The 57671-nt window shown below is 26.3% G+C and carries 39 protein-coding genes, 3 pseudogenes and 2 other annotated features (1 of these 44 running past the window's edge); of the genes and pseudogenes, 29 read left to right on the top strand and 13 right to left on the bottom strand.

What is annotated here, in order from left to right; all coding sequences use genetic code 4:
* The 5 genes from rnpA to HF996_RS03880 form a co-directional block, all read left to right on the top strand.
* Positions 1 to 295, top strand: the 3' portion of a protein-coding gene (rnpA, locus tag HF996_RS03900; protein WP_168910714.1) for a ribonuclease P protein component. 56 nt of this gene lie to the left of the window's left edge; 295 of the gene's 351 nt are visible here — the last part of the coding sequence; its start codon lies beyond the left edge, outside the window; the stop codon is at positions 293 to 295.
* A complete protein-coding gene (gene yidC / locus HF996_RS03895; protein WP_168910713.1) occupies positions 277 to 2115 on the top strand; it encodes a membrane protein insertase YidC in 1839 nt (612 codons plus the stop codon). Before rnpA ends, yidC begins: the two co-directional genes overlap by 19 nt.
* 470 nt (positions 2116 to 2585) lie before the next feature.
* Entirely contained in the window at positions 2586 to 3437 is an 852-nt protein-coding gene (locus tag HF996_RS03890; RefSeq protein WP_168910712.1) for an MAG4940 family membrane protein, read from the top strand.
* A 12-nt stretch (positions 3438 to 3449) separates the two neighbouring features.
* Complete coding sequence (locus tag HF996_RS03885) at positions 3450 to 5753, top strand: MSC_0775 family lipoprotein (RefSeq protein ID WP_168910711.1); 2304 nt, start codon at positions 3450 to 3452, stop codon at positions 5751 to 5753.
* Between the two features lie 8 nt (positions 5754 to 5761).
* On the top strand, positions 5762 to 6691 hold the full coding sequence (locus tag HF996_RS03880) for a hypothetical protein (RefSeq protein ID WP_168910710.1): 930 nt from the start codon (positions 5762 to 5764) through the stop codon (positions 6689 to 6691).
* An 82-nt stretch (positions 6692 to 6773) separates the two neighbouring features.
* Here the strand turns inward: HF996_RS03880 and HF996_RS03875 are convergent.
* Positions 6774 to 8236, bottom strand: a pseudogene (locus tag HF996_RS03875) (IS3 family transposase).
* Positions 7622 to 7706 (bottom strand) — a sequence feature (ribosomal frameshift element). (Overlaps the previous pseudogene by 85 nt.)
* Before the next feature lie 330 nt (positions 8237 to 8566).
* Between HF996_RS03875 and HF996_RS04160 the strand changes: the two are divergent.
* The gene (locus HF996_RS04160; protein ID WP_254427718.1) at positions 8567 to 9538 is read left to right on the top strand and encodes a hypothetical protein; all 972 of its coding nucleotides are present in this window, start codon (positions 8567 to 8569) and stop codon (positions 9536 to 9538) included.
* A 69-nt stretch (positions 9539 to 9607) separates the two neighbouring features.
* Here the strand turns inward: HF996_RS04160 and HF996_RS03865 are convergent.
* The 10 genes and pseudogenes from HF996_RS03865 to nrdF form a co-directional block, all read right to left on the bottom strand.
* Positions 9608 to 11022 (bottom strand): annotated as a pseudogene (locus tag HF996_RS03865) (IS3 family transposase).
* Positions 10454 to 10537 (bottom strand) — a sequence feature (ribosomal frameshift element). It overlaps the preceding pseudogene by 84 nt.
* Before the next feature lie 54 nt (positions 11023 to 11076).
* On the bottom strand, positions 11077 to 13029 hold the full coding sequence (locus HF996_RS04155; RefSeq protein ID WP_254427717.1) for an AAA family ATPase: 1953 nt from the start codon (positions 13027 to 13029) through the stop codon (positions 11077 to 11079).
* Between the two features lie 2 nt (positions 13030 to 13031).
* Positions 13032 to 13994, bottom strand: coding sequence for a hypothetical protein (locus HF996_RS03850; RefSeq protein ID WP_254427716.1), 963 nt, complete (start codon positions 13992 to 13994; stop codon positions 13032 to 13034).
* A 62-nt stretch (positions 13995 to 14056) separates the two neighbouring features.
* Positions 14057 to 16270, bottom strand: a complete 2214-nt coding sequence (locus tag HF996_RS04150) for a hypothetical protein (RefSeq protein WP_254427715.1) — start codon at positions 16268 to 16270, stop codon at positions 14057 to 14059.
* Positions 16257 to 20012 (bottom strand): AAA domain-containing protein, encoded by a 3756-nt coding sequence (locus tag HF996_RS04145; RefSeq protein ID WP_254427714.1) that lies wholly within the window; start codon positions 20010 to 20012, stop codon positions 16257 to 16259. The genes HF996_RS04150 and HF996_RS04145 overlap by 14 nt, the downstream gene beginning before the upstream one ends.
* Positions 19975 to 20331, bottom strand: a complete 357-nt coding sequence (locus tag HF996_RS04140) for a hypothetical protein (RefSeq protein WP_254427713.1) — start codon at positions 20329 to 20331, stop codon at positions 19975 to 19977. The genes HF996_RS04145 and HF996_RS04140 overlap by 38 nt, the downstream gene beginning before the upstream one ends.
* A gap of 278 nt (positions 20332 to 20609) precedes the next feature.
* A complete protein-coding gene (locus HF996_RS03825) occupies positions 20610 to 21074 on the bottom strand; it encodes a YhcH/YjgK/YiaL family protein (RefSeq protein ID WP_168910709.1) in 465 nt (154 codons plus the stop codon).
* 1 nt (position 21075) lies between these two features.
* Complete coding sequence (gene nrdE / locus HF996_RS03820; protein ID WP_168910708.1) at positions 21076 to 23241, bottom strand: class 1b ribonucleoside-diphosphate reductase subunit alpha; 2166 nt, start codon at positions 23239 to 23241, stop codon at positions 21076 to 21078.
* Between the two features lie 63 nt (positions 23242 to 23304).
* On the bottom strand, positions 23305 to 23766 hold the full coding sequence (nrdI, locus tag HF996_RS03815) for a class Ib ribonucleoside-diphosphate reductase assembly flavoprotein NrdI (protein ID WP_168910707.1): 462 nt from the start codon (positions 23764 to 23766) through the stop codon (positions 23305 to 23307).
* 1 nt (position 23767) lies between these two features.
* A complete protein-coding gene (nrdF, locus tag HF996_RS03810; RefSeq protein WP_168910706.1) occupies positions 23768 to 24802 on the bottom strand; it encodes a class 1b ribonucleoside-diphosphate reductase subunit beta in 1035 nt (344 codons plus the stop codon).
* 213 nt (positions 24803 to 25015) lie between these two features.
* On the opposite strand from nrdF, the gene thyA reads away from it, so the two are divergent.
* The 22 genes and pseudogenes from thyA to HF996_RS04175 all read left to right on the top strand — a co-directional run bounded on the left by thyA (position 25016) and on the right by HF996_RS04175 (position 54542).
* Positions 25016 to 25876: a thymidylate synthase gene (gene thyA, locus HF996_RS03805; RefSeq protein WP_168910705.1), complete on the top strand. Its 861-nt coding sequence runs from the start codon at positions 25016 to 25018 to the stop codon at positions 25874 to 25876.
* The gene (locus HF996_RS03800; protein WP_168910704.1) at positions 25876 to 26352 is read left to right on the top strand and encodes a dihydrofolate reductase; all 477 of its coding nucleotides are present in this window, start codon (positions 25876 to 25878) and stop codon (positions 26350 to 26352) included. The genes thyA and HF996_RS03800 overlap by 1 nt, the downstream gene beginning before the upstream one ends.
* Positions 26353 to 26498: 146 nt before the next feature.
* Positions 26499 to 29060 (top strand): putative immunoglobulin-blocking virulence protein, encoded by a 2562-nt coding sequence (locus HF996_RS03795; protein WP_168910703.1) that lies wholly within the window; start codon positions 26499 to 26501, stop codon positions 29058 to 29060.
* A 20-nt stretch (positions 29061 to 29080) separates the two neighbouring features.
* Positions 29081 to 31612, top strand: a complete 2532-nt coding sequence (gene mip, locus HF996_RS03790) for an Ig-specific serine endopeptidase MIP (RefSeq protein WP_168910702.1) — start codon at positions 29081 to 29083, stop codon at positions 31610 to 31612.
* Positions 31613 to 31658: 46 nt separating this feature from the next.
* On the top strand, positions 31659 to 33212 hold the full coding sequence (locus tag HF996_RS03785; protein WP_168910701.1) for an MSC_0624 family F1-like ATPase-associated membrane protein: 1554 nt from the start codon (positions 31659 to 31661) through the stop codon (positions 33210 to 33212).
* Positions 33205 to 33795: a DUF2714 domain-containing protein gene (locus HF996_RS03780; protein WP_168910700.1), complete on the top strand. Its 591-nt coding sequence runs from the start codon at positions 33205 to 33207 to the stop codon at positions 33793 to 33795. Before HF996_RS03785 ends, HF996_RS03780 begins: the two co-directional genes overlap by 8 nt.
* A 6-nt stretch (positions 33796 to 33801) precedes the next feature.
* A complete protein-coding gene (locus HF996_RS03775) occupies positions 33802 to 34722 on the top strand; it encodes an MSC_0622 family F1-like ATPase gamma subunit (RefSeq protein ID WP_168910699.1) in 921 nt (306 codons plus the stop codon).
* A complete protein-coding gene (locus HF996_RS03770) occupies positions 34712 to 35176 on the top strand; it encodes an MSC_0621 family F1-like ATPase epsilon subunit (RefSeq protein ID WP_168910698.1) in 465 nt (154 codons plus the stop codon). Before HF996_RS03775 ends, HF996_RS03770 begins: the two co-directional genes overlap by 11 nt.
* Entirely contained in the window at positions 35169 to 37538 is a 2370-nt protein-coding gene (locus tag HF996_RS03765; protein ID WP_168910697.1) for an MSC_0620 family F1-like ATPase-associated subunit, read from the top strand. Before HF996_RS03770 ends, HF996_RS03765 begins: the two co-directional genes overlap by 8 nt.
* Before the next feature lies 1 nt (position 37539).
* Positions 37540 to 39063 carry an MSC_0619 family F1-like ATPase alpha subunit gene (locus HF996_RS03760; RefSeq protein WP_168910696.1) on the top strand — a complete coding sequence of 508 codons (1524 nt, stop codon included), beginning with the start codon at positions 37540 to 37542 and terminating at the stop codon, positions 39061 to 39063.
* Positions 39063 to 40457 (top strand): MSC_0618 family F1-like ATPase beta subunit, encoded by a 1395-nt coding sequence (locus tag HF996_RS03755; protein ID WP_168910695.1) that lies wholly within the window; start codon positions 39063 to 39065, stop codon positions 40455 to 40457. Before HF996_RS03760 ends, HF996_RS03755 begins: the two co-directional genes overlap by 1 nt.
* A gap of 183 nt (positions 40458 to 40640) precedes the next feature.
* Positions 40641 to 43229: a putative immunoglobulin-blocking virulence protein gene (locus tag HF996_RS03750; RefSeq protein ID WP_168910694.1), complete on the top strand. Its 2589-nt coding sequence runs from the start codon at positions 40641 to 40643 to the stop codon at positions 43227 to 43229.
* A gap of 10 nt (positions 43230 to 43239) precedes the next feature.
* Complete coding sequence (mip, locus tag HF996_RS03745; protein WP_168910693.1) at positions 43240 to 45765, top strand: Ig-specific serine endopeptidase MIP; 2526 nt, start codon at positions 43240 to 43242, stop codon at positions 45763 to 45765.
* A 20-nt stretch (positions 45766 to 45785) separates the two neighbouring features.
* Positions 45786 to 47306: an MSC_0624 family F1-like ATPase-associated membrane protein gene (locus tag HF996_RS03740; protein ID WP_168910692.1), complete on the top strand. Its 1521-nt coding sequence runs from the start codon at positions 45786 to 45788 to the stop codon at positions 47304 to 47306.
* On the top strand, positions 47299 to 47895 hold the full coding sequence (locus HF996_RS03735) for an MSC_0623 family F1-like ATPase-associated protein (RefSeq protein WP_168910691.1): 597 nt from the start codon (positions 47299 to 47301) through the stop codon (positions 47893 to 47895). Before HF996_RS03740 ends, HF996_RS03735 begins: the two co-directional genes overlap by 8 nt.
* A gap of 4 nt (positions 47896 to 47899) precedes the next feature.
* Positions 47900 to 48811, top strand: a complete 912-nt coding sequence (locus HF996_RS03730) for an MSC_0622 family F1-like ATPase gamma subunit (protein WP_168910690.1) — start codon at positions 47900 to 47902, stop codon at positions 48809 to 48811.
* Positions 48811 to 49275 (top strand): MSC_0621 family F1-like ATPase epsilon subunit, encoded by a 465-nt coding sequence (locus HF996_RS03725; protein ID WP_168910689.1) that lies wholly within the window; start codon positions 48811 to 48813, stop codon positions 49273 to 49275. Before HF996_RS03730 ends, HF996_RS03725 begins: the two co-directional genes overlap by 1 nt.
* Entirely contained in the window at positions 49268 to 51628 is a 2361-nt protein-coding gene (locus HF996_RS03720) for an MSC_0620 family F1-like ATPase-associated subunit (protein ID WP_168910688.1), read from the top strand. Before HF996_RS03725 ends, HF996_RS03720 begins: the two co-directional genes overlap by 8 nt.
* A 1-nt stretch (position 51629) precedes the next feature.
* Positions 51630 to 53153, top strand: coding sequence for an MSC_0619 family F1-like ATPase alpha subunit (locus HF996_RS03715; RefSeq protein WP_168910687.1), 1524 nt, complete (start codon positions 51630 to 51632; stop codon positions 53151 to 53153).
* On the top strand, positions 53153 to 53965 hold the full coding sequence (locus HF996_RS04185; protein ID WP_334199180.1) for a hypothetical protein: 813 nt from the start codon (positions 53153 to 53155) through the stop codon (positions 53963 to 53965). Before HF996_RS03715 ends, HF996_RS04185 begins: the two co-directional genes overlap by 1 nt.
* A 29-nt stretch (positions 53966 to 53994) precedes the next feature.
* Positions 53995 to 54222: pseudogene (locus HF996_RS04180) on the top strand (MSC_0618 family F1-like ATPase beta subunit); the annotation flags it as partial.
* Positions 54223 to 54362: 140 nt separating this feature from the next.
* Positions 54363 to 54542: a hypothetical protein gene (locus HF996_RS04175; protein WP_334199179.1), complete on the top strand. Its 180-nt coding sequence runs from the start codon at positions 54363 to 54365 to the stop codon at positions 54540 to 54542.
* A gap of 7 nt (positions 54543 to 54549) precedes the next feature.
* On the opposite strand, the gene HF996_RS03705 is transcribed toward HF996_RS04175, so the two are convergent.
* The gene (locus tag HF996_RS03705) at positions 54550 to 55368 is read right to left on the bottom strand and encodes a DUF3800 domain-containing protein (protein ID WP_168910686.1); all 819 of its coding nucleotides are present in this window, start codon (positions 55366 to 55368) and stop codon (positions 54550 to 54552) included.
* A 217-nt stretch (positions 55369 to 55585) separates the two neighbouring features.
* A complete protein-coding gene (locus HF996_RS04205) occupies positions 55586 to 55813 on the bottom strand; it encodes a DpnII family type II restriction endonuclease (RefSeq protein WP_442929192.1) in 228 nt (75 codons plus the stop codon).
* A gap of 240 nt (positions 55814 to 56053) precedes the next feature.
* On the opposite strand from HF996_RS04205, the gene HF996_RS03695 reads away from it, so the two are divergent.
* A complete protein-coding gene (locus tag HF996_RS03695) occupies positions 56054 to 57580 on the top strand; it encodes an ATP-binding cassette domain-containing protein (RefSeq protein WP_254427712.1) in 1527 nt (508 codons plus the stop codon).
* Positions 57581 to 57671: the final 91 nt, after the last annotated feature.

The following is a 57671-nucleotide window of genomic DNA, read 5'->3' as shown; positions in this document are numbered from 1 at the left end:
AAAACAACAAATAGTTAGTAAAGATCTTATTTTATACTACAAAAATTTTTTTCAGTTTGAACTTGGAATTTCAATTCCGAAAAAATTTGTAAATGCTGTAAAAAGAAATCACTACAAAAGACAAATCAAGGTAATTGTTCAAAATTACTTAAAAGAAAAAAAAGATTTTAAAGTTAATTTTCAAATAATAATAATTACTAGAAAAAACTTTTTAAACTTAGATTTTAAAACAAAAGAACAAAAAATAAAAAATATATTAAACGAATTAGAAAGTATATGAAACAGAAAAAAATAAGAGCTAGTGCTTATGATTATTTTCAAGGAAATAAACAAAGCGAAGATAAAAATAAACAAATTTTTAAAAGAATATTAAAGATTTTAAAAATAATTTTTTATTTCTGTATATTCGGAATAACACTGACAGGGTGTATTCAGTCTTTTGTTGTTAAAACTTCAACATCTTCAGGTTCTGGTACAGAATTTTACAAAAATAAAGAAGATATAATTCCAAACTATACAATTTTTGAAGCTAGTGTAAAAGATACAGAAACAAAAATTCAAAAAGCTACAAAAAGTAATAATTACCTAATTTCTGAAAAAGATTCTTCAATTTTGAAGCAATTAAGAGAACAAACAGAAGCAAATGGTAACACTTCCAACAATTATGGACAATATAGTTCTTTAATAATGTTTCATAATAATGATGGTACTTTTGAATATGCAAAAGGTGATAAAAATCAAGAGTTTTTATTTTTAAATTCAGAAGAAGAAAAATATCAACAAAAATTTAATTGAACTGATATTAAATTACCTTCACCTAAATTTTTTGATTTTATAAAAGATAAATATGCAGAAGAGTTTCAAAAAACTCAATTAGCAGTAAATCCTTTGTTGATTAATCAAGGAGATTTCTTTTATTCAGTAAGCAATACTGCTGAACCAACAAATGAAAAATACTTTACTTTTTCAAGAGACATAATTCAATTTTTATATAACAAAACCATTAATCTAGAAGAGTTTAAAACAAAACTTATTCCTTCTATTAATGCTTTAGAATCCTATAAAAATGAAGTAGATTTTGAAAAAATTAAAAATGAATTAAATAATAGTTCAGACCCAATTAAAAAAGAAGCAATACAAGTTTTAACTGATTATGCAACGCTTGCAAAAACAATTTTAATTCCAACTAAATTCACACAAATCGATCCAGTAAAAAACACTTATTCTTTTGCTTATAAACTAAATGAAAATAATTATTATAATTTCGAAGGAATAGCTTTTAGATCGGATACACCAAATAATCCTATTGTTATTTGATCTGATTCTTGAAAATTAGGACCTTTTTATTCTTTGATTGTTTTCCCATTATCTAAAATAATTTTAGGAGTGTCAGAATCTCAATCTACTTGAGAATTAAATGGTTGAACAACAATTTTTGCTATTATAGTAGTTGTTATTTTAACAAAAACAATTTCTTTCATATTTAGATTTAAAACAATTTTTGGTCAATCAAAACAAATTGAAATGCAAGCTAAAAAAGCAAAAATCGATGCTAAATATGAACCTTACAAGAAAAACAAAATGATGCAACAAAGACATAGACAAGAAGTTGCAGATCTCTATAAAAAGAACAACTTTTCACCTTTTGCACCATTTTCTCAAGTTCTTGTAACGATGCCAATTTTCATCGCTGTTTGACGTGTTATTCAAGGTATTCCAAGCTTAAAAGTAACCTACTGAGCAGGACTTGAATTAGCTTCAATTTCCTATCAAAAACTTTTTGAAGGTTTATGACAATACCTTCCAATTTTAATAGTAGTTGTAGTAGTTCAAGCTGTTCAACAAATCTTGCCGAGAATTTTAAATAAGAAAAATACCAACAGGATTATGAATCAAACAGAATCAGAAACGATGAAAAAACAACAAAAAACACAAAGAATTATTTCGATAGTTTTTGTCTTCTTTGGTGTATTATTCCAAGCATCATTACAAATTTATTGAATCATCGGTGGTATCTGAGAAATTGCTCAAACATTAGGTGTTCATTATCTTCAAAGATCCAATTTCTTTAAAGAAAAAATGAGACCTTGATTAACACAGAAAAAACTGTTATAATATATTAAAATAACATTTTTAAATTAAATAAAAGTAGTAAAATATAACTAGGGAGAAGATGGGTGGCATAGGCATCTTCCTACTTGAAAAATGGTGGGGTTTTCAAGTTTTAATATTAAGTAATAAATAGTCTAATAAAATCCATTACTTGATTAACATCTTGATTTTTTATTTTAATTATATTTCTAATTATTTAATGATTATATTAAATAATTCCTCCTATTTTATTTTTATTTTTATTTTAAATTGTTTTTTTATTATTTTTTTATTCAAGATGAAATCACTTTATAAAAATCTTATAGTATAGTAATCTTATGTTACTATATTGCCTAAACAACTTTATTTATACTTAATTTTATTAGCAGTTACAACTATTTATTTACGGACCTACTAAAAAAAGTTTAGTAGGTTTTTTTATTGTTTTTTGCCTTGTTAATTTATAATTTTAAGAAGTACTAAAGAGGAAAGATATGAGTAAGATAGATTCGTTAAAAACAAATTTTGATTCAAAAACCTTTATTTTTGAAATATTAGCTAGTTTTTTACTTATTTTATTCGTTTTACTTTCCTATTATTCTTTTTTTAAAAATAAGAAAAATAAAAGTTTAATTTTACTTTCCGGTATATTAACCTTTTCATTTTTCTCAACTTTATTTTTAACAATAGGTATTGCAGGTTTTGCAGCAAACTATCCGATAAAAGCTTTTTTATTACCTCAATTAGTTATATCAGATGCATTTATTTTAGGAATACAAAAAGATTTTAAAGGAGCTGTTTTAAGTAACGGAATAGCTTATTTATTAGGCGGACAACTATTAGGAGTTTTATTAGCTATTTTAGTGTTTTATTTTTTATTTAGATGTTTGGAAAAAATAAAAACAAATGAAGAAGAAAATAAATTAGATTTCAAAGAATTTTTGTTTATAAAAGAAGAAAAATTACTTGTTTTTACATTTAAAGAACTCTTTTTTATAACAGCAATGACTTTAGGTTTAATTGTAATTCCAAGAACCAGTGGAGCTGCTAATTTCACTATTTTCAACATTTATATTATAGAAATTTTCTTCATTTTCTTCTTATTAATTCTTTCAGCAAGATTTGGGTTCTTTACCTTTATTTTTTTCAAACACTGAATAGATTTAATTATTTTTATAGTTATTACACTAAAAAAATCTACTTTTAAAGATAACAAATCGCTAATTATAAATGTTTCTTTACAAAACGTAATTAGAACTTTGATTTGTGTTTTAGCTCCGATTATTATTTCACTTATTTTATTAGCAATTTCATCAAGTTCAAAACTCAGTTTTAAATTTACATAAGAATGGAAAAATATGAAAAAAATTAAATTATTAAAATCATTTGCATTGACTCTTATACCAACTTTAGCTTTTTCTTCTTTTGTTTCTTGCTTTCCAACAGAAGGACAAACACCAGCTAACAACTTTTTAGATATCAAAAATACCGAAAATAGTATTTTCATTCCTCAATATCAACTTGGAACCTTTTTAGAAAACAATTTTCAACAATTTGTGAATGTAAATTATGTATCAAATGAAGAACTAGATCAATCACAAGTTTTAATTTCTAACTTTAGACAAAATCTACTTCCCCACAAATATTTAGAAATTTTCATTGATAATAATGAACTAAATAAAGCGGTGGAAAACTTTAATAAAAACCAACCTAAAAACTTTAAACTTAATATTAAAAACTTTTCATACGAAATTTTATATTCACAAGTAAAAGAAAATGATAGAGACACTTCTGTTTTAGATGTTCCATTAAACATCAGATATTTTGATACTTCTGAAAATAATCCTTGAAAACGTGAACAAGATTTTGTTGTAACAAAACAAGTTCCAGGATTCAAGAAAAATGAAGAAAAACAAACACTGATAGATAAAGTTTTACAGTTAGATAGTCAAATAAATCCAGAAAATGCAGCTAAATTTGATGTAAAAAATAAGTCAAAATACTCAACCCTTGAATTAGTAAAAATATTAAATTCTAAACTACAAATCAAATATACAGAATCATTAGTCCCTGAAAAAGAAACAGATCAAAAATTCATTGAAAAAACTAAATACTTAAACAGAAAAATCGATGACATTGCATTTGTTGGTTCTGACAATGAAAAAGATCTAATTTTTAATTTACCAACAATCGAAGACGGTGTAAATTATTATCTTAAAGATGCAAAAATATCTGATACTGATTTTTCAAAAATCGAAATCACACTAAGAGGAGTGGCTGCAAAAAATGATAAAGTTTATTCTTCTTTAGATCTTCATTTTACTATCGGTTCTACAGAGAACAACAAATTCAAAGATTTAACTGAAGAAGAATTTTTTGAACTAACCAAAGAAAAAATTGATATTAAGTTAAAAAACCATATTTCAGCTATAAATTATCCTTGAGATAAAACAAGTATTTATGACTTCGAAATTAAAAATACAAATCCAAGATATGAAGAAGAAATTGTTTCAGTTTTATCTACTTCACAAAAAAACAGATCAGCAAAACTAGCTATACAATTAACTGACAAGAAAAATTTTTCTAACCAACCTATTTACATTGAAAAAGAAGTAGGATTACCAAAACACTTAGAATTATTTGATAGAGAAAACACAGACATAGCGCAAAAGTTAGATAAACCAGAAAGAGCTCATTTAACCATTCCTGAATTACCAAGAGAAAACTTATTGCAAATAACCAATTCAGTAAACCAGTTAGCAAATTCATTTGCTACTCCTGGAGGTTACCAAGAATTTAGAACATTCTATACTAGTCCACAATTTACAGCAGCTTTACACATAGGAGAAGATGTAATAGTTGATGCAGGGATGATTTTAAAAACCTTTGCAAAATCCAAAGTTATAAGTGCATATTACTTAGAAAACAACGCCCCAGGGACTGGAATTGGTGCACAAGTAACTTTAGAAGTTAAAGTAAAAGATTTAGATATTGATCAAAAAATCAAAGATAATCAATTAAGAAATGTAGATTCATTAATCTTCTTTTTCATTCACTTAGATCCTTCATTTTTAAGTCAATTAGGTACTGTAACTACAGAAACAATAGGAACTAGAAAATTCCAAATAGTTAAAGATATTACACCAAAAACTCCTTTATATTTAGAGAAAGATCAACCTTTTGGAAAAATAGGAACTACAGAAGTAAACGGAGGTTGAACTCCACATGTGCATATGGAAGTTTATCCAGTTTATTATGAAGTAAGTGATTCTAAAAAACAAGAAGCAAAAACATTTTTAAATTGAGATTACATTCCAACTAATTTTAGTACTTTAAGAATCGCTGACAAAAGATTTTCTACTTATGACAAAAATCCAACAACTATAAAAGCAACGGGAGTAAAAATTTCGCAAGCCAAAGAAGTTCCTTTAAAATTCAACAAAGACGGAACAGCAATAAGACAACCTAAAACAAAACAAAAAAATAATACTCAAACCCCTGAAGCAAGCAAAAATAGAGACTATCCACGTTTAATTTTTGATGAATTTAACAAAGAACAATCTCTAAATCCAAATTATATTTTCCAATTCAGAACAGATGATCAATCCACAGTAAGATTAGAGTCTTTATATTCTGAAGCAGAAGATAATACAAACAAATAAGGAAATATATGAAAATCAAAAAAATAAGTAAAAAATTACTTTTTAGTTCAATAAGTACAATTGCTTTGTTTTCCACTGTTTTAGTTTCTTGCGGGAACGAAAATGAAGAAAAACCTACACAAATAGATGACAAAGATAAAGCTTCAAATAATCAAAGCGAAACTTCTAATAATCCAAGCAAAAGCACAAATACAGCTGCTGAACAAAATTTAACTAAAGAATTACAAGAAGTTCACAATAAATTCATAGCTGAAAAAGTAAAACCATTTATTGAAAATAATTCTGATACAATAACAAAACTACTAACTAATTTATTATCTAATCAAATTCAAGTGAAATTGAATATTCAATCAAACACTTCAGAAAATGAAGGAAATTTATTTACCAATCCAAATTTCTCACCTTTAATAACTCAATCATTAACTTTAATGAATGATTACGAATCAAGTCTTCAAAATACTAAAACTAAAGCAGAACTTGTTCATATAGATTTAAAAAAATTAATAAAACAAGAATCAATTGAAAAATTTAACAGAGTATTAGCTAAATTAAAATCCAACGAATTTGAAAAAGCAGATTTACCTGAAAATCTTGATAACATCAAAACAGATCAAGATTTCGAAAATATTGTAAACAAAAATATAAATAAATTACTTGCAGAATTATTAGAAGAAAAACAAGCCTCTATTAAGGAACAATTAGATAAATTGTCAAAAGAAGAACTTAGTGTACAATCAAGCAACATTTTAATTACATTTCTTCCTGAATTACTAAAACTCCAAACAAAAATTAATAAATTAGGAGATTTTACTTCTAATTATATTAAAAAATTACACCCAAATCCAACTAAGACTGACATAGATAATTTTTCTAATTCAACACTTAAAAAAATAATTGACGACACAATAACAAAATATAAAACTTTACTAGAAGCCTAGAGTTTAAATAACTTAATAATTACTAAAAATCCTATAAATTGAGTTGGTACCCTTTTCTTCTAAAATTTTTTGAGTGTTTTAATTAATTATAATTTGAAATGAATGTTTCCCTAAATTGAATGGGAGACATTCATTTTATTTTGTCTTTAATTCGTTTGTGATTGTAATAATAAATATAGTTTGCAATTGCTTTGTGAAGTTGTTTAAAAGTTAAAAATTCTTTTTCGCGACCATAAAAACATTCTCTTTTTAATGTTCCAAAAAACGATTCAATAACGCTATTATCTAAACAATTTCCTTTTCGAGACATAGACTGAATTATTCCTTTTTGTTTTAATTTTTCTGAAAATTGTCTATGTTGATACTGTCAACCTTGATCACTGTGAAAAATTAAACCTTCAAGATTTTTGTGTTTGGAAAAAGCTTTTTGAAGCATTTTTCTAATTTGTTGGATGTTAGCACTTGTAGACAAATCTCAAGCAATAACTTCACCATTAAACATATCTAAAATTGGTGATAAATATGCTTTTCCAAATGGTCCGCTAAATTCAGTTACATCTGTAGTTCATTTTTGATTTGGTTGAGTTGCGACAAAATTTCTATTTAAAATGTTGTCTGCAATTTTGCCAACAGTTCCTTTGTAAGATTTGTATTTTCTTCTAGGACAAATTGCTTTGAGATCGAATTTTTCCATTAATTGCGAACTTTTTTAAGTCCAATTTTATAGCCTCTATTATTAAGTTCAGCTTTTATTCTTCTTTTTCCATATCTTGCTTTATTTTCATCAAAAATAAGCTTCATTTGGCTTATAATTTCTTCATTTTTCTTGTCAAAATCTTCTTTTTGAGTTCATAATAAAAAGTAGATATAGGAATAGAAAACTCTTTTAATACTTGAGTTAAGCGAAGGTTTTTGTCAGCTTTTACTCTATTATAAATTTTTTTTTTTTTCTTGCCTTGGTTGATTTGAGTCAAAGATCTCTACCAAGGCTTTTCACTTTTTTAGTACTTCATTTTCCTTTTTTAAAAGTTTAATTTCTTTTTCAAAGTTTTTTTTCTCTTTTTTAAAATGCTTGAGTTCTTCTTTAAGAAGTTTCAGTTCTTCATATACAGATAATGAAGAATTTGATTGATCTTGACTATTTAAATTTTTTGAAACTTTTGAATGTTTATCATTAATAATTTTAGATTTCATTATTGGTCTTCCTTTGTTTAATTCTAAACCACTAATTCCCGATTCTAAATATTTTTTCTTTCAAAAAGATATTTGACTTGGATTAAGATTATTTTCAAGTGAAATTTTAATTATTGGTTCACCAGCTAAAAATCTTTTAACAACACTAAATCTTTCATCTATAGTCCATTCTTTATTTCGTGGATTTTTCTTAAGACCTTCAACTCCTAATTTGTCATAAATTTTTTCTCAAAACTTTACTTGCTTTAAAAAAATTTTCTGACTTGTATTAGCAAAATCGGGCTTTTTAATTTCAATTCCTTTTTTGTATTTTTTTACACATTCTATTTTAAATTCTAATGAATATTTCATAAAAAATCCCCTTTTCTATTTTCCTAAGAAAAGGGGATCTGCTCAAATTTATAGGATTTTTTATTTATTTTTTCTTCATTTTTGAAGAAAAAATCAAAAAATTTTACTAAATCTTGCAAAAAAAAAAAAAAAAGTAAAATTATTGCAATATTCGGCTTATGAATATTAAATATAAAGATAATTATGCTTAATAAAATAGCGAATAAATAAAACACATAATTATTAATAATTACACAAATATATATAAAAGGAAAAGTATGAAAATTAAAAAACTTTTATTTTCTTCAATGTCTATTGTTTCTTTATTTTCAGCAACGTTAGCAATATCATGTGGTCAAACAACTACGCCTTCTAATCCACCAGCTGACAACGGAAATAACACTTCTCAACCAACCCCCCCCAAATGGAGGAAATAACACTTCTCAACCAACCCCCCCATCTTCTACTCCACCATCTGACAACGGACAAAAACAAGTTGATAATGGTGAAACTGATGATGCAACAATAGAAGAAACTGAAGAAGCACAACCATCAGTTCTTGTTGCAGAAACCAGTGAAGAAAAAGCAATAAGTGAAAAATCATTAAATGAAAATGAACAAAATATTGAAAAAGAGATAATTGAAACTTATACAAAAGATTTTGTTCCAAATGTAACAGATATGATTAAAAACTATTCAAGTGTTGTTCAATCATTTGTAAATAAAATAAAGGGTAAATGATCTAAGAAAAATTCTGAAGAAATTTCAGATTCTGATTCAAATTCTAGCGAATTTACTAAAGCTAAAAATAAAGTTGCTAGTTTTTCTACAAAACTCAAAGAAATTGAAGCTAAAGCTAAAACAAAAGGTGTACAATTTGTTCCAATTCTACAAAAAGTTTTAATTTCAAACCTCATAAATTTAGGTAAAGGTTTTAAATCCGAAAGAGATAAATTTGAAAAAGATTTACCAAAAGCAAAAGAAATTAAAACACAACAAGAAGTTAATAGCCATTTAAGCTCCAATCTTAAGTATAATATGTTTGATAGTGGAATAAAATTAACAGATCAAGCAAGAAAAGAAATTACTAAAATTCAAAAATTAGATGATTTAAAGAAATTACCAACAAAAATATTAAAAACATTTGGTAAAAGCCTTACTACTCCTATATTTAAAATTTGATCATTTTTAAACGGAGTTAAAAAATTAGGTATTGATAATAAAACCACTATTGTAAATAACACAAAAGACGCTGCAATATATGTTTCTACTAAAACAAAAGAAATAGCAACTGCTAAACCAAATAAACAAACTGGTAGATAAAAAGAAGAAAAAAAATAGATAAAGAAATGAGGTGGTACCCTTTTCTTCTAAAATTTTTAAGTGTTTTAATTAATTATAATTTGAAATGAATGTTTCTCTAAATTTAATGGGAGACATTCATTTTATTTTGTCTTTAATTCGTTTGTGATTGTAATAATAAATATAATTTGCAATTGCTTTGTGAAGTTGTTTAAAAGTTAAAAATTCTTTTTCAGTGACCATAAAAACATTCTCTTTTAATGTTCCAAAAACGATTCAATAACGCTATTATCTAAACAATTTCCTTTTCGAGACATGGACTGAATTATTCCTTTTTGTTTTAATTTTTCTGAAAATTGTCTATGTTGATACTGTCAACCTTGATCACTGTGAAAAATTAAACCTTCAAGATTTTTGTGTTTTGAAAATGCTTTTTAAAGCATTTTTCTAATTTGTTGGTTGTTAGCGCTTGTAGACAAATCTCAAGCAATAACTTCACCATTAAACATATCTAAAATTGGTGATAAATATGCTTTTCCAAATGATCCGCTAAATTCAGTTACATCTGTAGTTCATTTTTGATTTGGTTGAGTTGCGACAAAATTTCTATTTAAAATATTGTCTGCAATTTTGCCAACAGTTCCTTTGTAAGATTTGTATTTTTATCAGAACAAATTGCTTTGAGATTGAATTTTTCCATTAATCTGCGAACTTTTTAAGTCCAATTTTATAGCCTCTATTATTAAGTTCTGCTTTTATTCTTCTTTTTCCATATCTTGCTTTATTTTCATCAAAAATAAGCTTCATTTGGCTTATAATTTCTTCATTTTTCTTGTCAAAATCTTCTTTTTGAGTTCATAATAAAAAGTAGATATAGGAATAGAAAACTCTTTTAATACTTGAGTTAAGCGAAGGTTTTTGTCAGCTTTTACTCTATTATAAATGTTTTTATTTTTCTTGCCTTGGTTGATTTGAGTCAAAGATCTCTACCAAGGCTTTTCACTTTTTAGTACTTCATTTTCCTTTTTAAAAGTTTATTTTCTTTTCTAAGAAGTTTCAGTTCTTCATATACAGATAATGAAGAATTTGATTGATCTTGACTATCGGAATTGTTTGATATTTTTGTAGATTTATTATTATTAATCTTAGATTTCATTATTTGTCTTCCTTTGTTTAATTGTAAACCACTAATTCCCGATTCTAAATATTTTTCTTTCAAAAGATATTTGACTTGGATTAAGATTATTTTCAAGTGAAATTTTAACAATTGGTTCACCAGCTAAAAATCTTTTAACTATGTTTAATCTTTGATCTATAGTTCACTTTTTATTTCGTGGTTTTTTCTTAAGTCCTTCAACTCCTAATTTGTCATAAATTTTTTCTCAAAAAATTACTTGATTTAAAAAATTTTTCTGACTTGTATTAACAAAATCGGGTTTTTTAATTTCAATTCCTTTTTTGTATTTTTTTACACATTCTAATTTAAATTCTAATGAATATTTCATAAAAAATCCCCTTTTCTATTTTCCTAAGAAAAGGGGATCCGCTCAGAAATTTATCTATTTTTTTACAAAACTTATTTTATTATCATCAAAAATAGTATCAATTATTAAATAGTCTTGATTTTCTGAAGCATTGTTTAAATGGTTTTGAATATCAGTGTGAATACTAAATAAATAATTACTTAAAATATCAACAAAAATACTTTGAAAACAAGCGATCAAACCTCTAGCTCCTAAGGATTTGTCGTAAATTTGATTAATTTTAAAAATCAAAATTCTTCATTGTTCCTCATTTAATTCACTTAATTTAATGTTTTTTTCACGTTTAAGTCAATTGTTTAATTGATTAAATTTAGAAGTAATAATATCTTTTTTGATTTGATTATCACTTATAAAATTAAAAGGAACAATATTTTTGACACCGATTCTGTTTAAGATTTCAGGTCTTTTTAGTTCTTTATTAAAGTGATTTTCAACAGCTTTTGTAAAAGTTCTTCTTGTTTCTTCATCAGATAAATCACTACCTTGTTTTCCTACTTCGCTAACTCCTAAGTTAGAAGTAAAAATAATAAAAGTTTCTGAAAAATCAACTAATTCTCCTTTTGATGAAGTAAGACGTCCATCTTCTAAAATTTGTAAAAATTTATCCAAAATTCTTCCATGTGCTTTTTCAATTTCGTCGAATAAAACTATAGAAAAAGGCTTCTCTTTTATAGCATTTGTAAGTTGACCACCGGCTTCGTGACCTTCATAACCAGGAGGAGCTCCGATTAATTTTTGATCACTATGTTCTAAATTATATTCTGACATATCGAAACGAATTAAATGATTTTCACTACCAAAAATAAATTCAGCTAGTGCTTTAGAAATTTCAGTTTTTCCAGTTCCTGTAGGTCCTGTAAAAAATAAAATTCCTTTTGGCTTTTTCTTTGTTTCTAAAGAATTTAAGTCAGATAAACCAACAAAAGATCTTATTAAAGTTTCTTTAATTTTTTTGATAGCAAATTCTTGTCCTTTTACTCTTTTGCTAATTGTTGTTTCAAAATTTTCTAATTGTGAAGGAGAAATTTTTTCTCATTCAGACTGTTTTTTATTGAAAAATATAGTGGTATATAAAGACTTAAAATTTTCAAATTTAGAAATTTGAGAAACTTTTAAAAGTTGGACAATTTCCCTAAAAGATAAATCATTTGTAAGAGAAATAACTTCATCAAACTGAGAAGTGTTCACTTTTATAGGCTCTGTGAAGTTTTTATTAAATTCATCTTTTAAAATAATTTCAAAAATTTTCTTTCTTTCTTCACTGTCCGGTTTTGCTATAGAAATGAAGTTAATTTCAGGATTTTTATTATAAATGACATTGTTTAAATCATCTTTGTTTTTGCATATAAAAATCAGTTTAAAGTTTGACTTTTTAACACCAGGAACATTATGTTCTAAGTTATCGATAAAAGTTTTGATTAAACCAGCTAAAACATTAATTGTAATAATTTGATCACTGTTTCGAGTTAGTAAATCACCTCAATCAATTATATAAACCCTTTTTTTATCTTTTTCATTTACTAAATCATTTTTGTAAGCATTCACTTCTTCAATTATAGAGTTAATAAATACTGTGATTGGCGGTATTTCATTCCCGGGATTTTCTAATTCTTCAGATAACAGATCGTCATCATTTTCATAACCTTGTTCTTTTAAAGGTTCGTCTTCTTCTTTTTTATTGTTTATTAATTCTTCGAGATTTCTATTTAAATTTGTAACTCCTGTACTAGGTGAAAAGTATTTAATAGTTTTGTAATCTAACTCTCTAAAAACTAAAGATAAAAACTTAGGTAAATCTATAAAAAAACTAGTTGGTACTTCGTTTAAATCTCTTAAAACTTCTTCTTTTTTAAAGAAATTTTTAATATCACTGATAAAAATATAATCAAAAATATTTTCAGAAAGAAGCAAGATATTTTTTTGAGCTGATTTTACAAAAATAGATTCTAATGCTTTATAAAAACTCATTTTTACCTTGTCCTTGACTTAACAACGGAAACTCTTGTTGTTGGTTTATCAGTTTTTAAATCTCTTTTTACCTTCATATCTTGTATGCTATAACCATTTTTCTTAATATCTTCTACAATTTTATTAGCTGATTTTTCACAAGCGTGACCAATGTAATTTCCCATTTTGTATGAAATTTCTAAATTACCGTCAACAACTACATCTACATAATTGTTGTTTTTGTTTACAAACCTAAACACTTTTCTAATAATTCCTTTATCAGAAAGACTAGTTTTTAATACTTTATTTAAAACGAAACCTTCAGATTCTTTTAAAGACTTAGCAACTACTTTCACTAAAGAATTAATTTTTTGAATTTCTTCTTTTCTTGTATTTATTAAATAAACTAAATCTGAAATATCTTCAAAATTATTGTATTGTTTAATGAAATTTTTTAATTCATATCTAATTTCTGAAGATTCTTTTTCAAGATTTTTATCTATTCAATCAAACATCTGTTTTCTAAAAGAATTTAATTTTTCTTGATCTACTTCTCTTTTTAAAAATTCTGTGATTGTACTTTCTATTAATTCATTTGTAAGTGTAGAATTAGTGGTTTCTAAGTATTCAATCGCTTCATAAGCAACAATTCCGTATTGAGTATAAAACTGGAACACATTTACTTTTGCATTTTTAGAAACTCTATCTAAATAAGCATTAATTTCTTTATTTCAATCTAAATTAGAAATTCTTTTAGATAAACTATCGAGTTGTCTTAATCAATCCAGTCTAATATAATTTCTAATTCCTTGTCCTTTTTGAAAAGTGTTTCTTAATTCTTTTAATTCTGTATAGTAATTTTCTAAATTTTCTTGAAAATTTTTATCAAGTACATTCGATTCTCTTAAATCTTCAATTTCTTTTAATAAAGAATCGCATTTTTTAATTTCTGGTTCATTTAAAGTTAAATAAGTAATTTGTGACATTTTGTCCCCTTTATTTGTTCATTTTAAAATTTATTTATTTTTTTGTTTTTTGCTTGTTTTTTCTAACTTAAGTTGTTCTTCAAGTTTTCTTCTTCAAGCTTTTGTTGTTCTTCTAATTTTCTTCTTTTTTCTTCTTCAATTCGAAATGTGGTTATTTTATTAGTAATTCCTTTTAATTTTCTAGATAATAGTAAATATTTTTTATATTCTTCTATAGTGAATTCCTTGTTTTCTTCTGTCTTATGAAATATGCCATTTCTCCAATTTCTTAATTCTTTCAAAATATTTCCTTCTTCGCTAGTAATTGCTCCCTTTTTAAATAAAGCATCCACTTCTATAATTAGATTTTCGATTTTACCATCACTTATACTTTTTTCTATTTCTGTATTGCAGTTATTTGCTAAAACCATACACTCCTTTTTTAAATCTTGTTGATAAAAAGTAGAAATTTGTAATACTTCATCACTAAATTTTTCGATTTCTGGAATATCTACAAAAGCCTTATTTTTAGTACAGAAAGTTTCTACTTCCTTAATAAATTGATTAAATTTATTAATTTCCATTTCGCAATTTCTTTTAACAGCAAACATCTGATCTTCTTGAAATTTAGAAATATCTTTATTTTTAAAAGTGTAAACAATTTCATCAAGTGAATTTTTAAGTTCTTTATATTTGTTTTTTAAATCTTCAACAGATTTTGTTAAGCTTCAATATTCTAAAAACGGTAAGTTATTGAAAGTGATTTTTTCAAAAATAAAGTTTTCAAAACAAAACTCAAAAATCTTATTATTTTTATAAGATAAGGCATTGGTTTTTGCATCTTCTATTAAACGTTGTTTAATATTTATCCCTTTCTTATCTAAAAGTTTTAAAAAATCTTTAGCAATATTTTCGTTTCTACTTCATAAATCAAAAACATTTCAATCTTCAAAAATATCTTCAATTTTAAATAAAGATGAACCAACAACTCAATTAAACCATTTTTCAAAAAGTGTTGGATTTTTAGTAGCTTGAGAATAAAAAAACTCTTTTATAAAATCAGGTATTTGCGCATACTGTTTTAGATCAATTTCTTCAATATTGTGAATTTTATTTTGTAAAAAATCTAGTACAATCTTTTTTAAAATTAATTTATTTCCTTCATCTTGTTCTTCAAAATTAACATTTACAAAATGTGGTGAAATTTCAAAATTTATATTTCTATTTTCTTCTTGATTATTAATGATTGTTAAATATTTTTTGTTAGATTCAAAAATAAAATTTAATTCTTTCTTTTCATTTCAGTAAACATTATTTCAACCTAACTGAGATAAAACGTTCATTTTATCTTTTCACTTTTCAATTTGAGAAGGAATTAATAGTTGTTTTTTAAATTTGTCTAGAATATGTGTCTCTATTTTTATGCAAGCATCGAGTTTTTTTATTATAGATTTAAAAAACTCATCTATCTGTTTTTGAAAATAATTCGAAGAATCAATTTCCGGTTGAGAAATATAATTTACAATAATTTCGCTCGATTCATTTGTAGGTTCTCAAGTATATACATCAGAACTGTTATAAGCAAAGGAAATATTTTGCATTATAAAATTTATATTTTCATTATCTAATTCTGTTTCAGTAGAAGATAAAACAGTTTTATTATCTTTTTTATATTTTTCAATAATTTCTGAAATTGCAATAGCTCTTTTTCTTCTTTTTTCTTTGTGTTCTTCTATATTTACAAAATTTTTAACATATCCTCTGAGTTCTTCAAGCAACTCTTTATTGTATTCAATAGCTTGTACATTTCTTCTTTCTCTATATTCTACTGCGCCATCTAATTCAGGGATTACATGAATGTATGCATAAGTTTTGTCTCTTCGATTTTCTGCTTCAAAAGATTTAAAAACATTTTTATCAAACAACTTTTTTAAGTCTTCATTTAAAGAAAGATCACCTACTAAAATGTCATTTAATTCAGTGTAATCAAATTCAGAATTTTGTAGTATTTTTTCGTTTAAAGCTTTATCTCTTAAGTTAACAATTTGTCTTTGAATTAAGTTTACAAGTAAAATTTGAAAATAAACAAACAACTTTTCTTTTATATTGTATTTTTCTTTAAATTCTTCTTTTAATGTTTTATCCAAATTAATGCTTTTATCCTTGATTTGACCACCATAAATAAGCGATAAAATAAAAAATTCTAACTTTTCTAATTCAACATGTTGTCTGTAAGTAAAATCAATTTGGTATTCTGCTATTGGTATTAAAAAATGTTCAAAACTAATCTTGCTCATATTGTTCCTCGGTGTTAATAATAGTGAAATTATTTCGTTGAAAAACATCGAAAATATTACTTAAAATATCAGAATTTATATTTTGATAATATCTAAACGCACCAACTAAAATTAATTTATTTCTTGCCCTAGAGATAGCAACGTTTATTCTTTCATCACTGTTTAAAAAACTTGTATCTCTTTTTATATCGCTGATAATTTTTCATTCTTTTGTTGAAGAATTTGGAGCATCTTCTAATTTATTTTTGGCTCTTATAAAGTCAACGATAATAATTTCTTTTTCACGACCTTGAAAGTTATCTATAGTGTCAACTTTTATTCCTTTGAATATTTCATCCTCAGCAAAAATTTGTTTAATTAAATAACTTTGATTTCTAGTTAAACAAATAACACCAATCTCTTTTTGAATATTTTTATAAATTTGTTTTTTATTATTACTTTCTATTATTTTTTTAACAATTTTTTTAATAACTTCAGCATTATATTCATTTACTGTACCAGTATTTTTTGCTTGGAAATTTTCTCTAAAAATAAAACTTCTTTGATCAAAACTTTCAGTTGCGGATTTAGAAGATTGAAATTGGTTGAATAAATAAAATGAAGACATTTCTGGAATAGAAGCTTTTGTAGGAATATTTACATTTTTTTCTCTTAATTTTTTAATATAAGAATCATGTAGATAAGAAGTGTCAAAAATTATAGGATTTATAGCATCTAAATTGTTGTGTACTCACTCGAAAGGCATACCTTTAAAGTCTCTAGGTTGTGCAGGTAATTTTAATTTTTCCCTAAAATCGTAGCTGACATTAACAACTTTCATAATTTCTTGAGAAAATCTGTGAGAAGTGTTTAAAAATTCATATGTGCTATCTGAATTTAAATTTTTTAGTTGATTTGCTTGCGTTTTAAAGAAAGAATTTTTATAAAGTTGTTCAATTTTTAAAGCAAATCGTTTATCTTTTATATCTTTTATATAACTAAATTCTGAATCTTCTTCTTCTTCATATTGATTGGTTAGAGAATAGGTTTGAATTGGTTGTTCAGGCAGTTCATCGTAAATTTGGTTAATAATATTTGGTTCGAATTCACTAGAAGGAGGAAGTTGCTTGTAATCTCCTGAAAAAATAACTTTTTCAGCTAATATAATTCTTACAAAAATTTCAGGAGTAGAAGATTTTGAAATCTCATCAATAATAACAACACCAATCGGATATTCAGTAAATAAATCTTTAGGTTCTACGTCAGCAACACCGACACCATTTTTATCAGATAAATTAATTTTTGTACTTGCGGTTGTAGTGATACCAATAACATTTATTAAGTTATTTTCAAAAACAAATTTATTAAAATCACTTTCTAAATAATTGTTTTTTTCATTGGTATTTTCTTTATAAGTTTTGTATAAATCCTTTAAAAATGAAGCATTTTTTGTTGAATCTTTGTTCAAAATTTTGCTTTTTAGTTCTTTAAAATTTTTAGCGCCCCAAACATTAATATTATTATTTTTAGCAAGTTTAAACAAATCATCTATCAAACTTAAAACTTGATTACTTTTAATTCTATTTTTGTGTGTTCCAATGTAATAATTGTTTATGGAATTTATGTTATTTATATCAAAACCTTCTTTTATTAAATGCTCTTTTTCAAATTCAAAAACAACATTTTTTTCTATTCTTTCGATTAATGTATCCAGATAAGTGCTAAATCCAAAGTATTCTTCAACATTCAAGTTTGTTTTTTCGATTCATCCTTCAATTTCCGATATTTTATCTTGTAAAATAGAATTTTCTTCTTGTGGATTTTCTAATCAATGCTCAATTTTAGAAATGAAATTAGGATAAATTTTTGAAGTTTGAAAGTCGTTGCTTCTTTTAGAGTTATAGTCAAATTTAAAGATTATATAGTTAGGATTATTAAGATTATTTTCATTTAAACGATCCATAAAATTTTCTATGGCTTCGTGTGTAGAAGATGTAATTAAAATATTTTCATCTCGTTTTATAAATTCTTCAGCCATTGCACAAATAGTTTGTGTCTTTCCTGTTCCCGGAGGACCTTGTAAATAAAACACATCTCTAGAAGCTATTGCTTTTTTAACGCTGTGCTCTTGTTTTTCGTTTAAGTGATATTTTTGTTTTGTACTTTGCTCTAACTGTGTGTTTCTTAAAAGTTCCGAATTAATAGTTTGTGGATCAAAAATTGAACGAACCATGTACGGATTTTTGTAAAATCCTTTATATATGTTTGCAAATGCACCTAAATATCTTCTGATTTTAGTAATAAAGCCTGTTTGATTGTCGTTAAGAGTAAAGATGATGTTACTTGTTTTATCTTTCAAAAAATCAGAAATTGGATAGTAATTTAAAGTAAAATCATCATTATCTTCACCTTTTTTAACACTTCATTTTATAGTAACATTTTTGTAAACAGTTTTTATACCTTTGAGTTTTTTTAAGCTTTGTAATCTTGTATTTTCTGAATTAAAAATGTTTTCATTAAATTCAATATCATTATTAATCATTGAAATTTCAGATTTTATTTGATTTTGAAAATTTAATAATTTACTTTCTTTTATTTTAAAATCATTTGTATTTGTCTTAATTTGGTCTTCAATCTCTTTTTTCTTTTGATTATTATTTACTATAAATTTGTTTATTTCGTTTAAAAAATCATCTGTATCAAAACGAGAAAGAACACTAATATTTTGTTCTTCAAAAGTATCAATTATTGTGTTATAAATATTTTCTAACTCTACAAGTTTATTTTGTTTTTGTCTGTTTTTTTGTTCAATTTTATTTTGATATTCAATTTCTGCATCTCTTTGTCTTTGTTCATAATCCGAAACTTCTTCTTCTTCAAATCGTGCAATAATTGTTGGAATAATTACCCTTTTTTCTATATTTTCTTTTTCTTCATTGATTTTTAAATACTTATTTAATAATTGATTATTATTATTTATTTTGTTAATTAAAGAATTATATTGAATTTGAGCCTCTTCAAATTCCATATTTATTTTTCTTCTTTTTTCTTCATTTTCTCTATATTTTTCAATTAATTCTGACTTTTGTGCTTTGGAAGAAGCAATAATATTTTCTAAGGCGTCTATTTCTTTTTGTCCATGATTTAAATATTCATTTATAGTTAATTTTTGATTCAAGTTATGAAGTTTAATAGTAAAAGATTTTCCTGTTCTTTCATCATTTAAATATAAATTTCTTTTTGTTGCAATATCTGAAGAATAAGAAAAAATAGTAAATTTCTCTTTATCAATTTCAGAAATATTAAAGTTTTTAGATTTATTATCTTCCATAAAAATAAAGTCTTTATCGTTATCTTTTATTTTGTCTAAAAAATGTTTTTGAGTTAAATCTAAAAGTTCATTTCAGCACAATTTACTACTATCTGTTGGACAAGTAAACGAAAAACGTTCCTTTAAATCATGTTTATAAATATCTAAAATTTTAGGAACTTTTTCACTAAAAAAATTAAGAAGTTCATCGTGGTTGCTTGGAGAAAAGCTAGAAATATTTTCTGGTGTTTTTTGTAAAAACTCAGGCTTGAAATCAGAATTGTGTATAGAATTGTTTAAATGAGTAAAATTCAGTAATGAAATTCTGTTTATAGATATAACAGGGTATTCAATAACAAAATTAAGGTTTGAAAGTGGGAATAACTCTATGTCGAAAAATAAAGCAGCTGTATTTTTACCCCCACTCTTTTTTAATGTTTTTATTTTTTCCAATAATTACAAAACCATCAAATTCAAGTCTTTTCTTTTTTTCTTTTTTATCTTTTAATTCATTAGCGAACCTTCTTGCTTTTAAATTAAGTCTTATTACTTCGTATTCTTCTAAATCAGAAAAATCCTTCAAAAATTGATGTAGTTTATTTTTTATATTTTTAATTTTTGGATAAACATTATCAAATTCACCACTCTTTTTAAGAGCATTTAAGAGTGTTATATCGTTTTCAAAAGCACCTCAACTTCTTTTTGCTACTCCAGATCTAATAGGTCTATCTCAGTGCCTTTCATCATAAAAAAATTTTAATGTAGTTGCCATATTTTCCTTAAACGAAAAAAACACAAAAAGTAAAACTTCTTGTGTTAAATTAAATAAATATTAATTTGCTGTTATATATATATATATATATATATATATTAATTCTCTCTTGTATCATCTTCATAAATTATAGTAGTTTTGATAATATAATTATAAAAATTATTAAATATTTTATTATTAATTTTAATAATTAAAAATATTGTTTAATTGTTATTAATTATAAAAAACAACCTATAAAAAAGAAGACTTTTAAAGTAAAAAGTCTTCTTTTTTATAGGTTAAGCTAATACCTTAATTATAGTTTTTCTCACAGTATCTTTGGTTGTATCAAATCTAGGACCATGAGCTTCATCAGCTAAAAATAAAGCAAACTCATCTTCTTTTAATTTAATAATATTATTTTCAAAATCAAGAATATCACCTTTGAAAAAACCTACATCTGTTTGATCTGAATATTCTTGTTGAGCTGTAGTTAAATGATCTTTTGCTAAGTGAATAAATTTTTCAGTGTTATCACCTGCAAAATGAATATCAATGTATTTTTGATGAAGTTCAAAAACAAAATTTTCTTTGTTTAAAGAAGGCATTACTCTATTAACAAAAAATACTTCTTTTTCCTTTATAGGAGTAATTCCTTCGGGTTGTTTTCTTCAATCGTTTTCTTGTAATCATTTAACAACAATTTCTAATCTTGGATTAATTTTTGTATATTTGTGAAGGTTTTTAATTTTATCTATAATCATATTAAATTACACAAGCCTCACATTCATCGTAGTTTTCTGAGTCTTCTAAAACTTCTTGTCTAATACGCACATAATAAATTGACCCACAACCTTTTTTAAATGCTCTAATATAAGCTTTGCTTAAGTCTCTAGTTGTTGCTGTATCAGTAAAGAATAAAGTTAAAGAAATAGATTGATCAATATGTTTTTGAGCTTCAGCCGCAATATCAATTATTGGATCTGGACCGAGTTCATAAGCTCCTAAAGCATAATATTTCATATTTTCTTGATTCATTTTGTAAGCAGGAACGTATACTCTACCAATTTTCCCTTCTTTTCTTGTTTCAACTGGAGCAACTACAGGTTGTAGACTTGGTGTACAAGAAGAAAGGTAAGAAATAGAACCAGTTGGCGCAACAGCCATTAAATGTGAGTTTGCAATTCCGACTCTTTTAATGTTTTCAACAAGTTCAATTCAGTCTTGTTTTGTAGGAATTGAAACTTTGTATTTCTCAAAAATTTCTTTGATTTTTTCTGTTTTTGGTTGATATTCTTTATCAGATACTTTAGTATATTTATCAAAATATGAACCATCAGCAAATTTAGATTCTTTGAAGTGTTCAAATGGACCAAATTTTTGAGCCAAAATTGATGAAGCTTTAAAAGCATGATAAGCCATTGTATAAAAGAAAATGTTAGTAAAATCAAGTGCTTCTTCAGAGTGATAATAAATATGGTTTGTAGCTAAAAATCCATGTAGGTTCATAGCTCCAAGTCCAACTGCATGATTTTTGTTGTTCCCATTTTCTATTGAAGGAGCAGAAGAAAGATCGGAGTTTCTAGATACATGATCAAGAGAAAGAATTGACTGGAAAACTAATTCTCCAAATTCTTTTCCACTTTCCATTGCTTTATCAATATTTAAAGAACCTAGATTACAACAAATATCTTCACCTTTTTTAGTAAAAGTAAGATCTGAAAGGTATTCAGAAGGAGTAGAAGGTTGAACAATTTCTGAACATAAATTAGACATAACAATTCTATTTTTATGAGCATTTCTTCTATTTACAGTGTCATCAAAAAGAATGTAAGGATAACCACTTTCAAAATGCAATTCTGCTATAGTTATAAAGAGTTTACGTGCATTTATGAAGGTTTTTTTAATGTTTGGATTTTCAACCATTTTGTAATATTCTTCAGTTATTGATATGTCAGAAAAAGCTTTTTTGTATTCTCTTTCTACATCATAGACACTAAATAAAGCCATGTCTTTGTTGTCTTTAGCAAGTTCAAAAGTGATGTCTGGAATTACAACACCAAGTGATAAAGATTTAATTCTAATTTTTTCATCAGCGTTTTCTCTTTTAGTATCTAAAAAACTTAAAATATCAGGGTGGTGAACATTTAAATAAACAGCACCTGCTCCCTGTCTTTGCCCTAATTGGTTAGCATAAGAAAAAGAGTCTTCAAGAATTTTCATAACAGGAATAACACCAGTTGCTTGATTTTGAATTTTTTTAATCGGTGCACCCATTTCTCTTAAGTTAGAAAGTAAAATTGAAACCCCTCCACCTCTTTTGCTTAATTGTAAAGAAGTAGTTACAGCTCTTGAAATAGATTCCATATTATCTTCAATACGAATTAAATAACAAGAAACGTATTCACCTCTATTTTTCTTTCCAGCATTTAAAAAAGTAGGAGTAGCTGGTTGAAAACGACCTAACATTATTTGTCTTAAAATACTTGAAGCTCTATCAACATTTCCTTTAGCTAAAAATAAAGCATTTAAAAGAGCTCTTTCTTCAAAATGTTCTAAATATTCTTGTCCATCATTAGATTTTAAAGCATAACTTGAATAAAACTTTAAAGCTCCCATAAATGAAGGAAAGTGATGTTTGTATTTATAAGCTTCTTCAGTTAGTCTTTCTAACTCTTCAAAAGTATACTCATTAATCACTGTTTCATCATAGTATTCGTTTTCAATTAATCAAGTAATTCTTTCTTTTACAGAGTTAAATTTTCTATATCTTGGTTCAATATGATGCTTAATATAACTATCAGCAGCTTGTTGATCATATTTATAAGAATCTTTATATTTTAAAAACAATTTTGATTTTGCATTTAAAGTAATGTATTCTTCAGAAACGCTCCCTGTTAATGACATACTTTCTGTTTGTTTTTTAGTCATAATATTCACTTCCTTCTTTATTATGTATAATTTCCTTCTTTTTCTTCACTAAAATGGAAAAATTTAGGAATTTTTGTTTCAAAATTTTTTTATTATGTTTTGTACATTTATTACATCTGCTTGTGTACCTATTAATTCAAATTGGTATAGTAAAGGTACTTGTAATTTTTTGGATAATATTGTTCCAGCAATAGCAAATGTGTCTCCAAAATTTGTATTTCCAGAGGCGATCACTCCTCTGCAAAATTTACGATTGGATTCTTTGTTTAAAAACTTAATAACTGGTTTAGGAACAGCTCCAGCTGAATCGTTTCCGCCACCACTATAAGTTGGACAAAAGATAACATAATCTCTATCTACTTCTAGCGATTCTTCTGGATTTACAGGAATTCTAGCATTTTCGAAACCTAATTTTTGTATAAATCTATGAGTGTTGTTTGAAATAGAAGAAAAATAAACTAAAAAAATCTCGCCTTCAGGTTTTTTAATAAATTTTTCATCTATTTGAATTATATCTTTGTGCATATTAAAAATCTCAATCCTCATCTTCAGTTTCTTCGCTTACACCCATAACATAAGAAGAACCATTGCCTGAAAAGAAATCATGATTTTCATCAGCTCTTGCGGAAAGTTGGTTAAAAATTTCAGGTTCTATTCTTGTTTCTTCTTCTGCAAAAGGAGAATCATAACCTAAATTCTGTAAAAACTTACCTGCATTATAAACACTAAATTTTATAGCTTCATCTGCTAATCCAACTTCAGAATAAAGTTCATTTAAATAAACTTTTTCTAATTCAATTAATTCATAAAGTAAATCAAAAACAAATTTCTTCATTTCTTCTTGTTTTTCAGGAGATAGTTTTTCCACTTTCTTTTGATATTTGTAACCAGAATAATAATTGTGAATAACTTTATCTCTCAAAATTAATCTTATAATGTCTGAAGTATTAGGAAGTTTAGACCTAGCAGAAAGATAAAAAGGAAGGTAAAAACCACCATAGAGTAAAAATCCTGGCATCATCGCAGCAGCTACCTTGGATTTTAAAGGATCTTTACCAGTATAGTAAGGAATTAAAGCTTGCGCTCTTGCTTGTAAACTCTTAGTATTAATTACTCATTCATGTGCTTCTTCAATTTCTTCACTTGTACAAAGTGTAGAAAAAATAGTCCCGTATGATCTGGCGTGAACACCAACCATAAAAGCGAAATTAGCATAAATTACTTGTTCATGATCAGTTTGTGAGTAAGGAATTTGAGCAACATCTCCAATAGTAGCTTGAATAGTATCTAAAAGAGTTAAACCTGTAAAAGTTCTTGTTATAACTTTTTTTCAAGTTGGAGAAAGTGTTCTTCAAGTTTCTAAATCATTTGAAACTGGAATTTTTTCAGGAAGTCAAAAATTTTGAACTGCTCTATTTCACACTTCAAGATCCTTATTATCATTGATGACATTTCAGTTTACTGACCTCATTTTGCCCTGGAACTTGTTAAGCGCAAATTCCAAAGGAGAAACTGAATCTTTGTAATATGAATTTTTTTGTTTTTTTTCTGCAGTTTTCATAGTCTTTACCCCTTTTTAGTCAACATAAACTGACCAAAAATGTGTCAGTTTATTAATGAGCTTATTAATGTGTTTAGTCTTTATATATTACCAAAAATCAAAAAAATTATGTAAATAAAAATGAATTAAAAAATTTTTTTTCAAATTTATTTTTTGCATTATTTTCTGTTTATAATAAATCTTAAAACATTAGTCAAGAAAATAAAGGAAATGATGAAACAGTATTTAGATTTTTTAAGACATATTCTAAAAAATGGTATAGAAAAAAAGAATAGAACAATTATTGATTCAATCAGTACATTTGGTTATCAAATGAGGTTTGATTTATCTGAAGGCTTCCCTTTAGTTACTACAAAAAAAACTAATTTTGCTTCAATAGCACATGAGTTACTTTGGTTTATAAAGGGAGATACAAATATAAAGTATCTAGTAGATAATAACGTTAATATTTGAAATGAATGACCTTATGAAAATTACAAAAAAAGTAGTAAATTTCAAGGAGAGACACTAAAAGAATTTATAACAAAAATTAAAGAAAATCCTTCATTTGCAAAGGAATTTGGTGAACTTGGTCCTGTTTATGGGAAACAATGAAGAAACTTTTTAGGCATCGATCAACTAAAAAAAGTTATTGATCAAATTAAAGCAAATCCAAATTCAAGAAGATTAATAGTTTCAGCCTGAAATCCTACTGAAATTGATAATATGTTGCTTCCTCCTTGCCATAGTTTATTTCAATTTTATGTAGCCAATAATAAACTTTCTTGTCAACTATACCAAAGAAGCGCAGATGCTTTCTTAGGTGTTCCTTTTAATATTGCTTCATATTCCTTGTTAGTTTTTATGATTGCACAAGAATGTGGACTAGAAGTGGGAGAATTTGTACATACAGTAGGTGATGCTCATATTTATGTAAATCACATTGATCAAGTAAATCTACAACTTACTAGAACACCACACAAATTACCAAAATTAAAAATAGCAAATAAACCTTTTTTTGACATTAAATTTGAAGATTTAGAACTCATAGATTATGAACATGATCCATTTATTAAAGGAGAGGTAGCAGTATAATGATAATTTCAGTTTGAGCAATGACAGAAGATGGTCTAATAGGTAAAGACAATTCAATGCCTTGACACATAAAAGAAGAATTTGCACATTTTAGACAAACTACATTAGATAAAACCTTGTTGATGGGAAAAAATACATTTTTATCCTTACCAAAAATCTTTGATAGAAGAAAAATGTATGTCATTAGTGATGATCCTACATTTCAAGTAGATCACCCTGAAGTACACATAATTAAAGATTATTCTCACTTAATTAAAGAATATCAAGGTAATCCAGAAAAAGATCTTTATATCACAGGTGGATTGATGATTTATACTGCATTAATCCCTGAATCAGATATCTTAATTGTTTCTTTTGTAAAAGGAAAATATGAAGGAAACAGATATTTAAAAGACATAAAATGAGAGCTTTTTGACCTAGTTTCTGAAGAAGATAAAGGAAGTTTTATTGTTAAGACTTTCAAGAAGAAAAAATAAGTAAAATTCCTTCTTTTTGCTTTATAAACGAAGCTTTAAAACAATTGTTTTAAAGTAGTCTTTTAATATGCCTCGCAGAGAGCTTGCCAAAAAAAAAAAAAAAAAGGAAATAGGAGTAAAATTAAGGCAAATTCAAGGAGGTTACAATGTCAATTTTGAAAAAAACTACACAACTTTTAAGAAAATCTAAAAATAAGAAAATTCTTATTTCTTTTGCTACAGTATTGAGTATTCCTTCAGTTGTTGGAATTGCTTATTATGCAACTTCAAAAGGTACAGATTCTAACTTGGATCTCAAAATTTTAGATCAATTAAATGCTAACAATGTAACCTTACAAACTATAGAAAATGCAGACACTAACAAAGCTTTTGATGCTTTGAATGATAAAAATTTAAAACCTGAAAAATTAGAGCCAAAACCGGAAAAACCAGAACCTCCAGTAATAGTTGATCCTCCAGAAGATCCACCAAAAATTCTAGATCCTGAACCAGAGCCACAAAAACCTGATATTCAACAAGAAATTATAAAAGAACAGCCACAACCAACACCTTCTACTCCTGACCCTGAACCACCTGTAGAAAAGCCAGTGCCATCTATTAAACAAAACTTTAAAAACGATGAAGTAGGTGTTGTAACCTTGAAATGAGAAGGACATAATGTTACAGCTAGAGTTCGAAAAAGACCTAACAGACAATACACTGCATATGATCAACAAAATGGTTTAGCTAATAGAATTCCGTATCATTCACAAGTTGTGGATGAAGTTTTAAGTATTGAAGTTACTCCAGAATTAAGAGAACAAAACTTAAAAAATGCTACAACTGCACTTAACGCTTCTGTAAAGGGAATCTTCAACATTGATAAAAATGATATAAAAAATGATGCTACTATTGCAGGAATATTACATAGTGCAAATAATGCTTATCAATATAAAAATTTATTTTGAAAATTTGAAGCATTATTTGAAAATGGAGACAAAGTCAGAGAGTTTTTAACACAAGAAGGTCAAACACTTTATCCTTGAATTAAGAAGAAATATGAAGATGATCTTTTTAAAGCAGACCAAGCTATTGCACAAGCACAAAGAGAGATGGAAGCCCTACAAAGAAGAAGACCACCAAGAATTGGATTTGATGGTAATGGCAAAGAAACATTCACTCCTGAAAACCAAATACAAATGAATGAATGATTGAAAGAATTTGCAGAACAAACTGATAAACAAAAAGCTGCAGAACAATTAAAAACCGATGCTAAAAATGTAAAATACATCAAACTAATTTATTATTTAGATTATTCAAAATTTAACAAAAATTCAAGAGAAAATGATGAGTATTTAGCAAGAGGTTTAACTATTAATCCTGACAACAGCAATATTTCAATAGATAAAGACGGAACATTAAAATCTAATTCCTGAAGTCCTTTACTCAATCAAGTAACTTCTGTGTATCAAAAAGATAACGAAACACGTCGTGCCTTTGGTTATGATAGCTATTGATGAAGACCTGGAGGAAGTATTCTTGAAGGAAATTATCCAGGATGAACCAAAAAAGATATTACTGATTCTCCTGAATTTCAAAAATATAATGTTTCAAAATCAGATGGAATTAATATCGCTGAACTTACTAAAAACTCAGATAACAAAGCAAAATCAGCAAGGGATCATGGAATTGTGGTTACTATAGATTTTTCAAATCCAAAAGGTTATGAAAAAACTAAAAAATTAATTGAAGAATTAAAAGCCGACAATAAAGAAATTACTTCTTATAGATTTTTCCACATAGGAAAAGATGATGCAAATCAAAAATTCAAAGACATTTTACAAATCTTGCCTGAGAATTTACCACAGCTTGAGTTGTTATTCGATAGCACTAACACTTCACCTTTATTAGCTTTAGAAAACAAGAAAATTGACGAACTTTCTATTTATACAGAAGGAAATTCGCTTTCTGATGATTGAGCAATAAATCCTTGAGCTTTAAAAAATACAGCTTGATATAATTCAAATGATTACAATGTAAGTTTTGATTATCCTAAAGGTGCAAAAGTAGCAACTAGAGTTACTTTTAACTCTTTAGCTTTCGATGATTCAGATTATAAAGGTGGTCATTCTCCAAGTGATTACAAACGAATTAATGATGGACTACGTATAGCTTATTGAACAAGAAATAATGAAAAAGTCTTCCAAGGAGGATTTGGTCCAGGTCTTCGTCCAGATGAAAATGAATCAGAAAATTCTTATCCAACTGGTCTTGATTTAACAAGGGTAACTAAAATGAAATCACTTAGAGGATTGCAATTTTCTGATACACAAAAAGCTTCAAATTCTAAACCAAGAAGGTTAACTAGAATAGGTTTATATAACGATTCACAAACATTTTCAATTGATGTTGATGAACTAAATAACGCACAATTTAATGTTTTAGATACAAATCCTATGTCACAACCAAAACCTAAAATATTTTTTTCAAACGGAAATACTACTAAAAGAATTGAAGTGACAGCATCAGGTAATATAACTTTAAATGCTAGAGGTGCTCAAAATTTAAGAATATTACTTGAAAATGGAAGACAAAAAAATGATGATACTAAATTATTCACAGATCAAAGAATAATAGTAGATAAAAGCCAGACAGCATTGGCAAATTCATTAAGATCCAACGGTTTCCAAGTTGATGAATCCAACATTTCAGGAATTAATTTCCAATAACAAAAAATAAGGAGGACGTTATGAAAAAGCAAAGAAAATGAAGGTTATTTTCACTAAAAAATCTATTAATTTCAACATTATTTACCGCACCAATTTTGTTAATTGCTTGTGGAGAAAAGGAAGCTTCACAAAAACCTAATAAACCAGTTGATAAAAAAACTCAACCTTCTAACCCAGGCGATAAAACACCTAATAATCCAGGTGGTAATTCAGACAAATCTGAACAAAAACCAATCCTTGATGAAACAACTTCAGTTTTATATAATTCAGACAACACACCTAAACAACTAACTAAAGAGACTTTAGAACAACTACCAATCGTTTTAAAAAACATAGATGGATTTTCTGATATTTCTAATTTATCTATAGACTCTGTTGGTGAAGAATTAGATAAAATAATTTTCCAAACAACAAATTTAAAAGATAATGAGCTTATAAATATTAAAGTTGAAAACAAAAAATATGTAGATGGTAACCATGAATCTTCACTAAATCAAGGAAAATTAATTTTTACTCTTGATATTTCTTCTAAAAATGATCCAACTATTAGTATACAAAAAGATGTTGAAATTTCTGGTTTTAGACAATCAAGAAGTAGTGAAATCAATTTAAATTGAGCACAAAGATTTGCACCAAGCACTAGAGAAGAATTTATAAAATATTTTAAAGAAGATAACTACCAAAGATTTGAAACTGATTCTAAAAAATATCTAACAGCATTAGAATCACAACTAGCATATCTTCAAGGAAAAGATTCTTTTGACTTAGCTTCTTGAAGAAGCGACGTGCATAGAACTGAACAAAATATAGAAAAATATAACAAAGTTGCAAAAGAGCTTCATTTAGATACATACAATGACGCTCTTAAAAAAGGTTTTTCTATGCCAGTTTATAAACAAGATGGTGAAGTTGAAGGAATCAAGCTCTACGATCCTTCCGAAGTTCCAAAAGGTCCTGCTTGATGAGATGTTATTAATAGAAACGAAAATCAAACCAATGGATTAGCAAGATATATTCCAAACGAAAAATATAAAGATGCTGCACTACAAACTTACACAGTAAAATTTGCTCATCCAGCTACAATAGATCAAATCAATCCTGATGAACTACAAGCGTTTTTAGCTAGTCAAGGACCAGATGGAAATAGAATGCAAAAAACTGCTCGTGGAACAATGTGAATTCTAGATTATGAAATCCCAAAAGATGGTCATCAACCAACTAAATGATACTTTGGAACCAATAACCACGTAGTTGAAGAATATAAAAAAGATGCTACTCAATTTACCTTAACAGTGCTTAAACCTTCAGTAGGTATTAGAACAAAATTAAGAACAGCTAAAGGTGCTACAGATGAATCTTACATTACAGCAGATTTTAGTCGTGATAAATTAATTTCAGGTGCTAAAAATGATCATCCTGATAAAAAAGCTGATTATATTTCGCCTTCAGATTATGGTATTCCAGGAGTTAGAATTGTTTATAGAGCAACAGATTATTTAAGCACTTCACCAAAAGATTATCTTTCTGAAGTAGATAAAAACAACGAAAAATATAAGGATGCAGAAGAGTTTTTAGATTTTGCTGTTATGGAAGTAGATTTTAGTAAATTCACTGTTCCTTCAGAATATTCTTCTCGCGATGATTACATTAAAGCAATTACAAATGATTATTATAATAAAACAGAAAAACACATTAAGTTTTTAAAAACTTCTTATTTAAAGGATTATTCTAGAGCAGATACACAACTAGCAGATTTAGACACCAGCAAATCTCCTAATACAGATCAATTATTTATTGTTGGTTATCCACAAGCTACTGGTGATTACTTTTTAGATAAATATCAAGATGAATATGACTATAAATTAAATAAACAAGGTTTTTCTCTTTGAATGAACTCAGATGCTTCATTTTACAATGCTTTATATAATGATGAAAATAATCCAAATAGTCCAATAAATCAAAAAGCAAATAAAGGAAATTATTTATCTTTAAACATTGGTTATAGAAGTTTTGGTGATAAGCCAGGACTCACCGATGCTTTTATTGCTACACCAAAAGTAGGAAAAGAGCTTCATAAATCAACAATTATGTCCAATCCTATGCGTACTGAAAAAATTACACAAGAAGTAGAAGAAAACGGTAAAAAAGTAGTAAAAGAACTTGGTGAATTACCAGTGGCTAACACAAAACGTTATATAGCTTTTGGACTTGAATATCTTCCAAGACATTATGCTCCTGTAGGTGGGGCTTCAGGTTCTTCAATTCGTAATCAAAACAATGAGTTAGTTGGAGTTTATTTTGCTTCTAATGAAACAGCAAAAACTGGATTAGCTGTCGCTTTTAGGTCAGAAGGATTTGACTATAAAGGTCTATATGGTAAATACAACTTACCACAATATGATTTGATTTATGGTGGTGGCAAAAACCAAAAAACTTCCTTTAGACAAGCATTACAAACAATTTATGGAGATAATTTCAAAACCTCATTATTTAAAAATGGAGTAAATCAAATACCAGAAGAATTTAAATTTAAAAACACAAATTCTAATTAAATAAACAAATTAATATAAAATAAAATAAACAAAAAAGAAGGACAAAATGATATTTATAAAAAAACAGAAAGCAAATTCTACATTAGAAAATAAACAAATTTATGATGACAATCAAAATGTCCAACATAAAGATAATAAACTTAATATCATTTTAAAGTACTCCACTTTATTATTATTGTTTATTTTAATTTTTACTTCATTAATCCTTACTCCCACAACATTTTTTGGTGTTGATAATAATAGTCTAAGATATGTCTGGAATTACCAAACAGATCTTCATATTTCTTTAAATTTCCTTAATATTTGAAGGTTTTTAATACTAGCATTTTGTATTATATACCCTTTGGTCAAGAACTTTTTTAATATATTTTTTCAAAAAGAGTTAATAAAAAAATACACGATTTTTTTCGGTATTTATACATTAATAAGTTTAGTTAGTTTTTTCTTATTTATATTTTATAATCCAGTTTATAACGATGTTTTTGGAGAACAAAGTCCAACAAACAGACAAGCAATAATAAATTCTTCTTCAGTATTTTATATCTCGCTACTGCTTTTGTTTATTGTTCTTACTAACACTGCATATCACTTATTTTTGTTTTATTTTAAGAAAAAAACAGAAACATTAAGATTTAATAAAAAAAGTGTTTTGATTATAAATATTTGTTCTCAATTTATTTTTGTAATTTTATTTTTAGTCTTCATATTTAATATTACTAAAGTATCACCAGATGAGTACGATGACAATGGTCAATTAACTAAAGTATCTGAATATATTGCTGTTCAAAATCCTTGATATTCCTACATAAAAAATTTATTTGAAACAGATAATGTGGCTAATGTATTTATAATAATTTTTTCCCTTATCTTAATTTCAATAATATTTTTTGGTTCTAATTTAATAAAAATTTTCTTTGTTTTTTCTAAAGAATACAACAAAATTTACTTCAAAAATCAAGCACAATTATTATTTTCCATTCTTGCAAGTTGCTTATTATGATATTTTATATTTTTAATTCGATTAGGTAATTTTTCTTCCTTAAGCATTTCAAGTTTTAGTATTAAATTATTTTTACCTTTTGTTGTTGTTTTACTAGTTATTTTAGGTTCTTACTTGTTTTTAAACTTTTATTCAAGACTCAAGATTCAAGGAAACACTATGAACTTAATGATGTTTATAGTAGCCCAATTAATAGTAAACTTCTTATTTTTGATAGCTTCAATCTATATTAAAAACGCTTTAAGCATTAGAATAATTTTCTTCATTAGTTCAATAATTTGTTTAACAACAACTGCACTGTTTTTATTTAAAAATAAAAATCCGAAATTAATTTCAATGTTTTTTATTTCTACTTATTTAATCTTATCAGCACTAGCTTTAGTGTTTCAAGGTTGAGAAATTTTGCTTATGAGTGCATATAACTTTTCAACCGTTGCTTTTACACCTATTACTCAGTTATCTGTGCTACAAATTATTATATTAATTCAAATTGCTACATTGTTATTATTACTCATTTACTCAGTAGCAGATATAGTCTTAGTAATGTTTAAAATTCGTTCTATGAATCAAAAAGTAGATAAAGGAGCAACAAATGAATAATAAAATGTTAAATATTTTTTCTTCTTTTTCTTCTAAAAAGAAGAAAAATCAAGAAAAACTTGAAACACAAAACTTAGAAGAATATTTAATTTTCGATAATAAAACAAAAGTTGAAATAGTAGATTTATATAAAAATTACAAGAATAAAAGACAAGAGAGCAACTTTGTTTCTTATGATCAGTTATATTCTTATGTTTTATTAAAAGCTAATCAAGGTTTTAACTCAGAGTTGTATAAAAAATACGAACAGAGCTATCAAAATGCTTTAAAAAACAAGCATAATTTAGAATTTGCTGACTTTGTAATCTCATTTAATTTAGACCCAAAATACTCACAGACATTATTAATTCCGATAATAACTTCTAAAACAACATCTAATAATATAGCCGTAAATTTTGCATCATCAAAAGATTTAGCAGAACAAACATTTTTTACTAATTTAAATCAAGAAATTGTAAAACTATTAAATACTCAAAAAATACTAGAAATATTTCCAGGTCTATTAATTTTTAAATCAACTGAGACTAATTCATCTTTAAAAACTCTTTTTAGTAAAGATTTTATTTCAGTTATAAAAAGGTAGTAATTTATGCACTTAAAAAAAGTTATACAAAAAAGAGACAATCTAAAAAAAATACATTTAAAAGCAAATAGTGAAAAAAACATTTTGTTGATTTCTATTATTAAACTCAGTCAAAAATTAAATTTTTACGTTGAAAATGTTTTGTTAAATAAATATGCAATAATAAATTTATCTAATAAATTTAATATTAAAAATGAATTTATAACCAAACGTTTTTTAACTAAAAATAAATTTTTAAATAAGATTGAAGAAAAATTCTTTGCTAATAAAGAGTTATGAATTTACTTAAAAGAAGAACAAAAATATTCCACTGATAGTTATTCAAGATATGAAGATTTAATTTTAGAAACAAACAAAAATGTTAAATTAGACTTTATAACTATTGGAGAAAAAGCAAACTCATTTTGCGTTAAAAATAAACTAAACGTTATTAAACACTTTGAACTAAATCAAAAAAGTTTTTCAACCAATTTAGCTTCAATTATAAAGCTTTTATATGTGCAAGATAACTATAAAAAAGTAAGATTTGTTATAAATTCTAATAAGAACCAAGACAATGCTTTTACTATTTTACCAATTGAAGATTTTGACATTGATAAATTGTTAAATTATGATAAAAGCACAAATTTAAACAAATTAGATGAGTTTGCAATTATTCCAGATATTGACTCTTTTATTCAAACATCCATTGGAATTTATTTACAAAATTGTGTACAAGCTCTTATCAACGAATCTTCATTTTATGCTGCTAAAAACGGATTAGTTAAAGTAAACAAAATCATTAAAGATTTAGATGAAACTATATCAAAAGTATCTAGAAAAATTATCAAAATTAAACGTGAAAACGAAATAGAAGAAATAGTTTTATTAACAAAAAACAACTCAGAACATACTGTGTTCAACAAAGGAGATCAGTATGGCAAATAATAATATTTTTGGTCTAGAAATTCATTTTTTAAACAACCAAACTTTTGAAACCAGAAAAGCAGAAATTTTTATAAATATAGAAGATTCTGACGAGTGATTTAAACCCAATCCAAAAACTATAGGTTCTTATGAAAGAATTCTTATTTGAGTAAGAGATTTAGTAGCAGACAATTCAAAATACATTTTTCTAAAAAATTGCAATATTTTAGTAAAAGACAAAGAAATTTTCATAAATTCACTTAATGAAAAAAGAATTTTTGTTAAAACAACACACAAAAAAAATAATTACAAAAAACATATTCAGAGTCTAAAACAAGAAATTTTGTACTTAAATTCAATGCAAAAAGTAGGAATTGAAATTAATGAATTTATAAGACTAGAGCATTTAGAAGATGAATTTTACATTTGAGCTATGTCCGACTTACTAGGTTTAAAGGAGGAAAAAAATGAGTAAAAAACAAAGAAAAAGTTTATTTTTACTTGGACTTTCAGTTACTTCATTTATTCCTTTCTTAACTATTTTAAGTGCTGATCCTGATCCTCAAACTCCACCTCCTAAAGAACCTGAAAAACCTAAGGAAATCGCAAAAGATTTTGATACTTTTAAAGATACAACAGACAAAGCTATAAAAGACGCGTTAAAAGCAGCTATTAGTAACACAATAGACAAAATAAATTCACAAATTAACAAATTAAATGAAGACTCAACCATCTCTTTTGAAGATAGAATTAAAAAATTAAACTATTTCCAACAAATTACTCATTTTCTAGAATCGAATCAAGATAAAATCCTTCAAAATCCAGAACAATTTGGAATCAATGCAGTTTTTCCAAAAGCAATTTCAAGAAATAGAAAAAATAATACAGGTACAATAACTTTTCAAGGTAAAGAATATAATGATGTTATTTTTGGAACTGATGACAATACCCAATATAATAAACTCATTTCAGATAAAGATAAAATAGAAATTAAGAAGGAAAATGAAGACAATTTTGTAACAAAAGAACAATTAGACAAAATAATTTCTGATTATTCCAAAAAAATGCTAGACTCCTTTTCAGACTTTCTTTTTAAAGAAGATTCTGACATTCCACCACTTACAAAAGATGATTTAAAACAAATAAGCATAGCACAAGAACCAGGATTTACAATCAAACCCCCAACAGGATTTAATACTTGAGATGATTATTTAGAGTCAAAATTAAAAGACAAATATACTCAGTTCGATTTAGAACAAAACAAACCTATAGAAGAAGAAAATCAGCAACCACAAAACCCAACTGCTCCTGATACTCCACCGCCACCTATTGTTGATGATAATACAAAACCAATAGATGATGTTGATGCTCCGCCAGCTTTTAAACCTGTTGATTTTATGCTCAAAGTACCAACTTTAAAACCTGAGGTCAGAGGAAAATATATAGGCAGAACAATGTCAGAAATCATTAGTGCTTTTAATAAAGATACAAACAAAAATGAACAAGAAAAGTCAGATGAATTCTTCTTTTTCAACAATCCAATCAACACTAGATATCAATATACTGTAACTAAAATAGAAGAAAATTTAAATGGAAGTGCTTTATTTACTGTAAAAATTACAGACCTAGTCAAGCCAGAATTTACCAGAAGTTATAAACTATCCAATATTACAAATGACGATAAAACTGAAGGCTTTCAATATATTTATGAAAAATATATAAAAGACGTTCAAGAACTATTTAAAAAATTCTATGTAGCTTTTGGTATAGGTGAAAAAATGGAGTTTGAAAAAATCAACAATTCTTATTTAAGTACTTCGATTTTCACACTATTATCTTCAGCAGTTAAAGTTGTTTATAATGAAAATTTTTTAAATGATCAATCACAAATTGTTTCTGAATACGCTGACAAAGTTGATGAACTAGATAGTCCAAATATTAATACTCCAGTTCGTTTGTTGATAACTCAAATTCTTAGCACTTTAAAAAACTCAGAAGCCACTATTAGAAATCAAGTAAGAGTAGCGTTATTTCAATTAATTACAGCAACTATTGAAGAATCAACTTTTGGTTATGACAATGCTTTAATTTCTATACAAAAAAGACTTCAAAATCCACAAAATAAGTTTGCTCTTGATTCAATAAAAAGTAAATTCGAGTTTTATAACCAAGATGTTTCGATAATTGAAAAACTATATAATAAAACAAAAAAAGATGTGTTTTTAGCTAAAGCATTAGCTAGTCAAAAAACATTTAATTATATAAATTGATTTGAAAAATTCACAAACTTAATAGGCATAATCAGCAAAGAGTTTAGTCTTTGACAAAAATTAACAACTAATGATGCAAATGCTTCAAAATACTTAAAAAATGAAGAAAATCAAGACTCACTTCCGCCTTCCGATAACCAACCAAATAATTCAACTGAGAACACAAATGAACAACCTATTTCACAACAGGCAGATGAAACAACTTCCGAGTCTAATAATACAGAAACAACAAATCCAACCACAAATCAGACAACTGGTCAAAACCAAGAACAATTAAGTCCAGAAGAACAAGCAACTCAAAATTTTGCTTTACAAATTGAAGAATACAAAACCATAATGCGAGATGAAGAAAAAGAAAAAAATCCATTAATGTATACAAGCGGGATCATAATGGCATTTTTAAGTTTAATAAGTCTTGGTTTTGCTTCATTTTTCAGATTTTTCAACAAGTTTTTAAAACACAAAACCATATCTAAATCAATGACTATGCTCATTATATTTGCGACTATAATCTTGATTTTAGCAATAGCACTTATAGCTTTAGGATTCACAGGAGGATTAATATAAAATGACAAACCCTAAAATTACTGCAATATTTGATTACATCATAGAAGTTTCAGGATTTTATCCTTATAAACAAAGACAATTTTTTACAGTTGTAAACAAACCAAATGTCAAGATGATTTTAATTTCTGCTACAGAAAATAAAGCATTTTTATTAGCTGATAGCACTGATTTAAATAAACTTAAAATCAACGACGAACTAAAAGAATTAGATATCAAAAGTGATGTTGGAAGTTCTTTATCTATGTTTGGAAAAATTATAAATATAGAAGGTAATGCAATTTTTCCAAGAGCAGAAACCATTGTTCAAGATAGAACAGTTAGATCCAAAATTTTTGGTGATGCACATAAGTTAATGACCGTTAAAACTTTAAATACTCAACTTTATACCGGAATTATTCCTATTGACCTTCTTATTCCTATCGGAAAAGGACAAAGAGAGTTGATTATTGGAGATCGCCAAACAGGTAAAACTCATATTGCAATTAACACAATAATAAACGCTGCAAAAACAGGAACTAAGTGTATTTATGTTTCAATTGGACAGAAAAAAGAAGAACTTTCTTGAATTTATGAAACACTAAAAGAACATCAAGCCCTTTCAAACACAATCATTATTGACTCTCCTGCAACAAGCGCATATCAACAATATTTAGCTCCTTATGTGGGTATGGCTCACGCTGAAAATCTTTCTTATAATCACGATGTTCTAATTATTTTTGATGATTTAAGTAAACACGCAAATATTTTTAGAGAAATTGCTTTATTAACAGACAAACCTGTAGGAAAAGAAGCAATGCCAGGAGATATGTTTTTTGCCCATTCTTCTTTATTAGAAAGAGCAGGAAGCTTTGTAAACAAGAAAACCATTACAGCTTTACCTATTATTAAAACAGTCGATGGAGACATTACAGGTCTAATTGCTTCAAATGTTATTTCAATAACTGATGGTCAAATCGTAACAAGCTCTGATTTATTCGCTAGCGGGAAATTACCTGCTATTGACATTGACTTTTCAGTATCTAGAACTGGTTCGCAAGTTCAAAGCAGAACTATAACAAAAGTAGCTTCAGAAGTTGGAAAAATCTACAAATCTTACAAAAGACATCTTAAGCTCGCAATGCTTGATTATGAACTAAATAAAGAAACATCTAGCTTGTTATATAAAGGAAAAATGGTTGAAAAAATGTTCAATCAAAAAGGATTTTCTTTATATTCACAAAGCTTTGTGTTGTTAATGTCTAAAATAATTATGTGAGGAATTTTAAGACACGTTAAAGAAGAACAAAAAGCTATGGAATTTATCGACGCCTTTATCCAAATTAACGATGATGCTAAAAAATCTTTTACACAAATTTTAAATAATGAGCCATACGACGATGAACTTGTAAAAGACTTTTTTGGTTTTGCTTTATTAGAGTATTCAAAACTGTTCAACTACAACTGAAAAATTGAAATCAATCACGAATTTGTGCCTTTAAATAAAACACAATTAGAACAAATAGCTAAAAAATTAGGAGATAAATAATGTTAGGAAAGATAACTAAATTTTGAACTGATGTAGTTGAAGTAAAATTTGATAAAGCTGATTTACCTTCATTAAATCAAATCTTAACTTTGCATAATAATACAACATTTTTACTTGTAAAAAGACTTGTAAATGAAACAACGATTAGAGCAATAATTATTTATTTAGCTTCAGAAATAAAGGTAAATGATGTTGTTACTAATACAAAAAGAAGCTTTATGGTACCAGTTGGTAAAAACTCAAAAAACAACATCTACAGCTTTGAAGGCAAACCTTTATTGCCTAACAGAAATGCAAGTTTTCCTTTATATGTAGAAGTAAATTCAACAATAAATAAATCAAGATTTTTTAGTGTACAAACTGAAATAATTCAAACTGGAATTAAAGCCATCGACTTTTTTATTCCTATTGTTAAAGGTTTTAAACTTGGTATTTTTGGTGGTGCCGGAGTTGGAAAAACTGTTCTAATGAAGGAAATAATTTTTAATGTTAACAAAGACAAAAAATCTATTTCTAATATTTTTATTGGATCAGGAGAGCGTTCAAGAGAAGCTATTGAATTATTTAATGAATTAGAATCTTCAAACTTAATGAAAAATTCAGCAATGTATATTTCAAAAATGAACGAATCACCAGGAGCTAGAATGTCGATAGTTCCAATCGGAGTTACAGCGGCTGAGTATCTAAGAGACTATGAAAAAGAAGATGTTTTACTCTTTATCGACAACATTTACCGTTTTGTTCAAGCTGAAAATGAGGTTTCCGCTTCACTAGGTAAAAAACCTTCAGTTGGAGGTTATCAGTCAACACTAGATTCCGATGTTGCTTCAGTTCAAGAAAGACTTTTTAAAAATCAAAACGGTGCAATTACTTCTTTTCAAACAATTTTCTTACCAATGGATGATTTATCAGATCCATCAGCAGTTGCGGTCTTTAATCACCTAGATGGTAAATTAGTTTTATCAAGAGAGCAAAGTTCTAAAAATATCTTTCCTGCTTTCGATCCTCTAGCTTCTTCTTCAAATTCAGTAAATGAAAAAATTATTGGTAAAAAACATTTTAAAGCAATAATTGAAGCTAAAAAAATCCTTGCAAAATACAAGGAATTAGAAGACGTTATTCTAATTTTAGGATTTGATGAGCTTGATAAAGAAAGCAAAATTATTGTTAAAAAAGCTTTACAACTTGAAAACTTTTTCTCACAAAACTTCTTCATGACTGAACACTTTACAAAGGAAAAAGGAGTTTTTGTTCCTTTAGAAGAAACAGTAGATTCGGTAATCAGAATCATTAACGGTGAGTATATAAATCAGAGTCCTGAAATTTTCTCTTATGTTGGTTCTAATTTAAAAATTCCTACCGACGCAGAATTAGGGTTAAATAAAAAAGAGTAGAAGCAGTCCACTGTTTTTAGGCTTATTAAATGAACAAATAAACTAAAGCTAGAGAAAATGAATAGTTTGGTTAAAAAATACAATTTTTTCCTTCAATTTCAAAAAAAACGTTCTTATAAATTCACCATAAGATTAAATAAGATCAATAAAAAAAAGTAAAATTAAAGTATAAAGGGAGTGTTTATGAAATTAATTTTAAAACCAAAAAATAAAAAAATATTTTCTTCATTTTTAGTATTCGCCACAGCTTCTATTTCTGTAGGTGTGGTGTCTTATGCAGTGACACAAGGAACAGAAACAGGTTCATTATTTTATATATATGAACCAACTCCTAGACCTACTAATAATAGTTTAACTCCGATAAAAAACCCTAATTTAGAAGATCCTTATCAATCTTTAGAGGATAAAAATTTAAAAGAACAAATACAAAAACCAGTGGAGACTGTAGTTTTACCAAAACCAAAACCTCCGATTGTTGAAGCTCAAAAAATTGAACAACCTAAACCTATTGACAAGCTACCAGAAGTCATAGTGCCAAAGCCTATCGACAAAATTGTTGAACCAGAAAAACCAATTGAAGAACAAATTGAAGCACCAGTAATTATTGAACAGCAACAGCCAGAAGTAAAACCGGTTCCACAACCAGAAGTAAAACCTACCCCTCCTAAACCTTTTGTTCCTCAAGAAAATGAAGCAGTAAAACAATATACTTGACACGGTATTGACATTACTGCTCTAGTAACAAAAGCTCCAGTCAGAGACTATGATGCATATGATAAAGAAAATCATTTAGCAAATAGAGTACCTTATCGATCAGAAATTATTGATGAAATTAAACAAATTCAAGTAACAGATGATATTAAAAGAAAAAACGTAGAAAATACACGAACTGCTTTAAGAAATTCTTTCCAAGGTGGTGCTTTTAACATTTACGAAAGCGATATCAAACAAGGTGATGTCGCAGTTGCCGCAATAGTAAAACAAAACTGAGAAAATTACTATAAAAATGCATTTTTCAAGTGAAGAGAACTTTTTGATAACGGAGATGCAGTTGTTCCTTTTTTAAAACCAGAAGGACAGAATTTATATCCAAGCATTAAAGCTAAATATGAATCTGATTTAAAAAAAGCACAAGAAGAACTAAAACAGGCAGAAAAAATAAGTAAACAATTATTAGCTCAAAGACCAAAAGCAGAAGGTTTTGATGCAAGAGGTCGCGAGGTATTTTCAGATGTTAACAAAGCAAAACTTCAAGAATGACAAAAACTTTATAATGCAGCAGAAGATAAAAGAATAGAAGCAAAACAACACATAGAAGATGCTAAAAACGTTAAGTATGCTAAATTAATTTATTACATTGATTATTCCAAATTCTCCAAAGTTGATGAAGAAACACAAAAGTATTTAGAAAAAGGTCTAACCATTGAACCCGATAATGCTAATATTCAACTTAGAGCCGATGGAACTTTAGAATCTCATTCTTGATCTCCAATTACAAACAAAACTACAGCTTTATATACAAGAGATAACTTGAAAAAAAGAGCTTTTGGATATAACTCATATTACTGAAGACCTGGTGGTGATATTCTAAGTGGTAAATACCCTGGTTGAACAAAAACAGATATTACTACTCAATACTCTCAATATGGAGCTTCAAAAACTAATGGAATTACAGTAGCAAAACTAAGAAAAGATCTTGGTAATAACGACGAAACTGTTAGAAATGAAGGAATTGTTGTTACTATAGATATGAAAAATAATACTGGATATTCAAAAACTAAAAAGTTCATTGAAGATCTTATTAGAGATAAAAAAGAAATTACTTCATATAGATTTTTAAATATGGGAGCTACAGATGGAAATCAAAAATTTAAAGATATTTTGTTAGCTTTACCTAACAAACTTCCACAACTAGAACTCTTTATTGAAGGAACTAACCACAACACTTCCTTCTTATCTGCTTTAGAAGATAAAGAAATTGATGAACTTTCTATTTATACACAAGGTAATTCTTTGGCTGAAGATTGATCAATTAATCCTTGAGCTTTAAAAAATGTTGCTTGATATAATACTAACGACTACAACGTAAGCTCTGATTATGCTAAAGGTGCAAAAGTTGCTACTATAGTATCTTTTAATTCTTTAGCTTTTGATGATTCAGATTATAAAGGTGATGGGAATTACAAAAGAATTAATGACGGTTTACGTATGGCTTATTGAACAAGAAATAATGAAAAAGTCTTTCAAGGTCATATGGGACCAGGTTTAAATCCAGATACTAAAGAATCAGAAAATTCATATCCAACTGGTCTTGATTTAACTAGAGTTACAAAAACTAAATCCTTAAGAGGTTTAATTTTCTATGATGAGAAAAAACCTTCAAATTCCAAGCCAAGACGTTTAAATAGAATAGGACTTTACAACAATTCAAATACTTTCGAAATCACAGCAGAAGAATTAAATGAAGCACATTTTGATGTGTTAGATACTTCTAATCCTTTTGCTCAACCAAAACCAAAAATCTTTTTTGCAAATGATTCAGCAACTAGAAATATTAAAGTGGTTGCAAATAGCAAAGTGCAAGCTCTAAATTCTACAGGAGCTAATAATTTAAATATTTTATTAAAATATGCAAAACAAAAAATTGGAGATAGTAGGTTGTTTCAACCAGGTCAAAAAATCTTGGTTAACTCATCAGATACTCAACTTCAACAATCATTAAGAAATTTAGGATTTAATGTTCAAGTAGATACAGGAATTACATATGAATAAGGAAAAAAATATGAAAAAATCAAGAAAAAATACATTTTTTTTACTAAAAACATTAGCTTCTTCAACTATATTTATTTTACCTACAATTTTAATATCATGTACACAAACTGAGGATAAACCAAAACCTCCAACTAAAGATCCAAAATCACCTTCAGATCCAACAAAACCTGGAGCAGGCGCAGGAGCTTCTGATAATACAACGCAACCTCCAGCAACATTTTTTGGTCCTCAAAATCAAAAATTACTTATTACTGCAGATAAATTAAAACAAGTTCCTGTTTCCTTGGCAGAACTAAATGGAAATAGTGACTATTCTAGGTTCACAACTAACGATATTGGGGAAGATTTTTCTCAAATTATAGTTAAACCTCAAAATCAACAAGATGATTCTGCAGTAAATATAGAAGTAATAAATAAAAAATACATTGATAATAATCCAAGCGTTTCTGCAGAACAAGGAAAAATAATTTTAACAATTAAAATAAGTGAAAAAGAAAATCCTTCAAATTCTGTAGAAAGAGATGTTGAAATCTCAGGTTTTAGACCTTATAGAGATAGCGTAATTAACTTAGGTTGAGCTGAGAAATTAATGCCTGATCAAAGTACTTATTATTCAAAAGATAACTATGGTAGATTTGAAGCAGACTCAGAAAAATATTTAAACTTACTTAAACCTCAATTAGCTTCTATAGAGAAGAAAAATCCTTTTGATTTAGCTTCTTGAAGAAGTGATATTACAAGAACAGATTCAGATAAAGAAAAGTATAATCAAACTGCTAAACAACTAAAATTAGATACATATGATGATGCTTTAATTAAAGGTTTTACTATGCCTGTTTATGAAGGTGGACAAGTAAAAGGACTTAAACTCTATGATCCAGCAGAAATTCCAAAAGGTCCTGCTTGATGAGATGTTATTAGTAGAAATGAAAATCAAGTAAATGGATTAGCTAGGTATATTCCGAACCAAAAATATAAAGACATCGCTTTACAAACTTATTCAGTAAAATTTGGACGCCCAGCTAAATTTGAAGAACTAAATTCACCAGAAGAACAACGAGCATATTTTCAAAATCTAGAAAACAAAAACAACAAAGATTATAAACCTACTGAATCTACAGCTAGAGGTACAATGTGAATTTTAGATTATGAACAACCTTCAGATCGAAATCAACAACCAACTAAATGATATTTTGGTACTAACAATCACGTTGTAGAAGAATATAAACATAACGCTACTCAAGTTTCTCTTACAGTTTTAAAACCTGAAATTGGGATAAGAACTAAATTAAGAACAACATTTCGTGCTGATAGACCAGATTCTCAGTACTTAACATTTTCATTTACAAAAAATGATTTAAAAAACCCAGATGAAGTACAAAATAATACTCAAAAAGCAGATTATATTTCACCTGATAATTACGGAATTCCAGGTATTAGAATTGTCTATAGAGCAACAGATTTTTTAAAAACAAAACCTACAGATTATTTAGTAGATAAAGATAAAAACAATCCTCTTTATAAAGACACAGAAGAGTATTTAGATTTTGCGGTTTTAGAAATTGATTTTACAAAATTCAAAGTTCCTGAAAAATTCAACAATTTAAATGAATTCATTAAAACACTAACAAATGATTATTATCATAAACAAGAACAACACATCAAGTTCCTAAAAAAATCCTATTTAACTGATTATTCTAAAATAGATGCCAAACTTTCAAGTGCAGATACAAAACAAACTCCTTCAGATCAAATATTTATTGTTGGTTATCCACAATCTACTGGTGACTTTTTCTTAAAACAATATGAAGATCAAGATGATTTTGATAACAAAAAACTTGGATATTCTCTTTGAATGAACTCAGATGCTAGTTTTTATAATTCTTTATCTAATGATGAAGGTAATCCCAACTCAAACAATGAAAGAGCAAACAGAGGAAATTATTTATCTTTAAACATCGGGTATAGAAGTTTTGGTGATAAACCAGGACTCACCGACGCTTTTATTGCTGCACCTAAAATAGGAAAATCTCTTCATACTTCTACAATAATGTCAAATCCTACCGTTTCAAAACAAGTTAAATTTAAAATTGAAGAACAACAAGCAGACGGATCAAAAAAAGAAGTAGAAAAAGAGTCTACAGTTGAAGATGATAATACTAAAAAATATATAGCTACAGGATTAGAATACATTCCTCGTCATTACGCACCAGTTGGAGGAGCTTCTGGTTCATCTGTTAGAAATCAAAACAATGAATTGATTGGAGTTTTCTTCTCAGCTAATGAAACTGCTAAAACAGGATTGGTTGCAGCTTTTAGATCCGAAGGATTTGATTACAAAGGTCTATATGGAAAATACAATTCACCTCAATATGATTTAATCTACGGTGGTGGTGCTGACCAAAAAACATCATATAGAGAAGCTTTAAAAACTCTTTACGGAGATAGTTTTAAAACTGCTTTATTTCCAAATGGAGTAAAAGATGTTCCACAAGATTTTAAATTTACAAATACAGTACCAACAAAAGCTAAATAACCTTCTAAAAGGAAGAAAAAATGATAAGCATTCACAAGAATAAGTCTCAGTCGAACATAAACGATAAAAAACTTTATGATGATATTGAAATTGTTAAAAACAGAGATAGCAAGATAAATTTAATTTTTAAATTTACAAGTTTAATTTTAATATTTATACTTGTTTTTACTTCGTTGTTGTTATCTCCACAAACTTTTTTTGGAGTAAGCAAAGATTATTTATCCAGTGTTTGACTTTATGACACCGAAATAAACGTTTCTCTAAATTTTCTTAATATTTGAAGGTTTTTGATATTAGGATTTTGTATTTTATTTCCTTTGGTTAAGAATTTTTTCAATATATTTTTCCAAAGAGAATTAATTAAAAAATACTCGTTATTTTTTGGTTTATACATATGTATTAGTTTAATAAGTTTCTTTTTGTTAATTTTCTATAATCCTGTTTATTCAGATATACTAAAAAACAACAATCTTGAAATTAATAATTCTTCTTCAATATTTTTTATTTCTTTATTGTTAGTACCTTTATTTATAATAAATTCATCATATCATTTGTTTTTATTTTACTTTAAAAGAAAAACAGAAACCTTAAGATTTAACAAAATAAGTGTTTTAATTATTAATATTGTTTCACAATTTATATTCCTAATTTTGTTTATAATTTTCACTTATTTTATAACTAAAACAAAAACAAGTCAGCAAGGTTTTGAAGTTTATGTTGCTTCAGAAAATGAAGTCTATTCATATGTTAAAAACCTATTTTTAGGTGATAACACAGCAAATATTTTTGTAATTATTTTTTCCATATTACTTATTACAATTTTATTTTTTGGTTCTAATTTAATAAAAATTTTCTTTATATTTTCAGGTGAATACAACTTTACATATTTTAAAAATCAGATTCAATTACTTTTTACTTTACTAGCAAGTGTATTATTGTGATACTTTATTATTCTAATTCAATTCGGAAACTACAGTGCATTAGATATTAATACTATAAATTATGGTACTTTAATTACTTTTATAATTTTCTTAACTATAATTTTGGCTTTGTATTTATTTTTAAATTTATATCCAAAAATTAAATTACAAGGAAAAAATTATAATTTACTACTTTTTGTAATCTTTCAAATACTTATATTTTCCATTTTCTTATTTTCATCCATTACGGTTTTAAATATTTTAAGTACAAGAATAATTTTCTTTATAAGTTTTATATTTTCTTGAATTATTACTACAGTTTTCCTTTTCAAAAACAAAAGAACTTTTTTAACTTCTATGTTGTTTTTATCAACTCATTTACTTTTAGCTCTTTTATTAATAACATTTCAAGGTTGAGAAATTCTATTAACTTCAGCCAATAATTTTTCTACAGTTGTATTAAGTACAAAAAATAGTTTAACAGTTGTAGAAATCATTTCTATAACTGAAATTAGTTTGTTTTTAGCCCTATTAATTTACTCAATTGTAGATATTGTAAGAGCATTATTTAAAATAAGCATTACCAAGAAAAATATAAATAAAGGAGCAGAACATGAATAAAAATATAAAGGAATATTTCTCTTCTTTTCTTAGTTTTACAAAGAAAAAAGAACAACCAAAATTAACAAAAATTGAAGAAAAAGAATTTCTAGTTTTTGATGATAAAACAAAAATAGAAGTATTTGATTTATACAAAGAATACCAACTAAAAAGAGAAGATAATAACTTTATTTCTTTTAATCAATTGTATTCTTCTGTGTTATTAAAAATTAGTGCAGGTTTTTCTTCAGAAGTTTATAAAAACTTTGAAAAAAAATATCAAAATGCTTTAAAAAAGAAGACAAATCTTGATTTCGCTAATTTTGCAATTTCATTTAATTTAGATCTAAAATACTCACAAAATTTATTAGTTCCTATATTAATTCATAAAGGAAATTCTAATAATTTAGTAGAAAATTTTGTAACTTCGACAAATTTAGTAGAACAAAGATTTTATACTTTTTTAAATAATCAAGTTAATCAATATTTATTAGAAAATAAAATTTTAGAACTTTTACCAGGCTTATTAATTTTTAGATCTTCTAGTTCAAATACAAGTACTTTAAGAACTCTTTTTAGTAAAGACTTTATTTCAATATTAAAAAGGTAAAAATATGCACTTAAAAAAAGTTATACAAAAAAGAGATAATCTAAAGAAAATCCATCTAAAAGTAAATAGTGAAAAAAATATTTTACTTATTTCTATTATCAAATTAAGTAATATTTTGAATTTTTATTTGGATAATGTTCTTTTAAATAAGTTTGCAATAATAAATTTAACTAAAAAGTTTAATATTCAAAACGAATTTGTAACAAAATCAGTTTTATTTAAAAACAAATTTTTAAACAAAATTGAACAAAAACTAATTCCCAACAAAGAACTTTGAATTTATTTAAAAGAAGAACAAAAATATACAACAGATAGTTATTCTAGATACGAAGAAATAATATTAAAAAATTCCAAGAAAACTCAAATTGATTTTATAACTATAGGTGACAAAGCAAATCTTTTTTGTAACAAAAATAATTTATTTGTAATCAAGCATTTTGATATTTCCCAACCTAATTTTTCTACCCATTTAGCTTCAATTGTGAAGCTTTTATACATCAAAGAAAACTATAAGCAAGTACGTTTTGTTATTAATTCTAATAAAAACACAAACGATATTTTTACAATTTTACCTATTGAAAATTTTGATATTGATAAACTATTAAATTACGAACAAAAAACTCCTTTACCTCAACTAGAAAAATATTCTATTATTCCAGATATTGACTCTTTTATAGAAGCACAGATTGAAATTTATTTACAAAATTGTGTTCAATCTTTAATTCATGAATCTTCTTTTTATGCGTCTAAAAATAGTTTAGTAAAAGTAAATAAAATAATTAAAGATTTAGATGAATCCATAACAAAGATTTCTAAAAAAATAATTAAACTTAAAAGAGAAAATGAAATTGAAGAAATAGTTTTATTGACAAAAAATAATTTTACTCATAGCGTGTTCGAAAAAGGAGAGCAATAATGAAGAAAAATGAAGACTTTGGTCTTGAAATTCAATTTTTAAATCATCAAAGTTTTGAAACTCGAAAGGCAAAAATTTTTATTAATATAGACGAATCTGATGACTGATTTCAAGTTAGTTTACATACAATCGGTGCATATAAAAGGATATTAATAAAAGTAAATGATTTAGTTGATAATTCTATAAAATACTTCTTTTTGAAGAATAGTAGCATTTTGATAAAGGAAAAAGAAGTAGTTATTAATTCTTTAAATGAAAAAAGAGTGTTTCAAAATTCTTCTAATAAAAAACTCAATTACAAAAACCAAATTAAAGAACTAAAAAAAGAAATTCTTTATCTTGAATCTATGCAAAAAATAGGTGTTGAAATAAATGATTATATTAAATTAGAAAATTTCAAAGATCAATTATACGTTTACTCATTAAGTGATTTATTAAATTTGAAGGAGATGCAGAGTGAATAAAAAAATAAAAAAAACTTTATCAATTTTTAGTTTATCTTTGATAAGCATAACCCCAACTTTAACAATTTTAAGTGCTGATCCAGAACCTAGTACTCCTCCTGCTCCACAACCACAGCCACCTAAGGTTGTTTCACCTGTTTTTGATACTTTCGATAATATAGCTTCTACTGAATTTAAACAAGCACTTAGAGCAGCTATTTCGTCAACTGTAGATAAATTAAACTCTGAAATCAACAAAATCTCACAAGATCAATCAATTTCTTTTGAAGAAAGATTTAGAAAACTTCATTATTTTGCAAGAATTATTCACTTTTTACAAACAAACACTGATCAAATAATTAGTAATCCTGAACAATTTGGAATCAATGCAGTATTTTTAAAAGCTTTATCTAAAAACAGAAAAAATAATCGTGGTACCATAACTTATGATGGAGAAGATTTTTCAAACATCATTTTCGGAACAAACTCAGAGACAAACTACGATAATTTAGTTGATAAAAAAGAAGACATTAAAATAGAAGAAAATCAACAAGATAATACAGTTTCAAAAGAAGAATTTACTCAAAACGTAGATGATTATAAAAATAATTTATTAAATAAATTTGCTTCATTTTTATACGATTCTGATGAAGATATTCCTCCAATGTCAAAAGAAGATTTAAAAACTTTACAATCTACACAAGACAATGGATTTACACTAAAACCACCAAAAGATTTTACTTCTTGAGACGATTATTTAAAATCTATACTTAAAAAAAGATATACAAAATTTGACCTAGAACAAAATAAAAACCAACAAAAAGAAGAAGAACAACAACCACCACAAGAAAATACTCCTCCTTCTTTAGGCCCAATAGCTCCGCCCGTTAATGGCGAAAGTGAACCAGGTTTACCTCCTAAACCAACTCCAGTTAATCCTTTAGAATTATCAACCAAAGTGCCAGATTTATTGCCTGAAATTAAAAGTCAATTTATTGGTCTACCTTTAGAAGATATACAAAAATCCTTCACAAATGAAGCAAATAGAGAAGGTGTTGAGATTGAAAAAGTATCAGATAAATATTTTTTCTTTAATAATCCAATCAATACAAGACATAGATATATAGTAACTAAATTAGAACGTGGACAAGCAACAGGTGAATTTGTTTTTACAGTCCAATTAAAAGATAATTTACATCCAAATATAACTAGAAACTATACAAAATCTACCAACAATAATGAACAAGCTAACAAAACTGAGAGCACACAAAAACTTTTAGAACAGTACGTTTTATCTGCAAATCAATTATTTAAAAAGTTTTATAACTCAGTAGGTATTGGTGAAAATATGGATTATGATAAACTAAAAAATTCACCAGTATTTCAGAATTCTATATATGTACTTTTGGATATTGCAACTAAAATAATTAATGACGAACAAATTAGTAATAAAGAAAACACATCATTAGAGGTAGATAATAAAGAAGTTAAGTTTTTGGAAAAACAAAATCAAATTTTAGAAAATTATAAAAACACAGATTTCGATTCAGATTCTTCTTTACAAACACCTGTTAATCAACTTTTAAATTATTTGATTAGTGCTTTAAAGAATCAACAAGTCCAATTAAAAAATTCTAATCAAACACCTGTTCATTTGTTTCAGTTGCTTACTTTGGCAAATAAATCTTCCCAAACATCTTTAGGTTTCTATAATGAATTACTTTTTACACAATTTGCTACTAAATCTAAAGAACGTTTTGAAGATATAAAGAAAAAATTTTATTATTATCACCAAAATATTTCTATATTAGAAAATTTATTTATTAAAATTCAAAAAGACGTTTTTATAGCTAATAATTTTGCTTCTCAAAAAACTTTTAACTATATCAATTGATTTAATGGTTTTTCAAATTTATTAGAAAAAATTACTAAAGAATATGATATTTTTACAAAACTAACAACAATCGATAGCAACGCTTCTAAGTATGCAACACCATCTTCTACAGAAGCGCAACTACAAGCGGATGAAAAAACAAATCAAACTGATCAAAATCCTTCAGAAAATAAAGAATCTTCTAATATAAATGATGAAGATCAAGACACAAAAAATTTTAAAACCCAAGTTGAAGATTATTACCAAATAATGAAAGAGGCACAAAAAACAAAATCTCCTTCAATGTACATAATAGGAATTTTAATGTCGCTACTTGGCTTTATTTCTCTTGGTTTTGCTTCATTTTTCAAGTTTTTTAACAAATTTACAAAAAACAAAACTATTTCTAAATCAATGGTGATTCTTATAATTTTTTCAGTAGCCATTTTAGCACTAGGAGTTTTACTTATAGCTTTAGGATTCACAGGAGGATTAATATAAAATGACAAACCCTAAAATTACTGCAATATTTGATTACATCATAGAAGTTTCAGGATTTTATCCTTATAAACAAAGACAATTTTTTACAGTTGTAGACAAACCAAATGTCAAGATGATTTTAATTTCTGCTACAGAAAATAAAGCATTTTTATTAGCTGATAGCACAGATTTAAATAAACTTAAAATCAACGACGAACTAAAAGAACTTGATATCAAAAGTGATGTTGGAAGTTCTTTATCTATGTTTGGAAAAATTATAAATATAGAAGGAAATGCAATTTTTCCAAGAGCAGAAACAATTGTTCAAGACAGAACAGTAAGATCCAAAATTTTTGGTGATGCACATAAATTAATGACTGTTAAAACTTTAAATACTCAACTTTATACCGGAATTATTCCTATTGATCTTCTTATTCCTATCGGAAAAGGGCAAAGAGAGTTAATTATTGGAGATCGCCAAACAGGTAAAACTCATATTGCAATTAACACAATAATAAACGCTGCAAAAACAGGAACTAAGTGTATTTATGTTTCAATTGGACAGAAAAAAGAAGAACTTTCTTGAATTTATGAAACACTAAAAGAACATCAAGCCTTTTCAAACACAATCATTATTGACTCTCCTGCAACAAGCGCATATCAACAATATTTAGCTCCTTATGTGGGTATGGCGCATGCTGAAAATCTCTCTTTTAATCACGATGTTCTAATTATTTTTGATGATCTAACTAAACACGCAAATATTTTTAGAGAAATTGCTTTATTAACAGACAAACCAGTAGGAAAAGAAGCAATGCCAGGGGATATGTTTTTCGCCCATTCTTCTTTATTAGAAAGAGCAGGAAGCTTTGTTAACAAGAAAACCATTACAGCTTTACCTATTATTAAAACAGTTGATGGAGATATTACAGGTTTAATAGCTTCAAATGTTATTTCAATAACTGATGGTCAAATTGTAACAAGTTCAGATTTATTTGCTAGTGGGAAATTACCTGCTATTGACATTGACTTTTCAGTATCAAGAACTGGTTCACAAGTTCAAAGCAGAACTATAACAAAAGTAGCTTCAGAAGTTGGAAAAATCTACAAATCATACAAAAGACATCTTAAGCTTGCAATGCTTGATTATGAACTAAATAAAGAAACATCTAGCTTGTTATATAAAGGAAAAATGGTTGAAAAAATGTTCAATCAAAAAGGTTTTTCTTTATATTCACAAAGCTTTGTGTTGCTGATGTCTAAAATAATTATGTGAGGAATTTTAAGACACGTTAAAGAAGAACAAAAAGCTATGGAGTTTATCGACGCCTTTATCCAAATTAACGATGATGCTAAAAAATCTTTTACACAAATTTTAAATAACGAACCATACGATGATGAACTTGTAAAAGACTTTTTTGGTTTTGCTTTATTAGAGTATTCAAAATTGTTCAACTACAACTGAAAAATTGAAATCAATCATGAATTTGTGCCTTTAAATAAAACACAATTAGAACAAATAGCTAAAAAATTAGGAGATAAATAATGCTTGGAAAGATAACTAAATTTTGAACTGATGTAGTTGAAGTAAAATTTGATAAAGCTGATTTACCTTCATTAAATCAAATCTTAACTTTGCATAATAATACAACATTTTTACTTGTAAAAAGACTTGTAAATGAAACAACAATTAGAGCAATAATTATTTATTTAGCTTCAGAAATAAAGGTAAATGATGTTGTTACTAACACAAAAAGAAGCTTTATGGTACCAGTTGGTAAAAACTCAAAAAACAACATCTATAGCTTTGAAGGTAAGCCTTTATTACCTAACAGAAATGCAAGTTTTCCTTTATATGTTGAAGTAAATTCAACAATAAATAAATCAAGATTTTTTAGTGTGCAAACTGAAATAATTCAAACTGGAATTAAAGCAATTGACTTTTTTATTCCTATTGTTAAAGGATTTAAACTTGGTATTTTTGGTGGTGCCGGTGTTGGAAAAACCGTTTTAATGAAGGAAATAATTTTTAATGTTAACAAAGACAAAAAATCAATTTCTAATATTTTTATTGGATCAGGAGAGCGTTCAAGAGAAGCTATTGAATTATTTAATGAATTAGAGTCTTCAAACTTAATGAAAAATTCAGCAATGTATATTTCAAAAATGAACGAATCACCAGGGGCTAGAATGTCGATTGTTCCAATCGGAGTTACAGCGGCTGAGTATCTAAGAGACTATGAAAAAGAAGACGTTTTACTCTTTATTGACAACATTTACCGTTTTGTTCAAGCCGAAAATGAGGTTTCCGCTTCACTAGGTAAAAACCTTCAGTTGGAGGTTATCAGTCAACACTAGATTCCGATGTTGCTTCAGTTCAAGAAAGACTTTTTAAAAATCAAAACGGTGCAATTACTTCTTTTCAAACAATTTTCTTACCAATGGATGATTTATCAGATCCATCAGCAGTTGCGGTTTTTAATCACCTAGATGGTAAATTAGTTTTATCAAGAGAACAAAGTTCTAAAAATATTTTTCCTACCTTTGATCCTCTAGCTTCTTCTTCAAATTCAGTAAATGAAAAAATTATTGGTAAAAACATTTTAAAGCAATAATTGAAGCTAAAAATCCTTGCAAAATACAAGGAATTAGAAGACGTTATTCTAATTTTAGGATTTGATGAGCTTGATAAAGAAAGCAAAATTATTGTTAAAAAGCTTTACAACTTGAAAACTTTTTCTCACAAAACTTCTTCATGACTGAACACTTTACAAAGGAAAAAGGAGTTTTTGTTCCTTTAGAAGAAACAGTAGATTCGGTAATCAGAATCATTAACGGTGAGTATATAAATCAGAGTCCTGAAATTTTCTCTTATGTTGGTTCTAATTTAAAAATTACTACTGACGCAGAATTAGGGTTAAACAAAAAAGAGTAGAAGCTATCTACTCTTTTTGATTATCTGAACACTCAATAACACTTCAAAATTGTCCGAAAAACTCAGTATGAATAAGTCCTTGAAGTTTCTTAAGTTTGCCAACATCTAACTCATCGCCTATAAATTGAATATTAAAAAAGTTAGTATAACAAAAATTCATTCATGAAAGATTCGCGACATTATAAGATTGATATAATGTATTTGCAATAACATCTGCTAATTGGAGCTTTTCTTCAGTTTTTGAATCTAAACTTTTAATAAAAATATCAGGTGTATAACTAAGAGTGCGTGGTTTTTTCACTTCACCAGTTAAATAATTTGTTTTTTGAAGTTCTAATCCTCCCAAAATTTTTGATTTTAATGTTTCTTTTCAATTATCTTCTTTTTCCACTTCTTTATTTTGACCTAAATATAGATGTATTTGTATAGGTTCCTGAATTATTTTTTTTGATATTAATTTTGCAATAACAGCATTTATCAAATAACTTATCATAAAAAATTTAAAATAATTTTTACCGTTTGAGCTAACAAATTGCTTATATAAAATTTTAAGAAAAGCAATAACACCTATTGCATTTTTAAAAGTAATTAACTCTTTTTTTATTTTTAAATGCAATGCTCTACCTTTTATTTCTTTTCCTTTTTGCTTTGTTTTTATTCAAGTTTTGTTTGAAGTAGCTTTATTTAAAATGTCTTTGCAATTTTCTTCACTCAAACAATAAAAACCTCCATAAATAAATACATTTTCTTGAGATTCCTTATCATACAGCTCAATTGTAGAAGATTCATCCAAATAAATAAATATTTTTTCTGTTTCTTTTTTCATGTCTAAATTAGAACAAAAAAAACAAGCAAAAGTAATAAAAAACTCCTTCAAAACAAAGGAGCCCAGATAAGTTGGCGCACTTAATATTACGCTTAAAACCCACATAGGAATCAGTAAATATCTGTTATGCAATAATTTTAACAAAATATTGATTTTTAACAACTATTTTATAGCTTTTGATTTTAAAAAGTCTTCAAATGTATACAAATTAAATAACTTATATTTTTCAAAAAAAACCTTTTAATTTTTCTTTCTGTGTTTTTAAGCCCTTTCCATCTGCTATTCAAATAAATTCAAAATTATTTTTATGACTTTCTGTAGCTAAAATTTTAAATCTTTCAATTTCAGAGTTAAACTTTGAACCTGTAGAATTAAAAAAGTTTGTTTCTACTAAAAATTCTTTCTTTTTTATAGTAAATTTAAAATCAAATACTTTATTGAGCAGATCCCCTTTTCTATTTTTCTAAGAAAAGGGGATCTGCTCAGAACTTTTTACTATATTTTTACATATTTTTAAAAAAATATTTTTTGATTTGAATTGACAAAATTCTCTTTTTTTTAAATAAAATTTTTTAATTTTTTATTATAATTCATAAAAATTATGAAAACATTTAAGAGCACATTGGATATTCTAAATCAAGACAGGAAAAATAATTTTTTGGTTTTTATAATCAAAACAATTTATATGGTATGTTTAAATTTGCATATTTTTTCTTACTCTTATATTATAGATTTTATTAATTACCAAAACAAATCTGATAATTCAAATTTTATTTTATGAATTTTAATCACTTGTTTTTCCTTTGTTTTCTTTGTTGTTTTTAAATTACTTTATACTTTTCAAAGCAATAAAACAACTTTTATTATTTATCAAAAAAATACTGATAGAGTTTCTAAAATTATTATACAAAAACCATATCAAGAATTAGTCAAAAATAAAGAAACATATATGTCTTATTACAATTTAAATTTAATGTTTGCTAATTCATTAACAAGCACCATTTATTTATATTTATTCCCTGGAATAATTTCAATAATTTTCCCCACTATATTTATGTTTTCGTTAAATGTACAATCTTGAATTTTAATATTACATTGTGTAGTTGGTTCTATTATTAGTGGATTTTTATTATTCAAGTATTCCCCGCTACTTCATAAAATACAAGGCAAAATCCAACTACTTTTACAAGAATATACCAGCAAAGAAATTAAGTTATTTGGTTTAATTAATTTATTTTATTTTTTCAACAAAAGAAATATTTTTACAAAATATTTAAAATCTCAATTGTTACAAAAATATACACAAGAATATGATTTATTTAAATCATTTCAATTTAAATCATTTTTACTAAACGTTGTTTTTTCTTTTTTTGTTTACAGTAATTTCATAACTTTAGGTGTACTTACATATAATAAAACTTTTGATATTTCACAATTTATTTCGCTATTTATGTTAAACATGTCCTTATTATCTGGTGTGGCAAGTTTATATTCTTTTTTATTAACTGAAAAAGCTTTAAATCCATATATAAATGTTATTTTTGAAAAAACAAATGATGATAATTCTAAAAAAATTACTTTAAAAGAAAATATTTTTAAAATTGATTTTAAGAATCTTAGCTTTAGTTATAACCAAGAAACTCCTATTTTTTCAAATTTAAATCTTACTTTTGAAAAAAACCAAAAATATGCAATAATTTCTCCTTCAGGAAAAGGAAAGTCTTTATTTTTGAAGCTAATTTCAGGTTTATTATCTAATTACGAAGGAGAAATTTTAATAAATAATTCTATTGAATATAAAAACGTAAATCCTAAAGAAATAAGTAAAAATATAGCTTTAGTTACAAACGAAAATGTGATTTTTGAAGATTCTTTGCTTAATAACATAACTTTATGAGACACCAAGCCAGATTTAGATAGAGTAAATTTTTTATTAAACAAGTATAAAATAAATCAATTTTCAAAAATAGATGCAAATATTAGTCCAGCCAATTTATCGGAAGGTGAAAAACAAAAAGTTAATTTAGCTAGATTAGAGTACAAAAATTTAAATATTTGATGCTTAGATGAAGCGCTTGATAACATTTTTAAAGAAGATGCAATAGAAATTTATAAAGACATACTCTCTAGACCTGATAAAACAATTTTTGTTGCAAGTCACCATATTTCTGAAGAAATAAAACCATTGTTTGATCAGATAATAGAAATATAAGGAAAATATGAAATATTCAATAAAACATAATTTTTTTATTTTTTGAAATTGACTATATTTAATTATTTCAGTTATTTTTAATTTTTTTGTA

The sequence above is a fragment of the Mycoplasma sp. 1654_15 genome (assembly GCF_012516495.1).
GTDB lineage: Bacteria > Bacillota_I > Bacilli_A > Mycoplasmatales > Metamycoplasmataceae > Mesomycoplasma.
This window is presented reverse-complemented; position numbering and strand designations above follow the sequence as displayed.